Source organism: Pseudoalteromonas sp. 2CM32C (assembly GCF_023161925.1).
Taxonomy (GTDB): domain Bacteria; phylum Pseudomonadota; class Gammaproteobacteria; order Enterobacterales; family Alteromonadaceae; genus Pseudoalteromonas; species Pseudoalteromonas marina.
The window spans coordinates 173,014-230,684 of sequence record NZ_JALNTI010000004.1 but is presented as its reverse complement, the minus strand read 5'-3'; the positions used below and the strand labels follow the sequence as shown (position 1 = coordinate 230,684).

The 57,671-nt window shown below is 40.0% G+C and carries 54 protein-coding genes and 1 riboswitch (2 of these 55 only partly in view); of the genes, 30 read left to right on the top strand and 24 right to left on the bottom strand.

All coding sequences use genetic code 11. The annotated features are described in order from the left end of the window. The 12 genes from plsX to MTF67_RS10305 all read left to right on the top strand — a co-directional run. Nucleotides 1-693 carry the 3' portion of a phosphate acyltransferase PlsX gene (gene plsX / locus MTF67_RS10360; RefSeq protein WP_010557311.1) on the top strand. The gene continues 348 nt to the left of window position 1, outside the view, so 693 of the gene's 1,041 nt are visible here — the last part of the coding sequence; its start codon lies off the left edge, out of view; the stop codon is at nucleotides 691-693. 53 nt (nucleotides 694-746) lie between these two features. Then, the gene (fabD, locus tag MTF67_RS10355) at nucleotides 747-1,673 is read left to right on the top strand and encodes an ACP S-malonyltransferase (protein ID WP_248519475.1); all 927 of its coding nucleotides are present in this window, start codon (nucleotides 747-749) and stop codon (nucleotides 1,671-1,673) included. A 10-nt stretch (nucleotides 1,674-1,683) separates the two neighbouring features. Then, nucleotides 1,684-2,430, top strand: coding sequence for a 3-oxoacyl-ACP reductase FabG (gene fabG, locus MTF67_RS10350; RefSeq protein WP_006792305.1), 747 nt, complete (start codon nucleotides 1,684-1,686; stop codon nucleotides 2,428-2,430). 249 nt (nucleotides 2,431-2,679) lie between these two features. Further along, nucleotides 2,680-2,916, top strand: coding sequence for an acyl carrier protein (gene acpP / locus MTF67_RS10345; protein WP_006792304.1), 237 nt, complete (start codon nucleotides 2,680-2,682; stop codon nucleotides 2,914-2,916). A gap of 276 nt (nucleotides 2,917-3,192) precedes the next feature. After that, entirely contained in the window at nucleotides 3,193-4,431 is a 1,239-nt protein-coding gene (fabF, locus tag MTF67_RS10340) for a beta-ketoacyl-ACP synthase II (protein WP_058429082.1), read from the top strand. 59 nt (nucleotides 4,432-4,490) lie between these two features. Next, nucleotides 4,491-5,309: an aminodeoxychorismate lyase gene (gene pabC / locus MTF67_RS10335; RefSeq protein ID WP_248519474.1), complete on the top strand. Its 819-nt coding sequence runs from the start codon at nucleotides 4,491-4,493 to the stop codon at nucleotides 5,307-5,309. Further along, nucleotides 5,309-6,295, top strand: a complete 987-nt coding sequence (gene mltG, locus MTF67_RS10330; RefSeq protein ID WP_248519473.1) for an endolytic transglycosylase MltG — start codon at nucleotides 5,309-5,311, stop codon at nucleotides 6,293-6,295. The genes pabC and mltG overlap by 1 nt, the downstream gene beginning before the upstream one ends. Before the next feature lie 7 nt (nucleotides 6,296-6,302). Further along, a complete protein-coding gene (gene tmk, locus MTF67_RS10325; RefSeq protein ID WP_039037938.1) occupies nucleotides 6,303-6,929 on the top strand; it encodes a dTMP kinase in 627 nt (208 codons plus the stop codon). A gap of 1 nt (nucleotide 6,930) precedes the next feature. Beyond that, nucleotides 6,931-7,845, top strand: coding sequence for a DNA polymerase III subunit delta' (locus MTF67_RS10320; RefSeq protein WP_248519472.1), 915 nt, complete (start codon nucleotides 6,931-6,933; stop codon nucleotides 7,843-7,845). A gap of 11 nt (nucleotides 7,846-7,856) precedes the next feature. Then, nucleotides 7,857-8,183 (top strand): PilZ domain-containing protein, encoded by a 327-nt coding sequence (locus tag MTF67_RS10315; protein WP_006792298.1) that lies wholly within the window; start codon nucleotides 7,857-7,859, stop codon nucleotides 8,181-8,183. 18 nt (nucleotides 8,184-8,201) lie between these two features. Further along, on the top strand, nucleotides 8,202-8,981 hold the full coding sequence (locus tag MTF67_RS10310) for a YchF/TatD family DNA exonuclease (protein WP_058429078.1): 780 nt from the start codon (nucleotides 8,202-8,204) through the stop codon (nucleotides 8,979-8,981). A 4-nt stretch (nucleotides 8,982-8,985) separates the two neighbouring features. Then, the gene (locus MTF67_RS10305; RefSeq protein WP_248519471.1) at nucleotides 8,986-10,845 is read left to right on the top strand and encodes an alkaline phosphatase D family protein; all 1,860 of its coding nucleotides are present in this window, start codon (nucleotides 8,986-8,988) and stop codon (nucleotides 10,843-10,845) included. A 322-nt stretch (nucleotides 10,846-11,167) separates the two neighbouring features. Here MTF67_RS10305 and MTF67_RS10300 read toward each other — a convergent pair whose 3' ends face one another. Continuing rightward, the gene (locus tag MTF67_RS10300; RefSeq protein ID WP_248519470.1) at nucleotides 11,168-13,024 is read right to left on the bottom strand and encodes a TonB-dependent receptor; all 1,857 of its coding nucleotides are present in this window, start codon (nucleotides 13,022-13,024) and stop codon (nucleotides 11,168-11,170) included. A gap of 191 nt (nucleotides 13,025-13,215) precedes the next feature. Here MTF67_RS10300 and MTF67_RS10295 point away from each other — a divergent pair, with 191 nt between their 5' ends. Continuing rightward, nucleotides 13,216-13,704 (top strand): peptide-methionine (S)-S-oxide reductase, encoded by a 489-nt coding sequence (locus MTF67_RS10295; RefSeq protein ID WP_248519469.1) that lies wholly within the window; start codon nucleotides 13,216-13,218, stop codon nucleotides 13,702-13,704. Between the two features lie 212 nt (nucleotides 13,705-13,916). On the opposite strand, the gene MTF67_RS10290 is transcribed toward MTF67_RS10295, so the two are convergent. The 4 genes from MTF67_RS10290 to MTF67_RS10275 all read right to left on the bottom strand — a co-directional run bounded on the left by MTF67_RS10290 (nucleotide 13,917) and on the right by MTF67_RS10275 (nucleotide 19,215). After that, the gene (locus MTF67_RS10290) at nucleotides 13,917-14,468 is read right to left on the bottom strand and encodes a DUF4136 domain-containing protein (protein ID WP_058429181.1); all 552 of its coding nucleotides are present in this window, start codon (nucleotides 14,466-14,468) and stop codon (nucleotides 13,917-13,919) included. Nucleotides 14,469-14,603: 135 nt separating this feature from the next. Continuing rightward, nucleotides 14,604-17,378 carry an ATPase gene (locus MTF67_RS10285; RefSeq protein WP_248519468.1) on the bottom strand — a complete coding sequence of 925 codons (2,775 nt, stop codon included), beginning with the start codon at nucleotides 17,376-17,378 and terminating at the stop codon, nucleotides 14,604-14,606. Then, on the bottom strand, nucleotides 17,375-17,923 hold the full coding sequence (locus MTF67_RS10280; protein ID WP_203983746.1) for a hypothetical protein: 549 nt from the start codon (nucleotides 17,921-17,923) through the stop codon (nucleotides 17,375-17,377). The genes MTF67_RS10285 and MTF67_RS10280 overlap by 4 nt, the downstream gene beginning before the upstream one ends. Nucleotides 17,924-17,928: 5 nt before the next feature. Further along, a complete protein-coding gene (locus MTF67_RS10275) occupies nucleotides 17,929-19,215 on the bottom strand; it encodes a hypothetical protein (RefSeq protein ID WP_248519467.1) in 1,287 nt (428 codons plus the stop codon). A gap of 219 nt (nucleotides 19,216-19,434) precedes the next feature. Between MTF67_RS10275 and nhaD the strand changes: the two genes are divergently transcribed. Next, nucleotides 19,435-20,682: a sodium:proton antiporter NhaD gene (gene nhaD, locus MTF67_RS10270; RefSeq protein ID WP_033020049.1), complete on the top strand. Its 1,248-nt coding sequence runs from the start codon at nucleotides 19,435-19,437 to the stop codon at nucleotides 20,680-20,682. Between the two features lie 110 nt (nucleotides 20,683-20,792). After that, nucleotides 20,793-20,965, top strand: a riboswitch (Lysine riboswitch). 75 nt (nucleotides 20,966-21,040) lie between these two features. Beyond that, nucleotides 21,041-22,420, top strand: coding sequence for a lysine-sensitive aspartokinase 3 (gene lysC / locus MTF67_RS10265; protein WP_248519466.1), 1,380 nt, complete (start codon nucleotides 21,041-21,043; stop codon nucleotides 22,418-22,420). Nucleotides 22,421-22,573: 153 nt separating this feature from the next. Here lysC and MTF67_RS10260 read toward each other — a convergent pair whose 3' ends face one another. Next, a complete protein-coding gene (locus tag MTF67_RS10260) occupies nucleotides 22,574-23,329 on the bottom strand; it encodes a 4'-phosphopantetheinyl transferase superfamily protein (protein ID WP_248519465.1) in 756 nt (251 codons plus the stop codon). A 140-nt stretch (nucleotides 23,330-23,469) separates the two neighbouring features. Here MTF67_RS10260 and MTF67_RS10255 point away from each other — a divergent pair, with 140 nt between their 5' ends. Continuing rightward, entirely contained in the window at nucleotides 23,470-24,792 is a 1,323-nt protein-coding gene (locus tag MTF67_RS10255) for a sodium-dependent transporter (protein WP_008130843.1), read from the top strand. Nucleotides 24,793-24,796: 4 nt separating this feature from the next. Here MTF67_RS10255 and MTF67_RS10250 read toward each other — a convergent pair whose 3' ends face one another. The 3 genes from MTF67_RS10250 to MTF67_RS10240 all read right to left on the bottom strand — a co-directional run bounded on the left by MTF67_RS10250 (nucleotide 24,797) and on the right by MTF67_RS10240 (nucleotide 27,191). After that, nucleotides 24,797-25,471: an NYN domain-containing protein gene (locus MTF67_RS10250; protein ID WP_039037867.1), complete on the bottom strand. Its 675-nt coding sequence runs from the start codon at nucleotides 25,469-25,471 to the stop codon at nucleotides 24,797-24,799. Between the two features lie 86 nt (nucleotides 25,472-25,557). Next, a complete protein-coding gene (locus MTF67_RS10245; protein WP_248519464.1) occupies nucleotides 25,558-26,544 on the bottom strand; it encodes a 2-hydroxyacid dehydrogenase in 987 nt (328 codons plus the stop codon). A gap of 95 nt (nucleotides 26,545-26,639) precedes the next feature. Next, the gene (locus MTF67_RS10240; protein WP_248519463.1) at nucleotides 26,640-27,191 is read right to left on the bottom strand and encodes a glutathione peroxidase; all 552 of its coding nucleotides are present in this window, start codon (nucleotides 27,189-27,191) and stop codon (nucleotides 26,640-26,642) included. Nucleotides 27,192-27,312: 121 nt separating this feature from the next. On the opposite strand from MTF67_RS10240, the gene MTF67_RS10235 reads away from it, so the two are divergent. Further along, a complete protein-coding gene (locus MTF67_RS10235) occupies nucleotides 27,313-28,194 on the top strand; it encodes an NAD(P)-dependent oxidoreductase (RefSeq protein ID WP_248519462.1) in 882 nt (293 codons plus the stop codon). A gap of 628 nt (nucleotides 28,195-28,822) precedes the next feature. On the opposite strand, the gene sbcB is transcribed toward MTF67_RS10235, so the two are convergent. After that, nucleotides 28,823-30,268, bottom strand: a complete 1,446-nt coding sequence (gene sbcB, locus MTF67_RS10230) for an exodeoxyribonuclease I (protein WP_248519461.1) — start codon at nucleotides 30,266-30,268, stop codon at nucleotides 28,823-28,825. Between the two features lie 201 nt (nucleotides 30,269-30,469). Here sbcB and MTF67_RS10225 point away from each other — a divergent pair, with 201 nt between their 5' ends. The 4 genes from MTF67_RS10225 to MTF67_RS10210 all read left to right on the top strand — a co-directional run bounded on the left by MTF67_RS10225 (nucleotide 30,470) and on the right by MTF67_RS10210 (nucleotide 33,260). Next, a complete protein-coding gene (locus MTF67_RS10225; protein WP_248519526.1) occupies nucleotides 30,470-31,282 on the top strand; it encodes an alpha/beta hydrolase in 813 nt (270 codons plus the stop codon). A 185-nt stretch (nucleotides 31,283-31,467) separates the two neighbouring features. Beyond that, a complete protein-coding gene (locus MTF67_RS10220; RefSeq protein WP_006792271.1) occupies nucleotides 31,468-31,872 on the top strand; it encodes a hypothetical protein in 405 nt (134 codons plus the stop codon). A 306-nt stretch (nucleotides 31,873-32,178) separates the two neighbouring features. After that, complete coding sequence (locus MTF67_RS10215; protein WP_006792270.1) at nucleotides 32,179-32,586, top strand: hypothetical protein; 408 nt, start codon at nucleotides 32,179-32,181, stop codon at nucleotides 32,584-32,586. Between the two features lie 146 nt (nucleotides 32,587-32,732). Further along, on the top strand, nucleotides 32,733-33,260 hold the full coding sequence (locus MTF67_RS10210; RefSeq protein ID WP_248519460.1) for a M23 family metallopeptidase: 528 nt from the start codon (nucleotides 32,733-32,735) through the stop codon (nucleotides 33,258-33,260). 33 nt (nucleotides 33,261-33,293) lie between these two features. Here the strand turns inward: MTF67_RS10210 and MTF67_RS10205 are convergent, their stop codons facing one another. Next, the gene (locus MTF67_RS10205) at nucleotides 33,294-34,241 is read right to left on the bottom strand and encodes a sodium-dependent bicarbonate transport family permease (RefSeq protein WP_039037823.1); all 948 of its coding nucleotides are present in this window, start codon (nucleotides 34,239-34,241) and stop codon (nucleotides 33,294-33,296) included. Between the two features lie 113 nt (nucleotides 34,242-34,354). Here MTF67_RS10205 and MTF67_RS10200 point away from each other — a divergent pair, with 113 nt between their 5' ends. Continuing rightward, entirely contained in the window at nucleotides 34,355-35,299 is a 945-nt protein-coding gene (locus tag MTF67_RS10200) for a LysR substrate-binding domain-containing protein (RefSeq protein WP_248519459.1), read from the top strand. Here MTF67_RS10200 and MTF67_RS10195 read toward each other — a convergent pair. The 3 genes from MTF67_RS10195 to MTF67_RS10185 all read right to left on the bottom strand — a co-directional run bounded on the left by MTF67_RS10195 (nucleotide 35,296) and on the right by MTF67_RS10185 (nucleotide 39,255). Then, nucleotides 35,296-36,297: a LacI family DNA-binding transcriptional regulator gene (locus MTF67_RS10195; RefSeq protein WP_058429062.1), complete on the bottom strand. Its 1,002-nt coding sequence runs from the start codon at nucleotides 36,295-36,297 to the stop codon at nucleotides 35,296-35,298. The two genes, MTF67_RS10200 and MTF67_RS10195, sit on opposite strands and share 4 nt — an antisense overlap. 70 nt (nucleotides 36,298-36,367) lie before the next feature. Further along, on the bottom strand, nucleotides 36,368-37,894 hold the full coding sequence (locus tag MTF67_RS10190; RefSeq protein ID WP_248519458.1) for an MFS transporter: 1,527 nt from the start codon (nucleotides 37,892-37,894) through the stop codon (nucleotides 36,368-36,370). 32 nt (nucleotides 37,895-37,926) lie between these two features. Then, on the bottom strand, nucleotides 37,927-39,255 hold the full coding sequence (locus tag MTF67_RS10185) for a GH1 family beta-glucosidase (protein ID WP_248519457.1): 1,329 nt from the start codon (nucleotides 39,253-39,255) through the stop codon (nucleotides 37,927-37,929). Between the two features lie 224 nt (nucleotides 39,256-39,479). Between MTF67_RS10185 and MTF67_RS10180 the strand changes: the two genes are divergently transcribed. Continuing rightward, nucleotides 39,480-42,047, top strand: coding sequence for a glycoside hydrolase family 3 N-terminal domain-containing protein (locus tag MTF67_RS10180; protein ID WP_248519456.1), 2,568 nt, complete (start codon nucleotides 39,480-39,482; stop codon nucleotides 42,045-42,047). A 52-nt stretch (nucleotides 42,048-42,099) separates the two neighbouring features. On the opposite strand, the gene MTF67_RS10175 is transcribed toward MTF67_RS10180, so the two are convergent. From MTF67_RS10175 to MTF67_RS10165, 3 genes are all read right to left on the bottom strand, one after another. Further along, nucleotides 42,100-43,587 carry a tryptophan halogenase family protein gene (locus tag MTF67_RS10175; protein ID WP_248519455.1) on the bottom strand — a complete coding sequence of 496 codons (1,488 nt, stop codon included), beginning with the start codon at nucleotides 43,585-43,587 and terminating at the stop codon, nucleotides 42,100-42,102. Then, nucleotides 43,580-45,130, bottom strand: a complete 1,551-nt coding sequence (locus MTF67_RS10170; RefSeq protein ID WP_248519454.1) for a tryptophan halogenase family protein — start codon at nucleotides 45,128-45,130, stop codon at nucleotides 43,580-43,582. The genes MTF67_RS10175 and MTF67_RS10170 overlap by 8 nt, the downstream gene beginning before the upstream one ends. 95 nt (nucleotides 45,131-45,225) lie before the next feature. Beyond that, complete coding sequence (locus MTF67_RS10165) at nucleotides 45,226-48,195, bottom strand: TonB-dependent receptor (RefSeq protein ID WP_248519453.1); 2,970 nt, start codon at nucleotides 48,193-48,195, stop codon at nucleotides 45,226-45,228. Nucleotides 48,196-48,690: 495 nt separating this feature from the next. Between MTF67_RS10165 and MTF67_RS10160 the strand changes: the two genes are divergently transcribed. The 6 genes from MTF67_RS10160 to MTF67_RS10135 all read left to right on the top strand — a co-directional run bounded on the left by MTF67_RS10160 (nucleotide 48,691) and on the right by MTF67_RS10135 (nucleotide 52,511). After that, entirely contained in the window at nucleotides 48,691-49,359 is a 669-nt protein-coding gene (locus tag MTF67_RS10160; RefSeq protein WP_248519452.1) for a Crp/Fnr family transcriptional regulator, read from the top strand. A 175-nt stretch (nucleotides 49,360-49,534) separates the two neighbouring features. Then, the gene (locus tag MTF67_RS10155; RefSeq protein WP_248519451.1) at nucleotides 49,535-49,924 is read left to right on the top strand and encodes a hypothetical protein; all 390 of its coding nucleotides are present in this window, start codon (nucleotides 49,535-49,537) and stop codon (nucleotides 49,922-49,924) included. 88 nt (nucleotides 49,925-50,012) lie between these two features. Continuing rightward, nucleotides 50,013-50,516, top strand: coding sequence for an Mpo1-like protein (locus MTF67_RS10150; RefSeq protein ID WP_248519450.1), 504 nt, complete (start codon nucleotides 50,013-50,015; stop codon nucleotides 50,514-50,516). A gap of 45 nt (nucleotides 50,517-50,561) precedes the next feature. Further along, complete coding sequence (locus MTF67_RS10145) at nucleotides 50,562-51,353, top strand: SDR family oxidoreductase (protein WP_248519449.1); 792 nt, start codon at nucleotides 50,562-50,564, stop codon at nucleotides 51,351-51,353. Nucleotides 51,354-51,454: 101 nt separating this feature from the next. Beyond that, nucleotides 51,455-52,045, top strand: a complete 591-nt coding sequence (locus tag MTF67_RS10140; protein ID WP_058429053.1) for a DUF2238 domain-containing protein — start codon at nucleotides 51,455-51,457, stop codon at nucleotides 52,043-52,045. A gap of 22 nt (nucleotides 52,046-52,067) precedes the next feature. Continuing rightward, nucleotides 52,068-52,511, top strand: a complete 444-nt coding sequence (locus MTF67_RS10135; protein WP_248519448.1) for a GNAT family N-acetyltransferase — start codon at nucleotides 52,068-52,070, stop codon at nucleotides 52,509-52,511. 43 nt (nucleotides 52,512-52,554) lie between these two features. Here MTF67_RS10135 and MTF67_RS10130 read toward each other — a convergent pair whose 3' ends face one another. From MTF67_RS10130 to MTF67_RS10100, 7 genes are all read right to left on the bottom strand, one after another. Further along, a complete protein-coding gene (locus tag MTF67_RS10130) occupies nucleotides 52,555-52,950 on the bottom strand; it encodes a hypothetical protein (protein ID WP_248519447.1) in 396 nt (131 codons plus the stop codon). Between the two features lie 180 nt (nucleotides 52,951-53,130). Further along, complete coding sequence (locus tag MTF67_RS10125; RefSeq protein WP_058429050.1) at nucleotides 53,131-53,514, bottom strand: hypothetical protein; 384 nt, start codon at nucleotides 53,512-53,514, stop codon at nucleotides 53,131-53,133. A 95-nt stretch (nucleotides 53,515-53,609) separates the two neighbouring features. After that, complete coding sequence (locus MTF67_RS10120) at nucleotides 53,610-53,870, bottom strand: hypothetical protein (RefSeq protein ID WP_248519446.1); 261 nt, start codon at nucleotides 53,868-53,870, stop codon at nucleotides 53,610-53,612. 147 nt (nucleotides 53,871-54,017) lie between these two features. Next, nucleotides 54,018-54,569 (bottom strand): hypothetical protein, encoded by a 552-nt coding sequence (locus tag MTF67_RS10115; protein ID WP_248519445.1) that lies wholly within the window; start codon nucleotides 54,567-54,569, stop codon nucleotides 54,018-54,020. Between the two features lie 86 nt (nucleotides 54,570-54,655). Beyond that, nucleotides 54,656-55,258, bottom strand: a complete 603-nt coding sequence (locus MTF67_RS10110; RefSeq protein ID WP_248519444.1) for a hypothetical protein — start codon at nucleotides 55,256-55,258, stop codon at nucleotides 54,656-54,658. Between the two features lie 432 nt (nucleotides 55,259-55,690). Next, a complete protein-coding gene (locus MTF67_RS10105) occupies nucleotides 55,691-55,870 on the bottom strand; it encodes a DUF6435 family protein (RefSeq protein WP_010557371.1) in 180 nt (59 codons plus the stop codon). A 143-nt stretch (nucleotides 55,871-56,013) separates the two neighbouring features. Next, complete coding sequence (locus MTF67_RS10100) at nucleotides 56,014-57,177, bottom strand: PQQ-dependent sugar dehydrogenase (RefSeq protein WP_248519443.1); 1,164 nt, start codon at nucleotides 57,175-57,177, stop codon at nucleotides 56,014-56,016. 403 nt (nucleotides 57,178-57,580) lie between these two features. On the opposite strand from MTF67_RS10100, the gene MTF67_RS10095 reads away from it, so the two are divergent. Then, nucleotides 57,581-57,671 carry the beginning of a ferredoxin reductase gene (locus MTF67_RS10095; protein ID WP_248519442.1) on the top strand. The gene runs 953 nt beyond the window's last position, so only the first 91 of its 1,044 coding nucleotides appear in the window; its start codon is at nucleotides 57,581-57,583; the stop codon falls past the right edge of the window.

Genomic DNA, 57,671 nt, shown 5'->3' with positions numbered 1-57,671 from the left:
CATTACGTATTAAAAATGTTGCCTGGTGTAAAACGTCCCGCACTTATTTCATCTGTACCAACAGAGCGTAAAAACCCAGTGTATTTACTCGACTTAGGCGCAAACGTACATTGCGATAGCGAAATACTCTACCAATTTGGTCTAATGGGCTCAGTGGTTGCTGGCCAAGCTCTTGGTTGTGATAACCCGCGCGTAAGTTTGTTAAACATTGGTGCCGAAGACATAAAAGGCCACGACGACATAAAACACGCTGCGCAATTAATGCAGCAAAGCCCACATATAAATTATATTGGTTACAGTGAAGGTAGCGATATTTTTACAGGTAAGGCTGACGTTATCGTATGCGAAGGGTTTGTTGGCAACGTTGCCCTTAAAACCTGTGAAGGCATAGCCAAACTTATCATGAATAAGTTCTCAAAAGCCCTCGAAAAACACCTTATATATAAATGTATGGCGTTTATCCTTAGCCCAATCATAAAAAAACTCTATAAAAGGGTGAACCCCGACCAGTATAACGGTGCTTCTCTGGTAGGATTGCGCGGTATTGTCGTTAAAAGCCATGGAAACGCCTCAGCTAAGGCATTTCAAGCAGCAATCGATGAAGCGGTAAAAGAAGTTGAACGCCAACTTCCCACTAAAATAGCCGCTATTTTCGAAAAAACACATTCTAAAGACACGGTGGCCAATCAGTAAATTGATGTGCCGTGTATTTCATTATTTATTTGTTTAATTAAAAAGAGCAAAGTATGGCACAAAAAATTGCACTTCTATTCCCAGGTCAAGGTTCGCAAAGCGTAGGTATGTTACAAGCGCTTTTAGAAACCTCCGACATTGTAAAATCAACGTTTGCAGAAGCATCAACCGCATTGGGATACGACTTAGCAGCGTTAGTTCTTAACGGTCCAGAAGAAAAACTAAACGAAACCCACCGAACTCAACCTGCATTATTAACCGCAAGCGTTGCGATTTATCGCGACTGGTTAGCTAAAAACCCAGACGCCGATGTTGTCATGGCAGGACATAGCTTAGGTGAATATTCAGCATTGGTATGCAGTAACGTAATCAGTTTAAGCGAAGCTGTAAAATTAGTAGAAAACCGTGGCTTGTACATGCAAGAAGCCGTACCAGCAGGTGTGGGATCGATGGCGGCTATTATTGGTTTAGGCGATGACGAAATTAAAGCGGCGTGTGCAGCATCGGCGCAAGGCGAAGTTGTATCGCCAGTTAACTACAATTCACCGGGTCAAGTTGTAATAGCCGGGCATAAAGCGGCGGTAGATAGAGCCTCAGTAGCCTGTAAAGAAGCGGGCGCAAAACGCGCATTACCGCTATCGGTTAGTGTGCCTTCGCATTGCGAACTGATGAAGCCGGCAGCAGAAAAACTGGCGAATGATTTAGCCGCTTTAACATTTAATACACCTAAGTGTGATGTAATTAATAATGTAGATGTAAAAGCAGAAAGTTCAGCTGACGCGATTAAAGATGCACTTGTGCGTCAATTATACAGTCCAGTACGCTGGACAGAAACAGTGCAAGCTATAGTGGCGCAAGGTGTAACGCAGAGCTACGAATTTGGTCCGGGTAAAGTATTAACAGGCCTGGCAAAACGAATTGATAAAGCAATGGTATGTGGCTCAGTAAACGACGCCGCTTCAATTGATACAGCTAAATAAGAGTAAAAAAATGTCTAACTTATTTTCTTTAGAGGGCAAAGTTGTCCTAATTACAGGCGCAAGCCGTGGTATTGGTAAAGCAATTGCAACTATGCTGGTTGCACAAGGCGCAAAAGTAGCGGGTACAGCAACAAGCGAGTCGGGTGCGGCTAACATTAGTGACTATTTAGGTGATAACGGTAAAGGTTATGCATTAAACGTCACCGATCCTGCTTCAATTGAGGCTACTTTGGCAGCAATAAAAGCCGACTTAGGTGATATTGACGTACTAGTAAATAACGCAGGTATAACGCGCGACAATTTACTTATGCGAATGAAAGAAGCCGAGTGGGACGATATTATCGACACCAACCTAAGCTCTATTTTCCGTTTATCTAAGGCAGTGTTACGCCCAATGATGAAGAAAAAGAACGGCCGTATCATTAATATTGGTTCGGTAGTAGGGACTATGGGTAATGCAGGGCAAGCTAACTATGCTGCGGCTAAAGCGGGTGTTATTGGTTTTTCTAAATCATTAGCACGTGAAGTTGCCTCGCGCGGGATTACAGTGAACGTAATTGCACCGGGTTTTATCCAAACAGATATGACCAACGAGCTAACCGATGACCAAAAAGCAGCCACTTTAGCTAATGTGCCAGCGGGTCGTTTAGGTCAACCTGACGAAATTGCAGCTGCAGTGTGTTATTTAGCATCTGACGCGGCTGCGTATGTATCAGGCGAAACTTTGCATGTAAATGGCGCGATGTATATGGTTTAATAACCATGTAGCCATTACAAGAGTAGAATTAAGTTGGCATAATTCACTAAAAAACATTGAATTATTTGTGAACTTGCTTTAAACATACTTGAAATTGCTATTAAAATAAGCGATAACAGGGAAAACACACACTCAGAGGTTTGACCAGACAATTATTTACGGTCAAATCATTGAATCAGAGAATTATGCGGCGTAAACTACCCCGCAATCTGAAAATAACGCATTGGCGTTTTAATAAAGGAAAGAAGAATGAGCGATATCCAAGAACGCGTAAAAAAAATTATCATTGAACAACTAGGTGTTAAAGAAGAAGAAGTTAAAAACGAATCTTCTTTCGTAGATGACCTAGGTGCAGATTCTCTTGATACTGTAGAACTAGTAATGGCTCTTGAAGAAGAGTTTGACACTGAGATCCCAGACGAAGAAGCTGAAAAGATCACTACAGTTCAAAGCGCAATCGATTACGTAACAGCTCACGCTGAGTAATCAATTGTATATTAAAGGCAGCATTCGCTGCCTTTAATCTATGTATCCAAACCACCTCAAAGTTCATGATTCAAAAATCAAACCTTAACTCCCCAAATTTAACTAACATTAATTTTGTTTGCGTTATGTGTTGTCAAACAAGTTTGAGACTCGCACTTTGAGGTTGCTTGGGTATGATGATCCCCTTGTGAATCTAATTGGATTAAAAAACCATTTAAAAATTAAAATGGTTAAAATTTTAATAAAATTATAAATATCCCTTATTGGAGGCAAACCGTGGCTAAACGTCGTGTCGTCGTAACTGGCTTAGGAATGTTGACGCCGCTAGGCAATGATGTTCAATCAACCTGGCAAGGCTTATTAGATGCTAAAAGTGGTATACAAACAATAACACACTTTGACACATCAAAATTTGGAACAAAGTTCGCTGGTTTAATCAACGACTTTGATGCATCGGCTTATATGCCACCAAAAGATGCAAAAAAAATGGATTTATTTATCCAATATGGTTTAGCAGCGGGTGTTCAAGCCTTTAAAGATTCAGGTCTAGAAATCACAGAAGAAAACGCAACGCGCATTGGTGTTGCTGTTGGTTCTGGTATTGGCGGCCTAACGCTAATTGAAGAAAACCACGTTAAGTTACTTAACAGTGGCCCACGTAAGCTATCTCCATTTTATGTGCCTTCTACCATTATTAATATGATCTCGGGTCATTTATCAATAATGTACGGTCTACGTGGCCCTAATATTTCAATTGTAACTGCGTGTACGACAGGTTTACATAACATTGGCCATGCAGCACGTATGATTGCCTACGGCGATGCCGACGCTATGGTTGCTGGCGGTGCCGAAAAAGCGTGTACACCTATTGGTATGGGTGGCTTTAACGCAGCACGCGCATTATCAACACGTAACGACGACCCACAAGCAGCGTCGCGCCCGTGGGATAAAGACCGTGACGGTTTTGTACTTTCTGATGGTGCGGGTGTTGTAGTTGTTGAAGAATACGAACACGCAAAAGCACGTGGCGCAAACATTTATGCCGAGCTAGTTGGTTTTGGTATGAGTGGCGATGCATTCCACATGACATCCCCTCCAGAAGACGGCGCAGGTGCTGCCCTTGCAATGGAAAACGCATTAAAAGATGCGCAAGTAAATGCAGAGCAAGTAGGTTACATAAACGCTCACGGTACGTCGACCAACGCTGGCGATAAAGCCGAAACTGCTGCAGTTAAATCTATTTTTGGTGATGCTGCAAAAGACGTAATGGTTGGCTCGTCTAAATCGATGATGGGTCACTTACTGGGGGCAGCGGGCTCAGTTGAATCAATCGTGTCGATATTGTCGCTAAAAGATCAAAAAGTGTCGCCTACAATCAACCTTGATAACCCAGATGAAGGCTGTGACCTAGATTACATTGCGCATACAGCACGCGATGCAAAACTAGATTACTCACTGTGTAACTCATTTGGCTTTGGTGGTACTAATGGCTCGTTGCTATTTAAAAAGGTATAATCTTTTTTAACAACGAACCACTTTATAAGAGCTCAGTTGTTTAACTGGGCTTTTTTTATATGCAAAAAATAATAAATAATACGCAAACAATCATAAATGCCAGCCAATCAAACGCCGTTAGCATAACCGACAGAGGCTTAAACTATGGCGATGGTTTTTTTACAACAGCAAAAATTGTAAACGGGCAAGTTGAATATTGGCACCATCACAAAGCCCGCTTAGCTGAATGTGCTGAGCGTTTAGCCTTTCCTGAACTCGACTTTAGCCATTTAGAGCAACATATACACAATCAAGTAAAACAAAAGCAAACGGGCGTGTTAAAAATACTCGTAACACGCGGTGAAGGCGGGCGTGGATATAACTTACCAAGCGAATGTAATTTAACAATTATAGTAAGCGTGCTTGAATACCCTGCAAACTACAATACACTTGCAGAGCAGGGGGTTAGCCTTGAAATAAGCCCAATTAAATTAGCGGCGCAGCCTTTACTTGCGGGGCTAAAAACCCTAAATAGGTTAGAGCAAGTACTCATTAAAAAAGCCATGCAAACGCAAAATTGCGAAGACGTACTTGTGCTCGACTACAACAACCAGGTAATTGAAGCCTCAGCAGCTAATATATTTGCCATTAAACACGGTAAAGTATTTACACCAAAGCTCAATGAATGCGGTATAAAGGGCGTTTATCTGCAAGCGTTATGTGATAAATTAGTGGTTGAGTTTAAACACATTACAGTAAACGATTTAATCAAGGCCGATGCTGTATTTGTATGCAACAGTTTAATGCATGCAGTACCTGTTAAACGCATAGAGCAGCAGTGCTTTAATGTAGCGCACAGCAACGCATTGCTAACTAAATTATTAGCCAAGGAGGCTTAGTGTTAAAAGTTATTTTATCAGTCGCTTTTTTAGCGATTATTAGCACAGCTATTGGCTATCAGCAATTGCAGGCAACCCTACAAAGCTCGTTAAATATAAGCGAAAGCACACAATTTGAGGTAAAAAAGGGCACCGGTTTTAATAAATTATGCCAGCAATGGCAAGCAAAAAACTGGGTTGAAAGCTGTTGGCGTTACCAAGTTATTGCAAAGCTCGACCCCACACTAACCGATTTAAAAGCCGGGCTTTACGAGCTTTCAAATACCAGTGTTATTAATAACATAAAAAAAATAAACCAAGGTCAACAAATCAGCTTTAGCTTTACCATTATTGAAGGCCAAGCGCTGCGCGATGTATTAGCAAATATTAAAAATGCGCCTAATTTAAATAACGATCTAAAGTTAGACGAGTTAGGTAAGCAAATTATAAATGAAGAAACATTGTTAGAAGGCTGGTTATTTCCAGATACTTACCACTACCAGCATAACGATACCGCAAGCAGTGTATTAAAACGCGCCGCACAAACCATGCAACAAACACTAAGCGATGCATGGCAAAAACGCGCTAACAATTTACCTTACAGCACCGCGTACGAGGCACTAATAATGGCTTCAATTATTGAAAAAGAAACCGCAGTAGCCAGCGAGCGCCCGTTAATTGCCTCGGTTTTTGTTAATCGGTTAAACACCAAAATGCGCCTACAAACCGATCCAACCGTAATATACGGCCTGGGTGAAAACTTTGACGGCGATATTAAATACAAAGATTTACGCAATCATACGCCATACAATACCTACCGTATTGATGGATTACCGCCAACGCCAATAGCTATGCCATCAAAAGAAGCTATTTTGGCTGCGGTAAACCCGCCACAAAGCGACTATGTTTACTTTGTAGCAAAAGGCGATGGCAGCCACCAATTTTCTACCACGTTAAAACAACATAACGCGGCAGTTAAAACCTATATTTTAAATAAAAAGAATTAACGTGTTTATGAAACCAAAATTTATAGTAGTAGAAGGCTTAGAAGGCGCGGGTAAATCAACCGCTATTTCACTTTGCCAAGACTTTTTAAACAAAAAACAAATAGAATACATTAACGTACGCGAACCCGGCGGCACGCCATTGGCCGAGTCGTTACGCACCTTGGTAAAAGCCGAACACGAAGAAGAAATAGCCTTCGAAACCGAGCTGCTTATTATGTACGCCGCACGTTCGCAGCTAATGCATAATGTAATAAACCCAGCGCTTGAGCAAGGTAAATGGATATTAGCTGACCGTCACGACTTATCGTCGCAGGCGTATCAAGGCGGCGGGCGTGGCATTAGCTCAAATACACTAGCGTCGTTATCGTCTATGGTATTAAAAGGCCTAAAGCCCGACTTAACCATTTATCTCGACATAGACCCAGTAATTGGCCTTGAACGTGCTAAAGGGCGAGGTGAACTTGACCGAATAGAGCAAGAAGCTATTGAGTTTTTTCAGCGTACACGCATGCGCTACCTAGAGCTTGCAAGCGACGACAACTCAATTAAAACCGTAGATGCCAATCAAGAAATTGATAAAGTACATCGCGATATCACAAACGTATTACGTACTTTTTTTGAAGAGCTAAAATAACATGTCTCTACCTTGGCTATATGAAACACAGCAACACTTAGCACAAAGCTTTCGTGGTCAGCGTTTTCATCATGCCCAATTGTTTTGTGGGCCTGTGGGTGTAGGTAAGTTTGCCTTAAGTGACGAATTAGCCAATGCCTTGTTATGCCAAAATATTACCCAGCAAACAGCCGCATCAAACAGTATTTTAGCGCCATGTGGGCAATGTAAAAGTTGCTCGCTTAACCTTGCGGGTACGCACCCCGACAAGCGCATAACCCAGGTAGACGGCCAAAGCATTGGCGTAGACGACATACGCGCCATTAGCGATTTTATGAACCACTCAGCGGCGCAAAATGGCAACAAAGTAGTGGTAATAGAAAACTGCGAAAAAATGACCATGGCAGCGGCTAACGCCTTGTTAAAAACGCTAGAAGAGCCAAGCAATAGCCGGTTTTTAATATTAACCACAAGCCAACCTGCGCAATTGCCAGCCACTATTTTAAGCCGATGCGCTAAAACCGACGTAAAAGTAACAAGTACACAACTAGCGCAGCAATGGCTTGAGTCGTTACAAATACAAAATTACCCTTGGCTACCGCTTTTTTATAGCCAGCCATTACAAGTAAAACAGTGGCAAGAGCAAAACCAGTTACAAAATATAGATACCCTTTATAAGTTTGCAACTGAGTTTAAACAAAGCCATAATTTCAAAGCGTTAGTCGATATAATAAATAAACAACCGGAGCTGGTTCGTATATTTACCTTATTTTTAAGCGAGCAATTAAAACAGCAATTATTACAAGGTATGAGCTTTGAAGCGTATCAAGAAGCGCAGCAAGCACTCAGCGAATTTTTGCAAAATAACACAAAAATTCTCGGCCTTAATTTACCGCTTGCCTTATCGCGATTAGCGTACATTTTACGTAATAAATAAAAGGATTAACCATGCAAGAGCTATTAGTAGATATAGACGACCTAGACGAATTATATCGCTGTTACATGCCTTACTTAAAAAAAGGCGGCTTATTTGTGCGTACTAACATGCGTTACGAAGTAGGGCACTCGCTGGCGTTACGTGTAACCCTTCCCGACGCACTAGAAGACGACATAGTAACCGGCAAGGTTGCGTGGATCACCCCACAAGGTGCGCAAAGCTCAAACCCGCCAGGCATTGGTATTAGCTTTTTAGACGACAAAACAAACCTAAACGCCAAGATCGAAAAACTACTGGGGACTATGTTAAACTCCGGTAATCCAACTTACACCATGTAGTAAAAAACAGGCCCAATTTTGATTGTAGATTCGCATTGCCATTTAGACCGTCTTGACTTTGATAAACTCGATTTAAACCTAGACCAAGTGCTAGACCAAGCACGTGCCAAACAGGTTGAACACTTTTTATGTGTAAGCGTTACGCTTGACCAATTCCCAAGTATGCTTGATAAAATTAAGCACTACGACGATGTATCGGCATCGTGTGGCGTGCATCCGCTCGATCAAAAAGACGCGCTTAACAAACAGCAATTAATTGATTTAGCGTCACACAATAAAGTAGTTGCCATAGGCGAAACAGGCCTAGATTACTACTACGCAAAAGACACGCATGCAGTACAGCAAGCAAGTTTTGTAGGCCACATTGACGTGGCAAACGAACTACAAAAGCCGCTAATTATTCATACACGCGACGCCCGTGCCGACACCATTAACCTAATGCGCGAGCACAATGCCGAAAACTGTGGCGGCGTACTGCATTGTTTTACAGAAGACTGGGACATGGCTAAAAAAGCCATAGATATGGGCTTTTATATTTCTATTTCAGGCATTGTAACGTTTAAAAATGCAGTAGAGCTTAAAGATGTAGTAAAGCAAATCCCACTCGACAGACTACTAATAGAAACCGATTCGCCGTATTTAGCACCCGTACCGCACCGTGGGCAAACTAATCAGCCTGCTTACGTGCAAGATGTAGCGTATTACATTAGTGAGTTAAAAGGCATTAGCTTTAACGAGCTAGCTAAAGCCACCACCGATAACTTTTACTCGCTATTTAAATTAGCAGCTAAAGGCTAATAATATGACGACTCACGCGGCGCAACTTCCTATGTTACTTATGGGGCCAATGGTGCGCCGCGCTGAGCAAACAGGCGTGTGCATAGTATTTGCAACGTCAACCCCCGCACAGTGCCAAATTAATATACTCAATACGCAAAGTGTTAGCGAGCAGCAAACCATTACACTAGGCGAACGCCTTTATTTACACTTTGTAGTTGTAAAACCGGCAAGTACACCTTTTGCGCTCGACACTTTACTAGCGTATCAATTAATAATAAATAGCAATGAGGTTGACCTATCTGCTTGGGCTTACAGCAACCAAGCAACTCCAGCATTTGTTATACCCAATAAACTAAATAGCATATTACATGGCTCGTGCCGAAACGCGCATCATCCCGCAAAAGACAGCCTAGTAACATCAAGCCAATGGCAAAACACTCAACGCAGCCAAAATACACCCGGCGCACAATTATTGCTGTTAAGCGGCGACCAAGTTTACGCCGACGATGTAGCAGGGCCTATGTTATTGGTTATTCATCAGCTTATTGAAAAACTGGGTATTTATAAAGAGCAACCCATGGCGTTGCCACTGCCAGAGCAGTTAAATGAGCAGCTTTACAACAGGCACCATTTTTTACCCAAAACCCCGTGGCAAAAGCGCTCAAAACTGGGTGTGGGCTACTGGCTAAAAAAAGACGAGCCGCATTTTTCAAGCGTAAAAGCATTTAACCACCTTATTCACTTTGAAGAATTTATAGCGCTTTATTTACTTAATTTAAGCGCCGCTGCCTGGCAATGTGTTGATTTACAAAACGCGCATTACACGGGGCAAAACCCAGAGCATCAACGTATTTTTAATGCCGAAAAATCGGCGTTAATTGGCTATGCTAAAGGGCTGAATGAAGTAGAAAAATTATTTGCTAATGTGTCGACGTTAATGATGTTTGACGATCACGACGTAACCGACGATTGGAACCTCACCGCAGGGTGGGAGCAAGCCATAAACCAAAACCCAAGCAGTAAACGCATAATAAATAATGGGCTTATTAGTTACTGGTTGTTCCAAGGTATGGGTAACGATGCGCTAACAAAAACAAGCGCGCTAATACCGCAATTTAAACAAAGCTTAAGCGCTAACAACCAATGGCAATTTAAAGCGTTTGATAAACCCCTAAACGAATTTAACCATTGGCATTACGAGTTAACTACAACACCTAAAGTTGTGGTGCTCGACACCCGCACACACCGCTGGCGTAACGAAAGTAATTTTAATGAGCCATCAGGCCTGCTCGATTGGGAACGCCTTACAGAGCTTGAAGAAAGCCTACTCAGTCACGATAAAGTCATTATAGTATCGCCCGCGCCAGTATTTGGCGTTAAATCAATAGAAGCCATTCAAGCGGCTTTTAATATATGCGGCCAGCCACTGATGGTTGATGTAGAAAACTGGATGGCCCACGAAGGCTCGGCTAAAAAACTACTCGACACCTTTAGACGCACCGACACCCCAAACGAAACCCTTATTTTATCGGGCGATGTACATTACTCGTTTTGTTTTTCGGTGCAAAAGCGCTTTGGTGATCACCCAAACAGAATATGGCAGCTCACCGCAAGTGGGATAAAAAACGAATTTCCGCGTAAGTTAATAAACGTACTAGACAAACTCGACTCTATTTTATACGGCCCCAAAAGCCCGCTTAACTTTTTCACCAAACGCTGGCACATGGAAGTAGACAAACACCAAACCCTAGGCGAAGGCCAAAAGTATTTAGTAAGCGACTCCGCAATAAGCCTAATAACGTTAGATAACGGCGACCTATCCCGCTATCAACTCATCCACGGCGACGGCCACACCACCGAATTCGACTTAGAACACAAATAAAGCCCGGCATTGCCTTTATTGTAGAAGTAGAGCTTGCTCACGTTAGAAGTGCAGCCTCTTGTAAAAGATCAAGTGCATAAAGAGAAACAAATTGGTGAAGTCTTTTAAGCGAGCTGTTCTGGTCTAACATCATTGGATACTTAATTTTTCAGACATAAACGTAAATCAATTAAGAAAGCGATATGAGGTTAGGTTTACTCATTTACTCCTCACTCATTTCTCTTTGTGCAATATATTTTGCCTAAAAGTCGTTTTTATATAAACCAACACAGCGTTTACAAACTAAGGTAAACATTAAGTTTGTAAACGCTGAATTTAATGTCTACCAACTATACGTTGCACTTAACGTATATTGCTCACCTCGCCCTGGCGTGCCGGGTATTTCTTCAAACGATTCATCCCATACATTGTCTGCAGCTAATGTAATAAATAAATTATTGATTACGGTTGGCGTAATTTTTAGCGACAATTGCGTAAATAACGCGGTGTCTTTACCATTGCGTAGTGCGTTTTCGTGCTGTTTACGCCACTCGTTATCAACCCTCATTTCTATTAGGTCGTTTGGTGTCCAAATTGCACCTAAGGTAACACGGTGATCTGGAAAATTTAACGCGTAAAAGCTGGCGTCGATATCTGCATCACCATAGTTTTCTGACTTATTTAAGTAGGTGTAGCTTGCAATGAGCTCAGTTGTATCAAAATACTTAGTCGCAAAAAATTCAACGCCGGTGGCGTCTATGTCTACCGGATTAGCAAAGCGGGCAGAGCTAGAGTCAAAACTAAAAGTCCAATCGACTAGGTTGTTATCCTCTCGGTAAAAAACTGCTGAATTAAGCTGCCAGGTTTGCTCTTGTATTAAATAGCCAAGCTCTAGGTTTTTAGTTGTTTCGCGCTCAAGGTTGTAATTACTTCTAAATAACCCGCCTTGATCACTGCCACCAATAGCGGTGTAGCCTGCAACTTGGCTCGCTTGCGCATACGATAAGTAAACGGTTTGCTCAGAGCCATCACTGTTTTGAGTGTTTAGTGAAATATCGCCAATGAGCGATAACTCAGAGTCATCTCGGTTTGTGTCGTCAAAAGCCGCACCTAGGCGAAGTGTTAATAGCTGGTTTTGTTTAAGGTCGATTTTATATTCAGGTAATACGCTCAGTTTGTAATAAGTGCGTGAGGTAAAATTATTCTCAAGTGTGGTCGACTCTATTTCATCTTCAATATATTGCGCTGAATAATTTACTGCAAACGCGGTGTTTTGTGCATGGCTTCCTGATACCGCAATCGATTTTACTTTAGTTTCATGAAATGCTTCAAAGGCGCTTGGATTCTCACGAGAAAATATATAATGGTCGTTGTGTTTTCTGTAATAGGCAGATACTTCAAAATGGCTATTATCTGCGTAATTTTGCTGGTGGTTAAGCATGAGTAAGCGGGTTTCTAGTTCTTCTGTTTCGTTTACGCCAAATGGTGTGTACATATTTGGCCAACCAAAAAACTTTTCTTGTGAGCCATACAGCACATCGGTTTGCGAATCCGAACTTATTAACTGTATGCGCGCAGAGGCGCGATTAAAATCGTGATCGCCGTTTTCTATTGAACCGTCACTTTGTGAATGAGAATATTCGCCCTCAAAGCCCAGCTGCCAATTTTTAGCATCGTCGACATCGGTGCTTATTCCTGCGTAAATACTTTGTAAGTTAAAGTCGTTTGTACCGGTACCTACAGAGACATTGCCGCCAGTTTTGATGGGTTTAAAACCAAACGAAATCGATCCCACAGAGCTGTTCATACCGTTTAAGGCATTGTCGGCCCCGGTTAAAACGTAAGGTCCAGTTAGCATTTGCGGTGCAATTGGGAGCTCAGCAACGTAATGACCTGTTTGAGGATCGAGTAGGGTAGCACTGCCGACTCTAAACCCTGTGTTTTCGAAAATACCGCCACGAATTGTTACATCAGCCTGGGCTTCTGCCATATTACGTGATTGTAAATCAACACGAGGGTCGTATTCTAAATTAGAGACGGGGGAGTCAAAGGTACCAACGGGTAATTTATTTGCCGTGGCCGATGCCTCAACAGTAATTTGTTCTATTGCTGTTTCGGTGTTGCTTGTAGCTTGCGCATAAGAAAAAGGTGTAACGCTGCACAGCAGTGCAGAAAATATAAAATGCTCAGTGCGATTCATGGTGTATCTCATAATGTGTTTAGGCACTAATAAAAACTATATAAAGCGGGTGGGCTAGCTTAACTTAGTCAGTGCAATTTTGTGCGCTATTGTACAGTAATTATAAAAATCTGCATTTGATAATCATTTGTATAATTAACGCGTTACAATACACATGTATTTTTAATTAACTTTATTGAGTTAGATAAACGATGACAGTTCAGCAACACAATACACTCTATTTTGCCGGCGGCTGCTTATGGGGCGTGCAAGAATTTATGAAACATTTACCCGGCGTTATAACAACCCAAGCTGGGCGTGCTAACGGCGCAAGTAATACCACGCAAGGAGAATATGATGGTTATGCCGAGTGTGTGAAGGTAACGTTTGACTCAAGTGTTGTTTCACTCAATCAACTGTTTGACTATTTTTTTGAAATTATCGACCCCTATAGTATTAATAAGCAAGGGGAAGATGTAGGCCCTAAATACCGGACGGGCATTTATAGCAAAAGCCAAAACCATTTAAATATTGCACGCAATTATATAAATAAGCGCAGCGATGCCGATAAGATTGCAGTAAAGGTAGAGCAGTTAACCAATTACGTACCAAGCGATCCAGAGCATCAAGACCGATTAACTAACCATCCCGATGATTACTGCCATATACCGCTAGATTTATTGTATAAGTATAAATTGTAAACTTGATGCTTAGCGCTATGTAAGTAATTAGAAGCTATTACTTCTCGCGCAAGCAAGCTTAGCGCCTACAAAATAAATTCAACGTGGTGTTGTAGATAGTCAGTTTGCTGAAATGACGAGCGTAGCTGGTCGTTATTTAAAACCGTAATACAAAAATAAACACCCACAAAAAAGCTCACATACTGTGAGCTTTTTAAAAACTAACTTTAAAATTACTGCTGCTTTTGCGGCGGGAAGTTGCTTAAAATATTTGCGACTGTTTTTTTAATTGACGCTTCGCGTTGCTCTGGCGATTGTTTTTTCTTTAAACGGCCTTCTTTAGCACCGCGCCAAATTAACTGATTAGATGCGCTGTCTACAATATCGATAACCAATGTACCCACTTCATATTCACGCGCTGTTGTGTCTCGTTGAAAACCAGTACCCCAGTAACCCCAACGGTTACTGTAACCAGTATTAAATGTATCTACTTCTAATTCTTTATCTACCGACGCATGATAGTTAACTAGTACGTCAGCTTGGGTTGGATCTACTAATGTCATACCAAGGGTGTTTGTGAGCTCATTATTTACCGCAGTACGAACACGTTTTTCCATTAAGCCGTTAATCTGGTAGTTGTTGGTGTCTTTAGTTAAACTCGCGTTTTCTACCCAAGCAAATGTTTTAAAATTACTAAAGTTAGCTGATTTATCGTAATCCCAATCTGGGGTTTGAGTACAAGCGCTAAGTAGTGCTAGTGCTGCAACAATAAGTATATTTTTCATTACGTTTGCTCCAATAAAATGCATTACCTTAAAATAACACACCTTATATAAATGTGTATTATTAAAAGGTTCTAAAAATTAGTTTAGTGTGATGAATATGAATGACTAATTAATACTAATTAGCCACTCAAAAATTTAATGCTCTACTTCTATCCAATCTTTTTCATCTACCCAGTTTTGTGCGCCATCTTTTACCGAACGAATCGGCACAATGTAGTCACAACTTATTTGCGGCTTAACTGAGGCAAATATAGGCACAAAGCCAAAGCTTAATGCGGTTTCTATAATTGCTTTTTGGTTTTGCGGGTCAATGTCGGCCGCTTCGTCTATGTAAATAGGTATACGGTACAGGTTTTGTTCCTGATCGCTTAATAAGTAACGAATAAACAACATGCCACACAATAACTTAATAGTAATACGTGTGCCATTTGAGCCGGCTGAGTCTATTTTTTCAAAGTGTTCGGTTTCGCCAGCGCGGTTTACCACTTCAAAACGAATATCGAACAAGTCAGTTAATGTAAGGCCTGCTTTGTCTGAGGCGAGTTTTATCAGGTGATCTTTTGCTTCGTTTACCGCGCTTTCGCTGTAAGGTTCTTGGCTTAATAAATCAAGGGTGTCGCCTTGCTCAAACTGATGCGACGTGCTGATAATAGTATCGATACTATCAACCAGCATTTTGCGTGGTATTACGTTAATTTTAAACGCTTGAAGGTTAGAAATACGGTGCTGGCTTATGCCTTTATTAAAGCTATTCATTTCGCGGCGAAGGCGGTCTAAATCTTCACGCAAGCCCTTAATCGTGGCGGCTACTTCGGTCAGAGCTACACGGCCTTGGCGCTCAACCGCATCGCGTTCGTTATCAAGGTTATGAAATGCGCTAATAAGCTTTTGGTATTTAGTAAATTCGTCGGTTTCGTTATCGAACTTAGTAATGCCTGCGTTATATACGTGCAAATAGGTATTACGCACGTTTATGTCAAAGTTACGAAGCTCTTGGCAGTCTTTATTAAAGTGATGTACTAAGTCGCTTAGGTTATCAAAATCGACCGTTATATCAATCATGTACGGGGTCACTTTACCGCTGTATAAATCAAGCGTGTGATCAATTCGCTCACTTTTAACTTGGCGAAGGCGCTCAGTTTGGCGATTAATTTGCTCTTGCTTTGATTTAATTAACGAGCGTCTGTCTGCAATTGAGCCACTATTTTTTTGAATGTCTTGCAGGTAATCGTCAACTTGTTCGCGCTCTGCTAATAATTGCTCTTTTAGCATGGCTTGCGCGTCTACCGACTGCTGCATTACTTCAAATTGCTCTAAACGTTTTAGTGCTCCCTCAAGACTCATTAACTCGTCGTAAAGTGCGTCTTTTTCTTTTTGTTTATCGGCAACATTGGCTGCCACATCGCGCTGTTGTTTAAACTCTTTTAACGCGTGTTCAAGCGCACTTAACTGCGCGGTTAATTGCTCTTTGTTTTCGCCGCTTTGCATTTGTACTGGCGAAAGCTTTTTAAGTTTAATACTTGCGCCTGGCAAAGTAAGCACACCGCCTTTAACGTTATCGCTTAATAACGATAAAAATTCCCCAAAGGCATCTTCGTCATCAATGGTTATATCGCCATTAGTGGTGGTGGCAAACGAAAGTAAGTCGGGGTTTAAAATGCGTGATATTTCTTCCACTTCTTTAAGCGATAGGTCTTCGCGCATACGGGTGAACAAATTAAACTCCAGGTTTTTAAGCTGCAGTTTTAAGCTTTTAATTTGTTTTTGCGTTTCGCTAATGCGGTAATCAAGCGTGTGCAAGCTTTGCCCTTGTGCGCTGGTAATAGAGTGCGAAAGCGACTCGTAATCGTGTTTTAGTTGGCCAAGGCTGGTTTTAATTGTGGCTTTATTTACCAGTTCAAATTCGCTTTTAAGGGCGCTGTAATCTAAAAACCATTGCTCAATTTGAGTTTGTTTGCGCTCTATATCGCGCGATTGCTGTACGTATAGGCTTTGTTTTTGCTCAAATTCGTGCTTTTCGTGTTCAATGTCTTCAAGTGCTATACCAAGTTCACTAAGCTGCTCTTCTTGGTAGGTGTCAAAGTCAATGAGTGCTTGGTCAATTTTAGGCGCGTACGCTGCTAATTTACCTTTAAGCACGGTTTGATTTTCAAGCATTGATTCAAGTGCGCTTATTGGCTCTTGCATTGATTCAAGGGCTTTTAATTCGCGCTTAGCCCGGTTTACTTTGTCAAACGAGCGACGCCATACTTCGTAAAAATCAACCTTTGAGTTTGACATATGGCGCTCAAACACACGTAGCATAAAGCGTTTAACATCGCTTGCGCCCAATTTATGTAAGTTAAGAATACGTCTAAAAATTTCTTTATAAATAGCGGAATCTTGCACGTTATTCAGCGGGATCATTTTTAAATTAATGTCGCCGTCAAAGGGCGTTGCGCCACCGGTAAGTAGGGCGTTTAGCTCTTGTGCTTTAAGCTCTATAGGGTTGTAACCTTGCGTTTTTAAATGATTAAACAGCTTAGTAAATTTAATTATGGTATTACCTTGCGTGTACTGTTCTAAGTCGAGCTTGCCCTGATAACAAAAGTACTGGTGCGCGTAACCGGCTATTTTACCCAGACCCGCTACACCAATAACCACCGAGCCATGGGGGAGGTTGGCTTCAAGTAAAATGTACGACTGATCCGATGAAAAATAAAACTTACGGGTTTCATCTAAATCGTGCCCGTCCCATTCGGTAAGGCGTAAATCGTTTATAAGCGGAAATTGTAGGGCGTTAATAACCGAGCTTTTACCGGTATTATTTGGCGCACAAATAGAGCTGCTTTTATCAAGCGGGATCACACACTTTGCATAACCTGCGGTATTAAGTAGGGCGAGTTTACTCAGTCCGTATAAGTTGTTCATTCCTCGTCCTCTGTAATATAGGTTTCTTCGTTTACTTCCATTAATGCATCAATGTAGCGGTGAATAGGTGCTTGTAGCATAAAGCCGCCTTCTACTTCACGGGCAAGGCCTAAACGAACCATACGTAGGTAAACATCTTTTCGTAAATCTGAGCCCGAAAATATCTCAAGCTGATCAAACAAGTGCTTGTTTATTTGCACTAAGGTTTGCATCAGTTCTAAATCGTTTACTTCATCAAACAGGGCGCGCATTGGGTCTTTACCTGTATTGGCAAAGTGCTCAATTAAAATGTAAATAGTGAGTGCGATAGCGCGAGATATTTTACCCATATTTGGCGTACTTTCGTCGCTGGCAAAATAGTAAAAGCCACGGCTATCGTGTTTTATGTCATGGCCTAATGCGGTAAATAGTGCGCTGTAAGATTCAATGTGTTGGTCGAGTTCTTGCCACATTACGTTGTCTTGTTCGCAAATGTGGTAACCCGCAGTTAATTTTTTATTGATTGCTTGCAGGTGAGTGAGTTCTTCTAGGTTTATATGTGTCATGGTAATTACTTATCTGCCTTAGTATTAGGCTGAGTTGCTGAATCTGATGCCTGAGAATTAAATGGGTAAAGTGAAAAGTGTTGGCCGGCAATTTTAACTCGGGCTTTTTCATCGCTTTGACTAATTTCAATGTCGCTATCACTGACTAATTTTTGATATAAAAAGAGCATTTCGTCGGCGTCTAATTCGGGGTAGCTTTCATCTAAAAACTGCAGCAGCGGCTGTGGTTTTTTACGCTTTTTGTTAAAGCGTTTAGCAAAGCTTGTTTTTACATCGTTGTAGTCAGGAATGTTAGGCGTTACAAATGCGGGTACGTCTTGTTGTTCGGGAAGTTGATATTCTTCATGTTCAAATTCTACCAAGCTTGCCATGTACGCGATAATATGGCGTTGTTGCCCAAGCGAATAACGCTGAGAGTCGGTTACAAAATTAGGTTGTACAGCGCTTAGCATGTTATCTACGCCATTTTTACGCACAAGGCCGAGCACTTTGGCCGCTTGGCGTGTAACTAAGTTATTTCGGCGTAGCTCTTCGCGCAGGGGCATGAGCATATCGGCACTTTTACGTAAACTCTCTCGGCCCATTAGGTTCATTTCGAATATGCGAGTTCGTAGCTGTTCTAGCATGCGTTTGTCGGTGTATGCTTTACCAGAGCGCTCAATAAATTCGATTTGTTTACTGATTTGCTGCTCTATTATTGTAAAGCAGGCATGAAAATCGCCCCTAATATCGACCATTTCAAGCATGGGCTCTATGTATTCGTCAAAGGCTTCAATTACTGATTTGTAGCGTTTTTGTAGTGATTGCACCGCATTGTTTGATTTAGCTTGTTCAACAATATTTAAAATGGCGTTTTCGTTGTGCGCGTAGAGCTTCATTATTTTACGTACCCGATCATCCATAATACGGCTAAATCGGCGTAAATCGTCAAAGTCTTCCATGCTACCAGCGTTATCTAAACGATTACCTAAACGGGCAAGATCGTCTACTAACACGCTAATTTCTTGTGCTAGGCCCAAATGCTCTTCTTGCAGTAAAAAAGTAGCAAAGTCAGCAATTGCACGGTTAATTTCAAGCTGTGATGATTTAGCCAGTGGAATTAAAATATCTTGATTGAGCAAACGGTTTGTTTCTTTGTAAATGCGCTCGTTGTTCCACGTGGGTTGTTTTTGCTTTATCGCATTTTGCACGTCTTTTAGGCTAAAGTCGGCCATTTTAAAACGTTTAAATAATAGCTCTAAAACTCCCCAATGTTCGCTAAGGGTATTTAGTCGCTTTTTAGCTGGGATCATAAGGTGTTACAACATCCTAGTAATTTATTATTGAGAATTTAGAAGCGTCTCATTATTACGTATTCTAATTAATCTAGCCTGTATATGGTATTCGTTTTTAAGACTATTTAATAATAGTTTTTGTATAGCCGCAGTGCTAACATTCGCGCCGAAAATAGGCACGTCGAGAGGGACTTTGCGTGTGTTCTTTAAAACAATATCAAAGGTTATTTAATACCCATGGTTTCCACGATTATTCTAACCCTGATAGCGATCGGATTTTTATTGATTGTTATAGAAGATATCATCCATGTAAATAAAGCTAAAACCACGCTTTTTTTTGGCACGCTTTGCTGGATCCTCCTGTTTATTTTCCCTTTGCATGGGCAAAGCCCAGAGCAAGTACAAGAACTCCTTAACGAAAATATTTTAGAGATAGCATCGCTGTGGTTGTTTTTAATGGCCGCCATGACCTTTGTTGCTTATTTAAACTCAAAGGGGTTTATCGAAAATATTGTGCACAGAGTGATGCCAACAAGTATTAGCGAACGCAAGCTGATGTTTTTGGTTGGGGTATTTGCCTTTTTGTTTTCGTCGGTTTCAGACAACGTAACGGCTACATTAATATCGCTTGCTGTAGTTATGTCGTTAAAGCTACCGCCTAAAAAACTCATAAAATATGCCACACTTATTGTGTTTGGTGTTAACTCCGGGGGTGTGTCGTTAATTACCGGTGACGTAACAACCTTAATGATATTTTTAGATGGCAAGGTAACCATTGCTAACTTATTACTGCTTATTGCGCCTGCATTTATTAGCGTTATGCTGTTAGCAGCAATGCTAAGTATTGGCATGAAAGGGGATGTAACCTTTTCAAAATCTGGAAAAAAACGCATAGAAAAAACCGATATCACCATTGCAGTTATTTTTGTATCTACAGTTATAAGCATACTTGCGCTGAGTGTAATTTACAGTGTACCGCCTTTATTAACTTTTTTATGTGGCTTATCAATCATGTTTTTAGTGGCGCAATTTTTAATGCGCAAAAAAGACATAAACAAAAATATTATCGACTACGTACGCGACATAGAATACGACACCTTACTGTTTTTCGTCGGGGTTTTATTATTGGTAGGTGCATTAAAAGAGATTGGAATGCTAAGTAAGTTTACCGACCTTTACACCGTTATGGCGCCACAGTACGCTAACTACTTAATGGGTATTTTGTCGGCCGGGGTTGATAACGTACCGCTCACTGCTGCTTTACTAAAAGCCAATATAGTAATGAGCCAGCAAGATTGGTTATCGTTTACTTATGCAACCGGTGTTGGTGGATCTATGTTAATTATTGGATCGGCTGCGGGTATTATTGCTATGAGTAAAGTAAAAGAGCTAACTTTTATGAGTTACTTACGTTTGTCGCTCTATTTGTTAGTAAGTTATACCGTGGGTTATGCGGGCGCATATTACATGGGCGGGTTTGTTTAAGTTTTGCTTAACAAACCGCATTAAAACGCTTGACAGCTAGACGTCTAAACGTTAACTTTCAAACCCTACTTTATAGTGGGGTTTTGTTTTATTAGCCATTGGTTAATACAACATTCAGAAGAGGTGCGATACTTAGGTATTTAATGGTAGGTGACGAACGCCCATAACCATTAAAGAGGGAAGTACTCGCCGAGAAAACCAACGTTACGTCGATGTTGTTTTTCGGTTTATGGGGCTGAATCCTCAAAACTGTCACCAATCTAGGTGGAGAGCTTCTGGCAGTGGATTTACCTTCAAGCATTCACTTGCCAAGTTCTTCTTGTTTTATCGCGGTTTGGATACCGCAAAAGGAGACTAAATGACTACCCAATCAGTGCCGCAAGCAGTATCGGACGTTAAATCAGATTACATCGTTGCCAAATTTGGCGGAACCAGTGTGGCTAACTTTGATGCGATGAGTCGTTGTAGCGAAATTATTGTTGCCGATAAAAGCGTGCGTATTGTTGCTGTAAGCGCCAGTGCCGGCGTAACTAATCATTTGGTTGCACTGTGTAAATCAAGCATCACCCCACAGCAGCGCCAAGAACACATTAGTGGCGTGCTAGCCATTCAACAGGCTATTTTAGATGAGTTATCGCTTGATGCCGATTTAGCCGTAGGTTTTAACGAAACTTTAAAAGCATTCCAAACGCTAGCGCTTGAAACACTGACAACTGATCAGCAGCACGATGAGTTACTTAGCTTTGGTGAGCGTTTATCGTCGTACTTATTTGCGCAAGTGCTGCGTTTAAAAGGGTTAAATGCCGATCGCTTTGATGTACGCCAAGTACTTAAAACAGATAGTCAGTTTGGAAAAGCAACGCCAAATGTTAGCGCAACAGCACAAGCTGCTAAAGAATATTTGATCCCACTGTTAGATGATCAAGTTATTGTAACCCAAGGTTTTGTTGGCAGTGACGAATTTGGACAAACAACAACGCTTGGCCGTGGTGGGTCCGACTACAGTGCCGCTTTACTTGCTGAGGCAATAAACGCCAAAAGCGTACATATTTGGACTGATGTTGTGGGTATTTTTAGTACCGATCCGCGATTATGTGTAAAGGCATCACCCATTGCTCGCTTAAGCTTTGATGAAGCCGCTGAAATGGCTACCTTTGGTGCAAAGGTATTGCATCCAGCTACTATTTTACCCGCTAGCCGTAGTCATATTAATGTGTTTGTTGGATCAAGCCGCGAGCCTGAACGTGGTGGTACGTGGATAGAGCGTGAAAAATCGCAGCAGCCAGGAATTCGCGCGGTAACCCAACGTAAAAATCAAATTTTGCTCACCCTTAAAAGCCCTGAAATGTTATTGGCTAGTGGCTTTTTAGCCCGTGTATTTACTATTTTAAGCGAGTTTAATATATCGGTTGATTTGGTAACTACGTCTGAAATTAGTGTAGCAATAACGCTTGATAATGCGCCTAACGCGTCGCGCCCAGAGCTCGACCAAGCGTGTTTAGATAAGCTTGCTGAATTTTGCCATGTGTCGGTTGAAAACAACTTAACACTGGTGGCACTTATTGGCTCTGAGATTCAACTTCGCCAACACGAAATGAACTTAATGCAGGTATTAAGTGATTTTAATATTCGCTTAATTTGTCATGGTGCAAGCAAGCACAACCTATGCTTTTTAGTCGAGCAAAGTGAATCTGATAATGTGGTTCAGGCTATTCATAGCCGTTTGTTAGAAGCTTAACTAGCAATATCAATTCGCAATAATACTTAATCATTTTTAGGGGCTAAAAGTGTCGCTATCTGCGTTAAAAAATTCTCATTTAGAACAACTAAATAACGAATTTTTTGCCTAGCTATCACCACGTTTATCTATCCTCAAAATAGATCACTTAATTTAGCGGATTGGTATAAGCGAGACATCGGTTAACACAAAGCACCGCCAGTCGGTGCTTTTTTTATGCACTAAGGTTAAATCAAACGTCTCTGTTTGCGTGTTTACTACTTGGCTGCTTGCGGCCAAGCTTACTAAGGTTAATTCGTTAAATACGTTGGGGCTAAGTAATTTGGCAATAGGGCGACTAGTTGCTTTAGCTAATGACTCTTTTAATGTCCAAATTCTAAAAAAGGTATTGGCTTGGCTTTGCGTATTAGGTTGAGACGTAATTAATGTAACTTCGTCTGTGTGGTAAAAATGCTTGGCTAGTTTTTCAAACGGGCGCGTTAAGCTAATTTTTTCAAGGTCGAAGCCAAACGTCTCGCTTTCTAAATTTAAAGCAACCCCAACAAAACCATGAGAGTGCGATATACACGTATTAATAACGCATTCGTCAATATGCAGCTCTAATTTAGCTGTGGATTGGTTAAAGCTTGTGTTAATGGCATTTAATGGCACATTTGAAAATTCAGGGTGGGTGGTTTTCACAAGCAATTTTAAAAGTAAGCGGCTTGCTACATATTCTTTTTTAGCTATTTGGTTTTTACGGCGGTTAATAACGGTTAATTCAAATTCGCTGAGTAAGCTTGCCAAGTTGTAATTAGCCAAATTAAGAGTATTAGCGTCGAACAACAAAACGGTACTTTGGCCTTTAGGTAAATTGGCAAAATCTGTTGGTGTTATGGTTAAGGCGTTATTAAAAAAATGTGCGGTCATATCAGCTCAAAAAGTAAAAAGTCGTTGTTATTGTGAGCAGTTAACGCGACAAACAAAGGCTGAATACAATTTTATTACTCAGCTGGCATTAAATATGGTTTAATTCACAACAATCAAAATAATAACAGATTTGTAGATGTATGGCACAAATGCGTGATGGGTTTCAAAGCCGACTTGGTTTTGTTTTAGCCGCTGCTGGCGCGGCAGTGGGTTTGGGTAATATTTGGGGATTTCCTACACAAGCTGCTAATCATGGCGGTGGAGCATTTTTACTCGTCTATTTTCTGGTTATCTTTTTATTGGCGTTACCGGCGCTATATACCGAGCTTTATTTAGGCCATAACGCACAAGCAAATCCGGTAAAAGCGCTGGGTAACGCATGGCAAGATAGCAACCGTAAAATAGGTGCAGCTGCGGGCTATATTGGCCTTGCGGGCGCTGTAGTTATGTTGAGTTTTTATTCAATTGTGGCAGGGTGGATGCTGTCGTACGCAATTGAGCCAGTTACAACGTTTGTTGGTTTGCACAGTGTGAGCGAGTTTTTACACAGTGACTCGCAAGCCCGTAATTTTGTATTTACACCATTAATGCTTATTTTAACGGCCTGTATTATTTTAAAGGGTGTTAAATCGGGTATTGAAACCTGGTCGCGCCGACTGATGCCTATGTTATTGGTGTTACTTGTTGCGCTAATTGCTTATATAGCCACTTTGGATGGCGCAAGTGAAGGCTTTGCAGCGTATTTAATGCCTAACTTTAGTCAAATACTCGATCCAAATTTAATTATTGCCGCTATGGGACAAGCGTTCTTTTCGTTGTCGTTAGGGGTGGGGTGTATGATGATTTACGGCTCGTATTTACAGCCTGATGCCAATTTACCAAAACTAACGGCAAGTGTTGCATTACTTGATACGAGCGTTGCATTTTTAGCTGGTTTACTTATTATTCCGGCTATTTATGTTGCACAGCATAATGGCGTTGAGGTATTTAGTGGCGGTAAATTAATAGGTGAAGGGCAGCTTATATTTGCCATTTTACCTGAGTTATTTAATACCATGGGAGAAATAGGGTTACTGGTTGGTTTATTGTTTTTTGTTTTGATGTCGATAGCGTCTGTGACCTCGACTATTTCGTCTACTGAAATTCCGGTTGCGTTTTTAGTTGAAAACCACAATGTAAACCGAACTAAAGCCACGTGGTTGGTAAGCTTAGTGGTTTTAATATGTGCGAGTGCAATTATAGTAAACTTTGATTGGTTATTTGGTTTAGTTATTATGGTGTTTACTCAGTACCAACTTCCGTTAATGGGGTTATTTTACTTTATAACGGTTGGCTGGATGTTCAAACGAGGTAATAAGTTACACCAAGCTAGCACCGGCGCACATTTTTGGTTTGCCCAGTATATTCGTTTTGTATGCCCAATATTAATGACCTTGGTGTTTGCAAACGTCGCGTTTGGTTAATAACTTAATGCAACGAGACTAAAAAGCCTCCGTCGGGGGCTTTTTGCATTTTAAAATGCTGATCGTGATATTTAAAATATTGATAAAGCTTACTTACGCCTAGCTGCTTTTTTGTAATGTTAAATATTCGATGAAGATAGGTACCAACATCGACTGTTTCAGAGAGTCCAGTTTTTGCATGTTGTGTGTTCTCAACGGCTTCTTTCACCAGTGCTAAATGGTAGGTATCAACAGAGGCAATACTTTTATTTTTTACTTTGGGTATGGTGTTTTGTTTACCTAAAATATAAAAATCATCAAAATAGTGTTTAGCGCTCGCTGTATTATTACCAAACCCTATTACTTTTTTACCATTTCGTCTTAAAAAGTGTACTAGCGCCGCAAAGTCAGAATCAGATGACGCTATTGCAAAAGTGTCAATCGGCGAGACATACAATGACTCCATAACCCCGACAGTTAACGCAATATCGGCAGCATTACTTTTCGATTTTACAAGTTTTTCTTGGTACACCATTTCTATAGCAAAGCGCGAGCATATATTCACCCAAGGTTTTAGCTGTACAGCCCCAAAGTTGCCATATGCTTTTTTAACCTCAATATGTTCAAACTTAGCCATTATTTGCTCTATATATTTATGGCTTATATTTTCTGCATCTATGAATAACGCTGTTTTTTCCATTTAAACACCTGCTAAAAAAGCCATTAAATATAACTAATTGATACCACTGCAATGCATATTTTGGCAAGTGTAAATGGCTATAAATGTTAATTTTTAAAAACGGAGTTAGTAAGCGGTTTACCCTGTTCAACCTCAAGAGCATTTGTAATGGTGGTGTTTGCTATTTCGGTGAGCGCTTCTTGAGTAAAAAAGCCTTGATGCCCGGTGATCAGAACATTTTTAAAACCAACTAAACGGGAAAATATATCGTCTTGGTTTATTTCGTCGCTGTGGTTTTTAAAAAACAGTTCGGATTCTTGCTCGTATACATCTAGTCCTAAGTAACCTAGTTTTTGTGTTTTAAGTGCTTGTATGCAGGCTTTGCTGTCGAGTAATGCACCACGTGAGGTGTTGATAAGCATAACGCCGGGCTTCATTTTAGCGAAAGCATGTTCATCGATTAAATGATGGGTTTGATCGTTTAGTGGGCAATGCAGCGAAATAATATCGCTTTGGGTAAGTAACGTGTTTAAGTCGGTAATGGAGTAGTTACCCGGTATTGCATTTGGGTCGCACACTAAAACGTTTGCGCCAAATCCATTGAGTATATTACACAGTGCTAAGCCAATTTTTCCGCACCCAATAATGCCCACTGTTTTGTTGTGCAAGTTAAAGCCAAGTAACCCATTTAGATCAAAGTTGTCTTCGCGCACGCGGTTGTAAGCTTTATGTGTTTTTCGGCTCAGTGTAAGCATAAGCGCAATACAATGCTCAGCTACGGCTTCGGGACTGTATGCTGGTACACGCAAAACATGAATGTTATGTGCTTTTGCCGCATCTAAATCAACATTATTAAAACCGGCACAGCGCAGTAATATAGTATTTACACCTTGGGCTGCTAATAGCCTTATAACTTGAGCATTAACTGTATCGTTTACAAATACACACACTGAATTGTAATTGCTTGCTAACACCGCAGTTTGCTCGTTAAGCGATTGCTCAAAATAGGTTATTGCTAAGTTATTATGAGTTGCAATACTCTGTTCAAAAAAAGGTTTTTCGTACTTTTGTGCGCTAAAAAAAGCAATGTTCATAGTATGGCTCCAATAATTTGGTGCGTTTAAAATAGTAAACCTGTTTAAATTAAACTACGTTACTGCCATGTGCTCAAGTAGCGATTACTTTTTATTTACAGCGCTGTGCGTCTATTTAAAGCAGACATAATGTGTGTTGCTTTTATGTCACTTGATTCAACGGCTTTCTGTAGGTGTGTTTCGATAACCTGTTTAAGTGTTTCAGGTTTAGTACGCGGTGCATAGCGTGCGACTAATTGCCCCTGTGAGTTAATTAAAAACTTTGTGAAATTCCATTTCACTGCACGGTTTTGTGAAATACCGCGGGTATGGCATTTTAAATAGCTAAATAAAGGGTGAGCGTCTGGGCCATTTACCATAACTTTACCAAATACTTTAAACGAAACACCAAACTGCATTTGGTAAAAATCTCTAATAGCTAAATTATCAAGTGGCTCGTTTTGTCCAAATTGGTTACATGGGAATGCAAGTACCGTAAAGCCACGATCCTTGTACTCTTGGTATAGCTTTTCTAGAGCATTTAATTGCATTGAAAAACTACATTTACTGGCTGTATTGACAATGAGTACGGTTTTGCCTTTTAACTCGCTTAAAGAAAAATTCTCACTGTTATAAAGTGGTGCATTAAACTGATAAATACTATCCATTGGTTACCTACTTAATTTCCAATTGGTGGAAATTTTACAAAGACTTTCATTCGCTTTTTTGTTGGCCGGTTGACATAATCGGGACCTAGTTTCTAAGTTAGCAGTTAAATAGGTCATTTTTATGTCAATGAAAGTCGCATTTATAGGTTTAGGCGTAATGGGTTACCCAATGGCGGGGCATTTAGCCAATAAAGGTCATAGCGTATGTGTATTTAATCGTACGCAATCAAAGGCGCAAAGTTGGGCTGAACAATACAAAGGAAGCGTTGCAGATACCCCACGCGAAGCTGCTCAAGGCGCTGATATTGTGTTTATGTGTGTGGGTAACGACGACGATTTACGTTCTGTAGTTTATGGCGACGACGGTGTTTTGGCGGGTATGTTACCGCACACCATATTAGTTGATCACACAACAACCTCTGCAGAAGTTGCCCGAGAAGTAGCTGCAAAAGCGGCGCTGCAAAATATTGACTTTATCGATGCGCCAGTGTCCGGCGGACAAGCCGGGGCAGAAAATGGCGTTTTAACAGTAATGGCTGGTGGCAATGAAGCCGTATTTGCAAAAGTACAGCCTGTAATGGCGGCGTTTAGCCGTTTTAGCCAATTGTTAGGTGGCGTAGGCTCGGGCCAGCTTTGTAAAATGGTTAATCAAATTTGTATTGCCGGTGTTGTACAGGGTTTAGCCGAGGGCTTACATTTTGCTAAGCAAGCAGGGCTTGATGGCGAAAAAGTAATTGAAACCATTTCTAAAGGTGCTGCAGGGTCGTGGCAAATGGAAAACCGTTACAAAACAATGTGGGCAGGCGAATACGATTTTGGTTTTGCGGTAGATTGGATGCGCAAAGATTTAGGCATTGCACTTGCTGAAGCTAAAAACAATGGTGCGACGTTGCCAATGACTGCAACAGTCGACCAATACTACGCCGATGTACAAGCATTTGGTGGCGGCCGATACGACACTTCAAGCCTACTTGCACGAATAGAAGCGCTGCATAAAAAATAACTATGTATGTGTTTTAAATTAAACAGGTTTCGCGTTTAACTTGTAGACGCGAAGCTTGCCTGCTTAGCGGGTAATGCCCATAAGTGATTTATTCACAAAGAGGGAAAGAGGCGCTGCGCTTTTAGAGGCAGTGATAGTGCTAAAAAGGTTGTTATTGGTTCATGTTTCCTCATTTACTTCTCATTTGTTCTCTTTGTGCAAAAATTTTTTATTTTAAAAGCTACGCTTTCGCGTTAGTAAGCTTAAGGCCTATCGGCTGAGTAAAAATTATTGCTTGTTTTGTAGACGCGAAGCTTGTTTGCGTGACGGGCAAAGCCCGTAAAGTGATTTATTCACAAAGAGGATAAGAGGCGCTGCGCTTTTAGAGGGAAAGATTAATTAAAAGCTGTTTGTGGCTTATATTTGCTCATTTACTCCTCTTTGTGCAAATGTTTTTATCTTAAAAGCTACGCTTTTCACGTGAGCAAGCTCTACGTCTACCGCGATGGTGTAGATATGGGTTTTACTTGTAGACGCGAAGCTTGCTTGCGTGATGGGCGAAGCCCATAATAATTTAAACAAAAACGCGACGCTTAAATTACTAAAGCGTCGCGTTTTTATATGCGCTGACCAATACGCTTAAAGCAATTTACATGCTCTGCGCGTAGTTATATAAAGCCTTTAAAATGGTTAGGTTTTTTTCGCTGTCGTCGTGCTCATGGGCCAAGTTTTCAAGGGTGATCATAAAATCTTGTGCGCTGATTGATGGTTGATCTTCCCCATGCATTAACTTGTTTTGGCAATACTGGCGCCATTGATCAAGTTCTTGCTGGTTTAGTGTTTCTGGCCAGTTTCGCGCACGGTATCTAAACAGTAATGTATTAAACTTTTTATCTTCAAAATCTAAATTTAAACCCGCTAGCTCGTCTGGCTTAGCATCGCGAATAATCGCAAATTTAGCTTTGTCGGCGTGGTTTGTAAAGCCATCGTAAAGTAAGTAATCAACATTAGTGGTTGCGCTGTAATCGCCTTGCTCGTTAAACACTTCAGTTACTTTATCGCGAAGCTCGGTATTGGCTTTTAAAATAGCTAAATTAGCGAGGCACTGCTCGCGGTCAATGCCTAAACGGGCTGCGTTTTCAGGCAATAATGTTTTTGCAGGCGCTAAAATAGGGCACTTGTTTAAATGCACCAGTTTTAAGCCAACAGGTAAATCGCCCTCGGCTAAATCTACGCGTTTGGTGTATAAACGTTTACGTAATTCTTCTACATTTAAATCAAGCAACACTTGCGGGCTTTGGGTTAAATCAAAACAAATAACCGCGTTTTTATTGACCGGATGAAAGCTCATAGGCGCCACCCACGTTGTACAACCTTGCGTTGCAGGAATGCGTGACGAGGTATGTACCAGCGGCGTCATGTTAAATACATCAACTAACTCGCCAAGCGCTTTTTTATTACGTAGCCCAAAAAAGAAGTTATACAGCTTTGGTTGCTTTTCTTTTATAAGTTTAGCCAGTGCAATAGTGGCAGTTACATCGCTTAGCGCATCGTGCGCAGCGGCGTGTTCAATACCGTTGGCTACTGTTAAATGCTCAAGCTTAAAGCTTGGGCTACCGTCTTCTTTTAACGGCCATTCAATACCTTCAGGGCGAAGAGCATAGCAAGCGCGTACTAAATCAATAATATCCCAGCGGCTATTATTATTTTTATATTCACGCTCGTACGGGTCGTAAAAGTTACGGTAAAAACTATAACGGCTTACTTCGTCATCAAAGCGAATACTGTTATAACCTGCCACACAGGTGTTTGGCATACTAAATTCGGCATGAATTTTTGCTATAAACTCAGCCTCAACCAAGCCTTTTTTCATCGCTACTTGTGGCGTAATACCGGTGATTAAACATGCCTCAGGGTGGGGCAAGTAATCCGCTTGCGGCTTACAATATTCAATAAGCGGCTCGCCAATAATGTTTAAATCAAGATCGGTACGAATACCTGCAAATTGGCTCGGCTTATCCTTTTGAGGGCTCGCCCCCCAAGTTTCATAATCGTGCCAATAGATTGTTGCTTGATTTTGCTCTTGATATGCCATAGTAAACCCTGAGTAGTTAACTTAAAAACGCCTAAATATGCGCCAAGTTACTAAAATAATGAATTATTTAGATTATGGCATATGGGCGAGGGAGTTTATAGGTACCTTAATTTAAACTTTAGAAATTTTAACTATTACCGCTGGAAGTCATATTTAATATCGCATATGGTATTTTTTAAATTAACTTAAGTAAAAAATATGATGAGAATACTCTTTACCGCAATCATTTTTTATTCGCTTTTCATTCCACACGGTGTAATAGCCTGTACGGCTAAGGTTCAAGTAAATGGTTTTGACGTTGAATACGAATTAGCAGGTGATGGTAAACATACCATTTTACTTGAAGCGGGTGGCTCTGCTGGTTTAAGTGATTGGGATCCGATTTTTGAATCACTTACCAAGCACGCGAAAGTTATACGGTATTCTCGTATTGGTAATGGCGGCTCTGCACAAATAAAGAAAAATTATAGCTCTGAAGAATATGCAGCAGAGGCTTTGCGATTGCTAAAAGTACTTAAAGTAGAAGAGCCTGTTGTATATATTGCCCACTCTTATGGTGCTTATATTGCGCGTGTATTTGCTGCAACATACCCTAACAGTATTAAAGCGTTGATGTTAATTGAGCCTGCATCAGAGCATGATGTAGATATTATGCGCGCAATTGATTTGGCCCGTGCAGAAAAAGAAATTGCTGCAATAAAGCTGGATGATATGAAAAATGGTATGTCGAATCAGTATTTAGATTTTTGGGCAAAACGCCCACTACCTGATTACCCTCAAATTGCTGATATACCCGTGACTGTGATCGCCTCCGTTAAAAAGTATAAAGAGCCACCTGTATTATTTTTTACCGACCAAGCGCGTGAAATGTGGGGTGACTTACATTCAAAGTGGGCTAATGCATTTCCACAAGGTGGAATAGTAATCACAAATAAAAGCTATCACTATCCACAAAATGATGAGCCAAAAATGGTTGTAACCCAGATAGTTAAGTTACTTGAACGCACTCAATAAGTTTAAATTTTTGGTTGTTTTGATAAGTATCAATTTTCGAAATTAATGTTCGGCATTAGACTAAAGTCTATAGGTTAGATTTCTTCACTTATTAGGTTTGTTTTTATCGTTTGTCGGTTTGATGGGAATTCTCTAAAGTTCAGTTGTCGGCAACAAGCACGACTTAACCAAACAGGATTATGACCATGAAAACTTTTATCAAAACTATCGCTCTTAGCTCTCTACTTACTTGTTCAGCTGCTGCAATGGCTGATCAAAGTGATTACAAATTAATGGTTATCGAAACTGCAACAGCGCCGCAGCCACTTGAGCAATCTTTTAACAGCTGCGCACTTAATGTTAAGTCAAAAAACTATGCACAAGCTGAAGAAGTTTGTACTAAAGCAATTGCGCTTTTAAAGGATGCTGACGCACCACGTTTTAAAGTACGCCAGCTTACTTCATACGCACTAAGTAACCGTGGTGTTGCGCGTTTGAAATCGAATAACGAAACAGCTGCTTTAGCCGATTTGTACGAAGCTAACCAAATGTCTAACAGCACTATGGTATCGCACAATTTAAATCGCGCTAAAGAAGAGCTTTCTTTATAAGCTGCTTTAGCAAGCACATTTTAAAAAAGCCCCGGCTAGGTTTAACCTGCTGGGGCTTTTTTGTATCAGCATTATTGTAGTTTGTACGATTACGTTCTTATTGCTAAGAGTAATCGCATTACCCATAGTTTATTAAATGTAAGCACCTAAAAAGTAAGTATATTTATAATGGCGTTAGACTAAAATCTATAGGTTAATTTTATTCACTTATTGAGTTTGTTTTTATCGTTTGTGAGGTTTGAGCTTTTACTCTAAAGTTCAGTTGTCGGCAACAAGCACGACTCACTTAATTAGGAAAGGCAAACCATGAAACGTACACTTTTAAAAACCATCGCTCTTGGCTCATTATTAACTTGCTCTGCAGCTGTAATGGCTGATTCAAGTGACTACAAATTAATGGTTATTGAAGCGCAAACAGCGCCGCAGCCGCTTGAACAATCGTTTAACAGCTGCGCACTTAACGTTAAGTCAAAAAACTACGCACAGGCTGAAGCTATTTGTACTAAAGCAATTGCACTTTTAAAAGATGCAGACGCACCACGATTTAAAGTACGCCAGCTTACTTCATTCGCGTTAAGCAACCGTGGTGTTGCGCGTTTAAAAGCGAACAACGAAACGGCTGGTCTTGCTGATTTATACGAAGCTAAATCAATGTCTAACAGCACAATGGTGTCGCACAATTTAACACGTGCTAAAGAAGAGCTTTCTTTATAATAAGTATTACCATAGTGAAAAAGCCGATGTGAGAGTGATCTTGCATCGGCTTTTTTGTGTTTACTGTTTTTTAAAGTGCTCATTATCTATTCATCATTGCGGGTTAATAATACATTTAATTGTTTAACTCAAAGCAGAATCCTATTTTGAAGCCCATAAAAATATTACTACTCAGCTTAGTCGCTATTATATTAACCATAGTATTAGCCCTGTTCGTTTTACCTGAAAAAATCACTAATCCCGTATTAGGGGCAACACCCAAAGATTGGAATCATGCTACTTTTTGGTATGAGCCATGGGGGAAGTCGGGTGTTCATAAAGGCATTGATATATTTGCTAAAAAAAATACGCATGTTGTTGCACCGGTTAATGGGATTGTTGTGTTTAGCGGTGAGCTTAAAAGAGGCGGTAAGGTAGTTGCAATACTCGGGCCTAAATGGCGGGTGCACTATGTAGCGCATTTAAATAGTTACAGTGTAAGTGAAGGCGACATTGTGAAGTTAAATGAAAATATTGGCTTATTGGGTAACACAGGAAATGCAGCGGGTAAGCCACCTCATGTTCATTATTCAATTGTGTCTTTATTTCCACTACCTTGGCTTGCAACAAGTGAAAGCCAAGGTTGGAAAAGAATGTTTTATATCAACCCACACACAAAACTGGTTAACCGTTAATGGGCAGTGGCAAATCACCGCGCTAAATGTTAGTTATTGAATAGCTACAGCAAGCTGATGATAAAGGCCAATACCTACGATTACATTGAACGGAAAAGTAACACCCAGCGAGCTAAGCATGGCAAGGCCTATATCGGCTTTAGGAATAGCGGCTTTGATTGCTGCAGGTGCTGCAATGTAAGAGGCACTGGCTACTAAGCTACCGAGTATAACCACTGAACCAAGTTCTAATCCTAATAAAGTACCTACGCCAACACCTACTGTGCCCAAACATAGTGGGGTAATAATAGCAAAAGTCGCTAATTTCCAATGTTGCCATGGGAAAGGGCGAAGTGTTTGTGCAGCTACTAATCCCATTTCTAGTAAAAATAAGGCGAGGACTACTTTAAAACTGCTTGTTAATAAGCTGGTAACCTGGCTGCCTTGCGATGTGCCGTACATCATGCCAATAATTACACCACCCACTAATAAAATAACACTTTTGTTAGTGAGGGTTTCGTGCCAGAGCGCTTTTAATGAGAGTGTACTTGTTTGGCCTGGGTCTTTATCGAGCTTGCGATAAAGTAATAAGCCAACAATAATAGCAGGAAGCTCTAGCATAACTAAATAGAGCGTTACTTCAGCGCCAACGGCTAAATTTGCAGATTCGGCATACGCTAACGCAACTGCGAACGTACCCGCACTCACCGAACCATAATGCGCCGCAATACTGGCGCTGTTAGCCACCGATAATTTGATAACGTATTTTAAAATGGGGTATAGCATTAGCGGAATAAGTGCACCTAAGAGCATCACTGTGCCCATTTCTGGTAGCAGTTGCCAGCTTAAATTGCCGTGAAGTACCATGCCGCCTTTTAAACCAATAGTTAGCATGAGTAATAAGCTTAGTGTTTCGTAGGTTGCTTTAGGAATGGTTAAATCTGAGCGTAATATTCCCGCTACTAATCCTAAAATAAAAAACATAACAACTATATCAGGCACAACATTTCCTTTTAAATATGAAATTAAGTGGCGCTATTGTATTTAAAACTTCGTATAGTAAATAATAAAATAAATACTAGTTAGGTATAAATAATTATCTATAGGTGGTGATTGTGGATTTACGACATATTTCATTTAGATTGCTCGAAGTGTTTATGAGCGTAGTAAAAACAGGCTCAATTAGTGAAACCGCGAGGCGATTGCACTTAACTCAGCCTACTGTATCGCTGCAAATTAAACGCTTACAAGAAGCCGTAGCTGAGCCGTTAATGGTTATGCAGCATCAAAAAATGCACGTGACCGAAGCTGGACTTGAGCTTTATAAAACCTGTCAGCAAGTATTTGGACACTTTGAAGATTACCAAGACTTTTTAACAGAACTAAATGGTGGTGAGCGAGGTAGGTGTAAAATAGCCATGGTCAATACCGCACAATATATTTTGCCCAAATTATTAGGACCCTATAGTAATTTACACCCGCATGTAGAGCTTCCACTAGAAATTGGTAACCGTGCAGAAGTGCTAAACCGATTTGAGCGTGGTGAAGACGATATTTACGTATTCAGCCATCCTCCATCGCTTGAACATGCGCAAGCTGCACGTTTTTTACATAATCCGCTTGAGTTTATTGTGCCGGTTAATCATCCGCTTGCACAATTAGAGTCAGTAAAGCTCAGCGACTTAATGCAATACCGATTTTTATTACGTGAAAATGGCTCGGCAACGCGCATGTTATTTGAAAGCGAGCTACAAAGCCGTGGTTTAGTACTGAGTGATTCAGTGCAAATGGCTAGCAATGAAGCAATTAGAGTTGCGGTATCTTCGGGTATGGGAATAGCCGTTCTATCTCGCCATGTACTCGAAAAAGACGATGAAAGCTTTAAGGTATTAACTGTTACCGATACGCACTTAGCTAGCCATTGGTATTTTGTTATGCGAACCGACAGGCATATATCGCATGCTGCACGAAACTTTTTAAAATTTGCACAGCAACATTTAGAGCAATACCTCGATTCGCAGTGGGTACGAAACGAGTTAGATAATTTGCAACTAAATTAATTTATATCCGGGGTTGAGTCTCTTAAAATTAGCTTAGGCTCAAACACCTGAGTAACCGTTATGCCGCTTTTTTTATAAATATCTTTAAGCACTAAATTTGCTGCTGCACGGCCCATTTCGGGTACTGGGTTATCTATTGTGGTAAGCGTAGGGTAAAGGTAATTGGTAAAAATAACGTTATCAAACCCAATTATTGCTAAATCTTTAGGTATATTAAAGCCATGCTCGCGAGCGTATTTCATTGCACCCGATGCCATTTCGTCATTGGCGCACACAAGAGCCGTAATTTGTGCTTTATTTTGAATAAAATGACGCAGACCATCGCTGCCACCGGTTTCTTTAAAGTCGCCCACATAATACAAGCTTTCGTCAAAGGTGAGGCCATATTCTGCAAGCGCCTTTTTGTGGCCTTTTAAACGATCTGAGGCATCTTCTTTAAATTGTGGACCGGCAATATAAGCAATACGTTTATGCCCTTTATTGATCATAGCTTTTGTTGCAAGGTAGCCACCCATAACATTATCGAGACTAATGCAGTTTTGCTCTATTTCTTTAACGTAGCGACTCATTAAATAAATAGGGGTTTTACCTTTACTGAGCTCAATTAAATACTCGTTAGATACCGCTTCTACGTGAGCAATAATGGCGTCGCAATTACGGCTAATTAAAAATTCAAAACCGTTTTTTTCTTTTTTTTCATCACTGTGGCCGGGCGTAATAATTACGTGTTTACCAGCTATACGTAATTGCTCTTCAATGGCCGACATCATTTGTCCAAAAAACGGGCCGTCTAACTCAGACACTAAAATGCCTACACTGTTAGTGCGGCTTGATGCTAAAGAGCGTGCAATAGAGCTTGGCTGATAGCCGAGCTCTTTCATCGCCTCTAATACCTTTTTTTTAGTTTTTTTACTTACGTAGTCGTTGTCGTTAAGCACCCTAGAAACAGTTGATAAAGACACTCCTGCCATTTCTGATACTTGATAAATAGTCGCCATTTATATCCTAGCTTGTACGCATTTGTTTTAAATAAAATTTATAAAACATAAATTGTGATTAAATGTTAATTTACACATTACTGCGCCTAATTGCTAAATCTTCTGTTATTTTTTGGGTTAGTGCAGGTGTAAGCGGATAAATAAGCATCAACGCGGCGCCTAAAAATGCAAAAGCAGCAGGGATCCAGCTCATTAACAACTGCATAGCGGGAAGGGTTTGGTTAATTGTAAGCTCATCCATACCGTTATACCCATAGCTTGCAAGTACCACTAATACAAGTGCCCCAGCAAAACCACCTCCCGTTTTTTGTACAAAGGTGCCTGCAGAATAAATAAGCCCGGTTGCGCGGCGTTTATTTTTCCACTCGGAGTAGTCGGCAGAATCTCCCAGCATGCTAAAAAACAAAGTAGGCATCATAGCGGCAAAAAACTCAGCCGCGCACCCAAACGAAAATACAGCGACAATATTATTGCTAGGCACCCAATAAAATGCAGTGGTTAATAAGCCGCTTAGCAACAATGATGCAATAAATAAATTGCGTTTGCCCATAATTTCAGCCAGCTTGCCTGTAGCAAGTGCACCAAATATAGATACTATTAATAAGGCAATAAAATATTGCCCTGCCATGAGTTCATCAGCAACGTGGTACTTAAAGTAATAGGCAATAACACCATATTTTATGCCGTTAAACATCATGGTTAAAAAGCCAATACCCAATAAAACGAGCCACGGTTTATTTGTTAGTAAATCGACCATATCGCGCTGCGAACCGGTTAGGGTTTGTTTGTTTTTATTAAGTAGTTTTTTTATAACAACAGTCATTGCCGCCATAACTAAAGCAAAAAATAATCCGCTGTATAAATCGCGATAATAAAAAAACAGTGTTGTTGATAACAAAGGTAATATTATAAATGGTAGGTTTTTAGTTAAATCAAACAGTTCTGATTTTAAACACCCTTGCTCTGAAGCTGGGGCTATTACACGCTCTTTAGTGCTTACAAAGGTAATAACCATAAGCGCAATAAGTAAACTTGCGAATAAATACATAGTGAGCTGATAGCCCTTGGCGTTATCACCGCCTCCAAAATAAGCGACTAAGTCGGGTAAAAAGCCCATCACTAATAACCCGCCGGTAAACGCGCCTGCAAATCTGAATCCTGATAGCTTTGTGCGCTCGGTGTCATCGGGGGTCATTACGCCCATAAGTGCAGAGTAGGGTACGTTACTGACTGTATAAGCAAGTGTTAAACCAATATAAGTAACGTAGGCATAAATAAGTTTATTAGTTTCGCTAAAGTTTGGTGTGGTAAAGCACAGCACCATAAACAAACCTAAAAAGGGCGCGGAGTAGAGAATCCACGGCCTAAATTTTCCAAAGCGCGACTGCGTTCTATCGGCAATCATGCCCATAATTATATCGGTTACACCATCAGATAATCTAACCACTAAAAACAGCATGGCGGCCGCTGCAGCCGATATGCCAAAGGTGTCGGTATAAAATACCGCTAAATAGGCCAATGCGCCACGCCATACTAAATTAGCACCCGCGTCACCCATGGCATAACCGACTTTTTCGTATAAAGGGAGTTTGTTCACAGTGTGTGTTCTTATTGTTATAAGCCGATAATTTATCGGCTTGTTATGAGTTTAGTGTACGCTTTACCACTGGCTTTAACAGTTCGTTTTTGTGTGTTGTAGTCTACGTGTACTATACCAAAGCGTTTTAAATATCCTTCTGCCCATTCAAAATTATCCATCAGGCTCCACGCAAAGTAACCATCTACCTTAACACCTTGTGCTGTTGCATTATGTAGGGCATTTAAATGCTCTTGGTAATATTCAATACGATCGTTGTCTTTCACTTCACCGTCTTTAAATTCGTCAGCCATGGCTGCGCCATTTTCGGTAATATAAATAGGTGGTAGGGTGTATTTTTCGTTTAACGATACAAGTAACTCTGTAAGTGCTTTAGGGTAAATTTCCCAGCCAATATCGGTCATTGGGGCTTTGTGTGGTAGCTCATGATAAAAGTCTGTTTCGCTTGCTTGATAATGCATACGGGTATAAAAATTCACGCCTAAATAATCAAGTGGTTGTGCAATAATGTCCATATCGCCTGGTAAAATATCAGGGCGCTGGGCTTTAGGTAATTGGCTAATAATATCAGGGTATTGACCTTGCATTATTGGCTTCATATACCATTGATTTATGTAGTCATCAGCAAATGCAGTGGCGTTTAAATCTTCTTCGCATTGGGTAACTGGGTAACAAGGCGTAAAGTTAAGCACAATACCGTTGAGTGAATTAGGGCTATTTTTAGCAAGCACTTTCATCGCTAATCCGTGGCCAAGTAGTAAATGATGCGCAGCTTTTCGCCCGTATTCTCGCCCAACAATACCAGGTGCATGTACGCCAATTTCGTAGCCTAAATAAGAGCTACAAAATGGCTCGTTTAGTGTTGCGTAAGAATGTACTCGCTCACCAAAGGCTTTTGTAATTAAATCTGTGTAATGTGCAAATTCGTAAGCCGTGTTTCGGTTAAGCCAGCCGCCTTCGTCTTCAATATGTTGTGGTAAATCCCAGTGGTACAAAGTAACAAAAGCTTTGATATTACGACGTTTTAGCTCATCTAAAATATCGGTGTAAAACTTAACGCCTTTAGGGTTTAAATGGCCTTTTTTGGTCATTACACGGGGCCAAGAAATAGAAAGCCTGTAGGCGTCTACACCTAGCGACTCAATTAAGTCTATATCGTCTTGCCAACGAGTGTAGTGCTCGCAGGCTACATCGCCATTTGAATTATCAGCAATTTTACCTTCTTTACTACAAAAGGTATCCCAAATGCAGGGGAGGCGATCTGCTGCGCCACCCTCAATTTGAAAAGACGCTGTGGCCACACCGTAAGTAAAGTGTTTGGCTAAAAGTGGTGAGCCACTAGGTAAAGATAATTGTTTCATTAAGCGAAAACCCCTGCTTTATTTTTAGTAAATTTGCTTTTATAAAGTTAAAGTTGGAAGCGCTTCCATAATTAATTTGATTAATCGCCGGGTATAGTATTTAATAACTTTCAGGAAGCGCTTCCATATTTAGGTTAGTGGCTATTGTTTAACAGGTCAATAGTTATATTTAAATAAGCAAATTACATTATAAAAACACACCCAGACAACACAGGGCCATAACAATGAAAAAAAGCTTAAACACAAAAGCATTAAAAATTCTTTCCCTTTTAGTGGGAGGAATATGCGTTTTAACAGCCTGTAATAAACAGCAAACGCAAGTTAGTAACAATCATACTAACGCCTCGGAGCATGAGCAGGGCGATATAACACTTTGGCCAACTCTTAAAAACAAAGTACAAAAAAGTGCCGAGATTGAAAATACAATTGCTGGTTATTTAAAGTCGATGACGCTTGAGCAAAAAGTAGCGCAAATGATCCAACCAGAAATTCGCGATATAACCGTTGAAGATATGCGCAAATATGGGTTTGGATCTTATTTAAATGGTGGAGGCTCTTTTCCTGATGCTAATAAGCATGCTACTCCTGCTGACTGGATAGCGCTTGCAGAGAGTATGTATCAAGCATCGGTTGATGATACGCTTGATGGCAGTAAAATCCCTACCATGTGGGGCACCGATGCCGTACATGGACACAATAACGTCATTGGTGCGACGTTATTTCCACATAATATTGGTTTGGGTGCTGCTAATAACCCTGCGCTTATAGAGCAAATTGCAGCGGCAACAGCGGTAGAAGTAATGGCTACAGGGATTGATTGGGTGTTTGCACCTACCGTAGCTGTAGTGCGCGATGATCGCTGGGGCAGAACCTACGAAGGCTATTCAGAAGACCCTGCAATTGTTCGCGAGTATTCAGCCGCTATTGTAAATGGCTTACAAGGTAGAGCCGATGGCGACTTTTTAAGTGATAAACGCGTAATTAGTACTGTTAAGCACTTTTTAGGTGATGGCGGTACAGTGGATGGCGACGATCAAGGTAATAATATAGATACTGAAAAAGATTTGTACAACATACATGCGCAAGGTTATATAGGTGGCTTAACGGCAGGTAGTCAGTCTGTTATGGCGTCGTTTAATAGCTGGCATGGCAAAAAAAATCATGGCAATAAATACTTACTTACCGATGTACTCAAAACCAAAATGGGTTTTGATGGCTTCGTAGTGGGGGATTGGAATGGCCACGGGCAAGTTGCCGGCTGTACTAACGAAAGCTGCCCACAAGTGGTCAATGCGGGGCTTGATATTTTTATGGTGCCTACAGATGCTTGGAAACCACTTTATAACAATACAATAGCGCAAGTAAAAGCGGGTACTATTCCCATGGCTAGAATAGATGATGCCGTCGCGCGTATTTTGCGTGTTAAATTACGTGCAGGTTTATTTGAAAAACCAAGCCCTGCCAAGCGTAAATTCTCAGGTAAATTAGCGCTAATTGGTGCGCCAGCACATCGTGATATTGCCCGCCAAGCGGTGCAAGAGTCTTTATTACTGCTTAAAAACAATAACCATATATTACCGATTAACCCATCAAGCAATATACTTGTAGCAGGCGATGCGGCCAATAATATTGGTAAACAATCGGGTGGTTGGAGCATTACGTGGCAAGGCACCAACAATAAAAATGAAGACTTTCCTGGAGCCACCTCTATATATGCCGGGTTAAAAGCGCAAATAGATACAGCAGGCGGTATCGCTATTTTAAGCCCAAATGGCACTTTTGATACCAAACCCGATGTAGCCATTGTTGTATTTGGCGAAGAGCCATACGCAGAGGGGCATGGTGATAAAGACAACCTTGAGTTTGAACGAGGTAATAAACGCTCACTTAAAATTTTAAAAGCGTTAAAACAGCAAAATATACCGGTTGTATCTGTGTTTATATCGGGCAGACCAATGTGGGTTAATAGCGAGCTAAATGCATCTGATGCGTTTGTAGCTGCATGGCTTCCTGGCACTGAAGGCCAAGGCATTGCAGATGTTTTACTAGCGGATGTAAATGGGCAAGTACAACATGACTTTAAAGGTAAGCTATCGTTCTCGTGGCCCAAATCGCCACTGCAAACGGCTGTAAATAAGGGCGATGAACATTATGCACCGCTACTACCTTATGGATTTGGGTTAACCTATAAAGATAAAAGTACCCTTGCCAATAACCTAAATGAAGACTCAGGTGTTGATGTAAGCAACCTTGCGCCGCTGTCTATATTTAATGGTAGCTTTAAAACGCCGTGGCGTTTGTTTTTAAACTCTAATAACAAGCAGCATCAAGTGGCTAGCAATAGTGTAAAGCTTGGCGGCATTACTTATCGTACTGAAGATAAAACCATTCAAGAAGATGTGATGGCGTTTAATTTTATAGGCTCTAGCGCAAGCTATATTGAAATTAACAGTAACTTTACTGAAGACAAAGTAGCTTACATTGAGGCCAATTCAGCACTTAGTTTTAGTTATAAAATAAATACAATGCCAACAGAGCAAGTACAACTAGGTATGAAATGCGAGCAAGGCTGTGGTGGCGAGCTTAATATAACCAATGAGCTTAAAAATTCAGCCTTAAATACATGGCAAACCATGAGTATAGATTTAACCTGTTTTGCTAAAAAGGGCGTTGATTTTGCCAGAGTAACCAGCCCGTTTATTATTAAAACGGCAGGAGAGCTTAGCGTTTCAGTTGCAGATATTAGCTTTAAACCACAAAGCGCAAATAGCGCCACGGTTAAGTGTGAGTAATAAAGCGTAAAAATTGTTGTGTGTACCCAAAGCCCTTTTTTAAGGGCTTTTTTCATGCAGGGCAATAGTGTTTTAAAAATTCATGATGCGGCGGTAATTGGCTAACGCGCTGTTCTATTTGCTGTTTAATACCGTGTAAAAAACGGGCGAGTTCTTCATCGCTCATCATGCTGGCTATTAAATGGTGCTGTTCAGGCACAATACCTTGACCAAGCATAACTTGCACCCAGGAGTCGACTCTAAAAATATCACCATCGTCTAAAAATACACGACCAGTTTGTTTAAACAAATCAATTTTATGCTGAAGTGTTTTTGGCACTTCCATGGCGCTACAGTGTTGCCAAAATTCGCTGTCATCGCGATTAGTTACTTTGTAATGCAGCACAATAAAGTCGCGAATATTTTCAATTTCGCTTTTAAGTTGTTTGTTGTATTCGTCAATGGCGTGATTGGTTATGCCATTAAACGGAAATAAACGCATAAAACGAATAATACCCGACATAATTAAATGAATGCTGGTGGACTCAAGTGGTTCAACAAAACCGCTTGCAAGACCAAGCGCAAGGCAGTTTTTGTTCCAGCCTTTTAAGCGACGCCCAGTTTTAAATTTAATAACACGGGGTTCAGTAAGCGCTTCACCTTCAATGTTATTTAGCAATAACGCTTTAGCTTGTTCGTCATCCATATATTGGCTGCAATACACTAACCCATTTCCGACACGACTTTGCAGCGGTATACGCCATTGCCAACCACTTTTATGGGCAATAGAGCGGGTAAGTGGCAATACGGTATCGCTGGTTGATTTTGTTTGTACTGCAATGGCGCTATTGCATGGTAATAAGTGCGACCAATCTTCGTAGCCCGTATGCAATGCTTGCTCAATTAATAAGCCTCTAAAGCCGGTGCAATCTATAAAAAAGTCGCCGTTTATTTTCTCGCTACTATTTAAAAGTAATGATTCTATGTGGCCTGTATTAGCGCTTTTTACTACTTTTTGTATTTTACCTTCAACACGTTTTACACCTAATGGCTCTGAAAATTCACGTAAAAACTGCGCGTAGCGGGTAGCATCCATATGGTAGGCGTAGTTAATAGGGTTTTGTTGGTTAAACGCAAATTTACCGGCTTTAGCCGCTTGCAGCTCGTAACAGTAATCGCCAAAAGGGTTGTTTATTCCTAAAGTTTTGCCTTGTAGCCAAAAGTGATGAAACTCACCCGCCCAACATTCTTTGCCTGTTGCGCCAAATGAGTGAATATAACGCGTGTTTTCATCGCCCCAGTTTTCAAAGCTAATACCTAATTTAAAGCTTGCTTGAGTGGCTTTCATAAAAGCTTGCTCGTTTATACCTAGCAATTTATGAAACGTACGAATAGGCGGAATTGTTGCCTCGCCAACGCCTACAGTGCCAATATCGTCAGATTCAACAAGGGTAACGTGTATATTTTTGCCAATTAATTTTGCAAGTGCAGCCGCAGCCATCCAGCCTGCAGTGCCGCCTCCCGCTATTACTACATTTTTAACTGCATTTGTTTTAGTCATTATGTGGCTGCCTATTATTAGATAAAAGATCATTTAAAAGCGCGCGGTTACTCGGTAAGCCTTTTAAGTATTGCGCTATTTTTTCACGGTTTTGTTGATAAAAATAATCGCCAGCTTGAGCGCTGGTAAACGCATTGTGTGCTTGAGGTGTTTGTGTATTAAAGCCCATGCCGTATAAGACATACTGGTAACTACTTGATGAAAATACTTCTTCGTTTTCAATAAAGTCAAAGCGGCTAGGGGGCTGAAATTGCCAAAGTTTAAGTAAGTTTTGTAGGCGCTCTGGTGCAGTTGTTAAATCCCGAATATTTTGCCAGTAAGGGGTATCGTCGCGTTCGCTTAAAACATAATGGAGTTTTAAAAATTCGACAACACGTTGCCAGCGCATGCTAAAACGGTCGTTAAAGCGATTTGCAAGTTGGCTCATATGCGTGCGGTTTTGTGGTAGTTGCTCGCTCAGCATACTAATTGAAAGTTCAACCATGGCAAGTGCAGAGGCTTCAAGTGGCTCTAAAAATCCAGCCGACATACCCACGGCAACACAGTTTTTAATCCAAAACTTTTGTCTGTACCCTGGGCTGAATTTTAATACACGGTAATTAAGCTGCTCAGCTTGTTGCTCGCTAGTACTTTTAGCTATGTAGCTTTTTAAAGTATCAGTTGCGCTTTCATCGCTTTGGTATTTACTACTAAATACATAACCTGTGCCACGGCGTGTGGGTAGGGCTATATCCCAAATCCAGCCGTTACTTTGCGCAGTAGAGAGCGTTGCAGAGGCAATTGGCTGATTGATGTGTGCATTAGGTACTTGCGCTGCAACAGCGCTGTTGTTAAATAAAATATGATCTTGCGCTATAAACTCACTATTAAAATGCTCACCAATTAAACGCGCACGAGAGCCTGAGCAATCTAAAAATAAATCACCTGTTATATCGCCATTTTTATTTGTTTTTAATGAGGCAATATAGCCATGCTCGTCGTTAATAACGTGGGTTACATCGTCAGTAATATGTGTAACATTTAAGTTTTTAACACAGTGGCTTTTTAAAAACTCGGCAAATTTACCTGCATCTAAATGATAGCCATAGTTGGTGACTGCTGCGTATTCGGGTGTTTGTAATTGTTTTGGTGCAAGTGCTGCTTGGCATACAAAACTTTGCATATTAACAACGTCAGCAAACTTTTGGTTAGGTGCAATACGTTGCCAATTTGCGTGTAAATTGGTTTGCTCGTAGCCTTGAGGGTCCATAAAAGGGTGGTAGTAGTTTTCTCCCTTACTTAGGTTGCGCCAATTTATAAATTTAGAACCTTGCTTAAAGGTGGCATCGCACTGGGTTATAAAATCAATTTCTTTAATGCCAATACGCTGTAACGTATTACGCATTGAAGGCCACGTGCCTTCGCCTACACCTAGTATTGGTACGTTTGCTGACTCAATTAACGTGACACTCAAATGTGGATGCTCAGCAGCTAATAAACCCGCACTTAGCCAGCCGGCTGTACCACCACCTAAAATGACTATTTTTTTTATTGGTTTGGTCATGAGTTAAAACCCTAAACTTGATAACACGTAAACTATATCGTTTTAAATACAAAAAAGCCGCTAGTAAAAACTAACGGCTTTGCTTGGTATTACCTTTAGAAGTTGTAACGCATACCAATATTGTAGCGTGCGCCTAGTTGTTGCAAGTTCCATAATTGCACTGATGTACGGCCATGTTCGCGGCTGTTTTGCTCAGTAATATTTATGCCTTCAACAAAAAACGAAAGCTGTTCGCTGTAGTTGTACGCAACGTTAAAGTCGATTTGATAATACTCTTCAGTAAAACCAGGTTCGTTAACGTAACGCGCAGCACTATTTAAAAACTTATCCCGCCAGTTATAGGCAACACGGGCTTGAAAGTCATCGTTTTCGTACATGGCAATAAAGTTGGCTGTATCGCTTAGCCCTACCAGTGCAAACTGCGTTGTAGAAGGGTTAGCATTTACATCAAAGTCTATATCACCATTAACGGTAGTGTAGTTTGCTTGAACGCCAAAACCGCTTTCACCAAAAAAGTGTTGAAATGCAATTTCAAAACCATCTATGGTGGCGCTTTTATTATTGGTTGGTACTTGTGCAGTAAAATCGAGTAGTGGGTCATCGCTGTTAGCAATAACATCGTACGCCGCTTCAAATTCTTCGTAAGTCATAGAATCAAAATCTACCCCATTTTCGGTAGCCGCAACCATTTGGAATAAGTTTGAATCTGTAACAGCAAGCCCACGGGCTTCAAGCTCTGCAATGGCAGCTTGCGCGCGAGGGCCCGCAGTTGCATCGCGTAAACCATAGTAATTTTGTGTCATTGGCGTTAAACCAATAAAGTTTTCGATATCTTTTGTGTAGTAACCTACCGATACATAACTTGTTTCTGCAAAATACCATTCTGCCGATACATCAATGTTATCTGACTCAAGCGGCACTAAACCAGGATTACCTGTTGACGCTGTTGCTGGTGACGAACCAGGCAATAAGGTTGGCGCTCCCGGTACACCGACAGTAGCGGCAGAACTTAAGTTATCATACGTTGGACGGGCAATTGTTGTACTGTAAGAAAAGCGCGCTTTTACGTTTTCGATTACTTCTATGTCAAAGTCTAAGCTGGGTAAAAAATGATCGTAACTAGATTTTAGTGTGAAATCTTGCTTATCTGAGCCAAAGCGTACGTTAAAATCGTTGTTGCCTTCCCAAGCAATGGCATTTGGCAGGTCAATATTAGCAGTTGAAGTAATATCAGTTGACTCGTGACGTGCGCCAACAACGATGTTGTAAGGCATGTCATTAAAATAACCAGTATAAGTGAACTGAACAAAGGACGCAGTAATATCTTCTTCTATGGTGCGGTTTGTAGCAAAAGCGCCATCGGCTGCGAAGTTAAATCCATATTGCTCGCCTGCCCAATAACCTATTTGTGAAGCGCTGCCCGTATAGCCTTGATTAAATGAACCAGACGTATCGTAATCGTCAAACTCAGCTAAAAAGTTGGTAGGATTTAAATAACCGTCAGGTAATTCACCAGGGTTTTCAACTCCCCAATTTCCCATCGTGTTACGAGTAAGTGACTGAAGTGAATGGCTTTCCATAGAGCGAGATTCTACGCCAAAGTCAATTACACCGTTTTCCAGCTCATATTTACCATGAAGCCTAAATTCGTTCACTTCAGATTCTTGGCTTGCAAAATTAGAGTCTAATATCGAGGTACCTACATCTGCAGGGTCGAGCGTATTGTTACAGTTTAAGTTAGCGCGTCGACAGTCGTTAAAATCTATACTCATAGAAGGAAGTTCGCGGCTAAAGTCTACTTCTTGTGCATTAATAACATTTGCACCAAGGCCTGCATTAACCCAGCTGCCGTATGGTGCATCAGGTTTACTGGTGGCTTTTGAATTGTGTGCATCAAACATAAAGCTCAACTCAGAGTTAAAGTAATACTCTACATTTAAGCCGATTGAATCGTTTTTATTTACCTGATTTAACTCTTGAAATGCTAAACCTAAATCACGCGTTTGTAGATCGCGGCGCTCTTCACGGTAATAGACAGGTGTTTTAACGGTGTTGTCATCAAAGGTTAGCGCACTTTTGTAATTGTCCATCCAAAGAGACTGCTCAGCACGTGCTTCAAATAAATCTTGTTTAGAGTAGGTGTAATCAAGTGTGGCTGTTAAATCATCAATTGGGCTGTACTGAAATGTTAATTGCGCATTTGTACGCGTACGCTCTCTGTCGGCTATGGTATAACGTAAATCTGATGGCATTGAATAAAGCTGGCCAATCTCTGGTGCGTTAGTTAAAACAATATCGTCAGCTGCTTGAGGAATAGTGCCGTCAAAAGCCGATGTATTCCACTGATTTACAAATGCACCTGTTGATGAGCTATCGCGCTGTTGCATGCTTGCTGTTAACGATGCGCCAAATTTAGCGTCGCTGTCGGTCCAGCTAATAATACCCGAAAGCTCAGGTGTAATGTCATCGCCTACGCGATTAGTTGTATCGTGAAGTGCTTTAACACCAATACTTGAAATAAATCCAGGGTTGTCGAGTGGGCGGGCAGTGTTAATGTTAATAGTTGCACCAATACCACCAGAGGCAATACTTGCTTTACCTGTTTTATAAACTTCAACTGATTTAACGCTATCAGATGCCAAATTAGCAAAATCAAATGCACGAGAATTGGGAGTGCCGCCACCTGCAGGAAGAGATGCAGCAGGCATTGTGCGACCATTTAGGGTTACCATATTGTAATCGGGGCCAAAACCACGAACAGTTACTTTAGAACCTTCACCGTTTGAGCGATCAATCGACACACCGGTAATACGCTGTAGCGATTCGGCTAAATTGGTATCGGGAAATTTACCAATATCTTCAGCAGAAATGGCGTCTACCACACCTGCGGCATCACGTTTTAATCGAGTTGATTCTTTAATGCTACTTTTAAAGCCGGTGACCTGAATTACTTCAACGTCTTGATTTGCTTCTTCTTGTGCAAGCAACGGTAAAGATACAGATGCGCTTAAAATCAAAGATAGGCTGGTTGCTATCTTTGTTTTTCTTACAATATGGTTAGCCATTCGGTTTCCCTCGTACTTTTATCATTATTATTAACAGCTTGTATGCGGCTGTTATTGTGTAAATGTTAACATTGTCAAATGTATGGAAGCGCTTCCAGAAAAGAAAATTAAAAATCACCTGTGTGGAAGCGCTTCCAGAAATGCTAGACCAATTTCATAGAAGGATCAACTAATGTTTTAATAAAATGAAATATATTTGTTCGAAAAATGTAATTTATACTGTGAGTGAAGGGGTTGGTTAAACTGCATTAAAATTATGCCAAATTAATATGCTTTAAAAGTGGTGCTAGTAATTGAAGCTCGCAACATGTAATGATTAGACCCTTGATATATCTGCGTGGATTGTCATAAATTCGAGTTATTGTGCAAGTAAATTAACAAATAATGTTAAGTTGAAATACAGTTAAAAACGGAGCAATCAAATTTAATGAATTATTTGAAATTAGCAAATATCGTTGGGTTCCAAAAAGTGAGTACGATTGTTAAAGAGGTACCATGAAAGCGCATCAGCAAGCAGTAATAGAGCAAGGGCAATGGTTTAAAAATCGTAGCCCCAAGCTAAAAATGTTTTTATTAGCTCACGGTAAAATACTCACTTTGAAAGCCCAACAAGCGCTATTTTTACGTGGCGATGTGCATGATGGAATATACGTTGTTTTAAGTGGCGTTATGCGAATTAGTGGCGTAAATAGTAATGGTAAAGAGGCCGTTTTGAGTTTCATAGATGCGTCGTTATGGTTTGGTGAAGTAACGTTATTTGATAAAGGCTTAAGAACTCATGATGTTTACGCACAAACTGACGCTCAGTTATTTTATGTACCACAACGTTCATTAGAACAACTATTAAGTAAACACCCTGAATATTGGCAGGAGTTTGGCTTATTATTGGCACAAAAATTACGGCTTATGTTTTCTTCAATGGAAGATCATGCATTGCACAGTGCAGAGCAAAAGGTATGTAACAGATTATTAATGCTGAGTGAGCAAACCAATTTTTCAGCGCCATTGGCATTGTCTCAGCAACAATTAGCGGATATGACCTATTTAACACGGCAAACCATAAATCAAATACTACAAAAGCTGGTTAAAAAAAATGCCATTAGTTTGGGCTATCAGTGCATTACAGTGTTGGATGTAAGTAAATTGCAGGCGCTTGCTAGTTAACTCAAGCGCTGCACAATAAACCTTCAGTTAGAATTTAAATTTTTGGACAAATAAAAACAAACCCTCAATTGTTTAACCAGATTTTTGGTTGCCTAGCTTTAACTTAGTTTATTTTCACCATTTTTTGGAACCAAAATTGCTACAGATAATACTTTGCAGCAATGGATTTAAGCTAATGATGATAACTTCTTATATAAATCAATATAGTCGCTATGTAAGTGACACTAATGCGGCATCAATAAATAAGCGTGCGGCAACAGATGTCCCCATCCAACAACCGAAAGAGTTTAATGAGCCAAAGGTTGCTAATAACTTTTTACAAAATGCTCAAGAGGCATTGGTATACCAACGTTTAGGTATCGATAAAGACAAAATAGCAGAGATAAAAGCATTAATAGAAGCGTTATCAGAGCAGTTACAAAAGCAAGGCGCTGACAGTGATTCAATTAACAAAAAAATGGACGAACTACAAAAAATGCTCGAACAGGAGTATCAAAATGGACGTGAGCGAATGGATACTCAACCAGAACGAGAAAAGGGAAGTATTATTTCGGCGTTAGCTTAAATTTGTAAATGTCGGGTAGATGACATTGTTGTTACGCGTTTATTTGTTATGTTTAGTGTTTAGCTAAATATTTATTGAGGAATACACAATGCAAACACTTCAACAACAACTTGGCAAATATGGTTTATATCACCGCTCTAAGCGCAATGTGCTTACTCATTTTTTTGGTATCCCACTTATTGTATTTGCCGTTTTATGTTTACTTGCCCGCATTGAAATACCCCTTGGTAGCGTTGTTATTAATGCTGCACAAATATTTGTTTTAGCTTCGGTAATCTATTACGTCATGTTAAGTCTATCGCTGGGTTTAATTATGGCGATATTGTTTACTGCATTGCTGTTTGCTGCTGAGCCTATAGCAGCTATGACATTTTGGCCTTGGTTAAGTATTGGCGTGGGCGTATTTGTGTTTGGTTGGGTGTTGCAATTTATTGGACATTATTATGAAGGCAAAAAGCCCGCGTTTGTTGATGATTTAATTGGCTTAATTATTGGCCCATTGTATGTAACTGTAGAATTACTATTTTTAATGGGCTTTTACAAACAGCTCGAAATTGAAGTGAACAATATTGCAGGGCCAACAAAGGCGTAAATTCACTTACTCAAATCAAAAGCTTCATTGAGCAAAGAGGTGCCTATGAATTTTAATAATAAAACAGTGTGGATTACAGGCGCATCGTCAGGCATTGGCAAGGAGCTTGCGGTTCAATTTGCAAAGCTAGGCGCACGCGTCATTTTATCTGCCCGCAATGTTGAAAAGCTCACCGAAGTAAAAGCAACGCTTAAAGGTGATGGGCATTTAATTATACCGCTTGATTTGTCAGCGCCTGAGGCTGTTTTGACTCAGGTTACTGATTTACTGCACACTTTACCTCCTATCGATATTTTAATTAATAACGGCGGGGTGTCGCAGCGCAGTTTATTTTTAGAAAACGACTTTAATGTATACCGCCAGCTTATGGAGGTTAATTATTTTGGTTTAATAGCACTGACAAAAGCGATATTACCTTCAATGGTTGCAAGAAAAAGCGGTTCAATTGTGGCTATTAGCAGTGTGGCAGGAAAAGTTGGTTCAAAGTTTAGAACGGGTTATTCAGGCTCAAAATATGCGGTAGTGGGCTTTATGGATTGCCTACGAGCAGAAGTAGCAGAGCATAATATTCATTGTTTAACGATTTGCCCAGGTTCGATTAAAACAGCGATTGCACATAACTCGTTGAACGAGCAGGGTGTAGCACAAAATAAACCCGAAGAATCAATTGAAAACGGCATGGCAGTATCCTGTGCAGCTGAAAAAATGATTAAAGCGATTGCTAACAAAAAAGACGAGGTTATTGTTGGGCAAGGATTAAGTGGTTGGGCACCAACGATAAAACGATTTTTTCCTACTTTATTTAATCGATTAACTGCTAAAACTAACTACAGATAATTGCACTTTTACTATTAATTAAGCTAAATAACAGGCGGTGGTTTTATTAATATTGAAAAGGTAGACTGTATTAAAATTAAATAAATAAGGTAAGGATACTCGTGAAATTTGCATGGCTAAGCCTTTTTTTTGGTGTGTTAATTTGGTCTGGTATTAACCCTAAAGATCAATTTACTTGGTTACTTGAAGTTATTCCCGCAATGATTGGTTTAGCACTTATAGCAAGCACGTATAAATACTTTAAATTAACCTCTTTATTGTACTTTTTCATTTTAGTGCATTGTATTGTGCTGATGGTGGGTGGTCATTATACCTACGCAGAAGTGCCTTTATTTGATAATTTATTTGGCAGCGAACGCAATAACTATGACAAAGTAGGGCACTTTTTTCAGGGATTTGTACCCGCTTTGCTAGCGCGCGAAATACTGCTTCGAAAGCAGGTTGTGAATGGCCGAGGTTGGTTAACTTTATTTGTTATATCTGTCAGTTTGGCGTTTAGTGCGTTTTACGAATTAATAGAGTGGTGGGTAGCAGTACTGACCGGTGAAAACGCTGAGGCATTTTTAGGGACGCAAGGGTATGTGTGGGATACACAGTCAGATATGGCATTAGCGTTATTTGGTGCTATTTGCTCGTTACTGCTGCTTTCAAAACTACACGATACACAGTTAAAGTATGTAAAAAACTATTAAATACTACACTGGATAGTTAAAAATGACTCAACAACCTCACAACTACTCAATTAGTACAGACAAGTCTAAGCTTAACTTTAACGTTATTTATAATTTTATTGCTAATAGCTACTGGGCAAAAGGCATACCTAAAAGTGTGATGCAAAAAGCGATTGATAATTCAATGTGCTTTGGCGTGTATAGCCCTAATAACGAGCAAGTTGGTTTTGCACGGGTAGTTACCGACAATGCTACTTTTGCCTACTTGGCAGATGTATTTATCACCCCGAACCTACAAGGGTGTGGCCTGAGCAAATTACTCATTAAAACGATAGTAGAACACCCAGAGCTACAAGGGCTAAGGCGTTTTTTATTAGCCACTTCTGATGCGCATGGCCTTTATGCACAATATGGGTTTAAACCGATAGACAACCCAGGGCTACTAATGCAAATGAATCCTGAGAATGTGTATGAGGGAAATACTTGAGAGGTATAGTAAAGGGGGAAGAGCAATGTTTATTTTAAACTCCTTACAGGCCCCAAACTCTTAAAGCTGCTGTATGAATTTCATTTAAAAGTAATAACCCTGCAATACTACCAAATAGCACCCACTTTTTAGATTTTTCAGCTTCCTTGGAGCGTCTGTAAGTAACATAGCCAATAAAGGTTACTAGTACAATAACGGCTATTAATGATAATTGATTCTCTTGGTTAAACCTAAAGTTCCCCTCAATTATATGATGAGAGAAAAATGAAATAACCCAAAGAGTGAACAAAACAGTAAGGCCAATTACATAATTAATAATCTTAAATGTATTAATTGAAGTACCACAAACAGGACAAACATAACTTCGTTCCCTAGCGTTGAGTGTTTTAACCTTTGGGGCAATTGTTGAATTACATTTTTTACAAACTAAGAGAGACATAAACTCGATTCTATTTAGGGCTTATAACAAGACTGTAGAGTAGCTCCAACAGCCAAATTCAATTAAAAAAGGGTTCCTGTAATTAACTCTAAATGTTTTTAAAGCATTAGGTAATGCTATTTGGGACCCATAAAACGGGCTGTTTTTTTAAATGAGTAATTCTAGAGCTTCAACGCCTCATTATATGCCGTTTTTATTAGAGCAGTGTTTAATTATGCTATTTTTAAAAGCTTTCGCAAGAGCGTCAGTTTTACGATAAAACACACCGATATCTTCATCTAAATGCTGGCCATCTATATCAATTTCAAAACTAGTTTTAATATCAGTTTGCTCATACATAGTTAAATTGACTTCATATTCATCGAGTTCAAAAGAAAAACTTGAGCCATTTGTAATTAAGTTTTGAGTATTTTGAGTATGTTCAATTGTAGACTTCATGCATTCTGAAGTTACAAGGAAATCCACTTTCATTCCTAAACCTATACGGTTGTCATTTTCAATTTCGCAACCAACAATAAAGATTGGTAATAGTAAAACTAATAATCGATTCATAATCTTAGGCATATAACACTTTCGATAAGCGTTTTTCGCGCGCTTTTCGCGAAAATCCGTCTTCATCGTTTTGTTATATCCACTACGCAGAAGCTTAAAACAGCCGCCTAGATCGAAAATAGCAAGTCTCCTTTGAAGTAGTACGCTATCAAAACGCCAACAACAATTAGTAAAATACCAAGTAAAGCCTTGGAAAAACCAATTAACTCTACATCTTTGCTTTTCGTATATTTACTATTTTCAATCACAAAGGTGTTAGTCCCTGAAGTACCTGCTGATAGAGTCAAATTAATTTTTTTCTTAAAGAGTACAATCATCCCTAAAATCAAAAAAATCGCAGATACAACATCGCCATGATAAATATCCAAAACCACTCCCTTTTAAAAATAGACCTATGAAGCCAAACTAGGCATATAACGCCCCATTAAGGGGCTGATAATGCTTGGCTAAACTGTGTAACGAAGTGGAACTGAGCCAAGCTTTAGCAGTACCGCCTTAAATGGCTTGTTATATTGCTACCACTCAATACTCTTAAATGAGACTTCTTTTTTGTGGGTTATGAATCTAACTTTTGAATTTTTAAGATCTATATGCCACTTAACTGACTTATGAAAACGATGGACTACCTTCAAGTTTTGACCTTGTTTAGTAGCGTACCACATAGTTAATTCTTCAGAGTCTTTTTCGCCAGTAATGATAAGCAACTGATCTTTTAATTTACGTTTAATTGCAATTGGATTGTTTAAGATATTATAAGAACTACCAAAAAACTGAATTCCATTTGATTTACTAACACTTGTCTCGAAGCTAAAGTGCTTAATATCCCAAACTTTATTGCGCTCAAAAAGATAAGACTGCTTTTCAGTTTTAGGATCGAATATTAAAATATTTTTAATTCTTGTATTCGATTTACTTGAAAACATACCACCTGAATCAGGTTTGTGTTTTATGGGATAAAAGAATAGACCTGTTTCTGCATCATATCCTTGATTTACACTTTGGTAATATCCACCTGCATTCAAATTAAACGAAAATAATAAGAATGCTAAAAATAAAGATTTTTTCACCTGAACTCCATTTGCAATATAACGCCGCATTAAGCGGTGAGTAATAGTTTGCTAAAATGTGAAACGAAGTGGAACCGAGCAAACTGTTACGAATCCGACTTTAATCCCTTGTTAGTTGCGAATTCTTGAGCATGTTTTTTAGCTTTAAACGGTATAGAGATTATAAAGAAAAACAACATCAAGAAAATCATTGAGATAATACCAACTATGTAATACAAGCCTGTTTCGACCATGAACACCATACCTGGAAAATCTACGCTGAGAAACTCATAAATATTTTTATTATTTTCAATAATGAAAATATTTAGCCACTTAGCAAAAAGAAAAAACGAATAACTGATAGATATTGATATTACCGAAAATATACCAGAGCGAAATAAATTAACTTTAGCACCAAGCTCTTTTACGAATATATTTAACCAAATTAAAATAGCTAAACTTGCACTAAAAAATATAGAACCAATCCCGCCAATTGTAACCATAGAAATAAGCCAAACTTGTTTGGTTAATTCCCAAAACTCGAAACTAAGAAATTGCTCTTCATTGGAAAAGTAAAAATAATACCCACCAAAATAGAGAAAATAAAAGAGCAATGCTATGGGATAAAGCTTTAGATTTTCCCTGCGCTCTTTTTTATTTATTTCAGCGTGCTTTCTATTTCGTTCAGCAAGTTTCTGTAATGGATCCATCGCAACTAACAACTTTATCAGAGGACACTTTCCTCTTTTTATGAGCAATGTATGTCCTCTTATTTATTTTTAATATTAATAACAAATCCTGTAACACATTGCGAGTATTAAACTTTAAGTCGGGCTGTTAATTAACAACAGGCAGAAAAGGGGAAAGTGTCCTCACTTTCTGACTTAGGAGGAAAAACGCCATCGCTTTAGTAAATGCAGTAATTAAAAATTTAAAATGAAAAGCAAAAGCTTTTTTAAACCATTTTACCACCTCTAAAAAATGGCAACGGTAATATAAGTAACTACTTTAAATACAATTGTTCGTGTAAGACTATTATAAAGGTAGGTTTTTTGAGGGAGGTAGCTGTAAAAAGGAGGTGATGAATAATTGCTAAACGCGCCTAGCTGCTTTTGAAACGGGCAAACACGTTTAATACGAATTCACTTGGCTTTTTTAGCCTCAAGCGCTTCTATCTCACTCCAGATTTTTTCGGCTTCTTCGCTTAACATGGCGTAGCTTTTAATGTCGCCTTTACGCTGAGCTTGCATGCCTTGCTCTAATTTGGCGTCGTACTCTTTACGTAACTTTTTTGTAGGGTCTGATTTGAATATCGAAAACATGGGACTCGCTTAATTTTATAAAAGTGATAGCACTACCATACGTTACAAACAGCTAAAAAGTTCTTTTGGCAGTAAGGCACTTACCTTGTTAAATTAAAATAAGGTAAGTGAATTATTTACTATGCTGCGCTTACTAAACGGTTTTATAGCTCAGGCTCTAGGCGTTTAATACCTTGGCCATCTAGGCCTAAGTAAATGTAACCATCATCCCCTTGCGCTAAACTTCTTACGCGGCCAATGCCTTCTAATATTTTTTCTTGGCTTTTTAGCGTATCGTTTTCAAGCGTAAGTGCGCTTAAAAACGAAAACTTCATAGACGATAACAGCACTTTACCTTTTAATTTAGGGTATTTGTCGCTGGTGACAAGTAGCATATCTGATGGTGCTATAGATGGTGTCCATTGTGATGTTGGCGATTGCATGCCGTCTTTTGTTTGCAGGTCTGTAAATGACGTGCCGCTATAATTTACGCCATAGCTAACTACCGGCCATCCGTAGTTTAATCCTGATTTTATTAAATTAAGTTCGTCGCCGCCTCGGGGGCCATGCTCATGAGCCCAAAAACGATTATTTTCAGCGTCAAACCACATACCTTGCGGGTTTCGATGTCCGTATGACCAAACAGCGTGTTTAGCGTCTGTTTGTTTTACAAAGGGATTATCTGTTGGAATACGACCATCTAAATGAAGACGATAAATTTTGCCCCCATCACGGCTAAGATCTTGCGGGTTTAGGTCGCGCGAACCACGATCCCCGATCGAAAAATAAACATAACCTTGTTTATCAAACACAATACGACTGCCGTAGTGCTGACCTTTTGTACTGTTATGCTCACCTTTGTATAAAACGTGCGGCTCTAGTAGCTGAGTATGATCATCACTTAATTTTGCGCGCATTAATGCAGTGTTACTACCACTGCCTTTGCCTTCAGCGCTTGAGTAAGTAAGGTAAAGCCATTGACTATTTTTATTATCGGTATGCAGTGCTAAATCAAGTAAACCGCCTTGGCCGTTAGCATCTATATCGGGCAATCCTTTTACTTGAATAAGCGATGAGGTGTTTTTACGTAATAAAAATAGTTTTCCACTTCGCTCTGTAATTAATAAATCACCGTTTGGTAGTGCTTCGATTGCCCAAGGAATACTTACACCTTCTGAAACGTCTACTGCTTTTACATTAAGCGGCAAACTCGGCAGCTTTTTAAAATCAACTGCATTTACTGACATTGTAGGCAGCGTCAATAAAGCTGCTGTTAGCACGGCACCCTTAAAAGAATGTGTATATTTTTTTGATTTTATATTGAGCATGTTATTTTCCAAAATTAATCAAATTAGGTTTACGTTAGCACGAGCTGTAAAAATTTGCTAAGCGTTGCGATAAGTGAAAATTCTTTAATTTTAGCTAGTTACATATATCACTCACACAGTATTAGAAATAGTTAGCTCACTCAGTAAAGTATATTTTTTATATTTTATTTAGTTTTGAAATACGTTTATAAATTGAGTTTAGTTTGTTTTTTGTTCGTAGTTTTTAACAAAAATAATGGAATAAACACTCTATTAGGGTTGAAAACTTGAATTTTCAGCGTACACTTGTGCGCTGAAGTTTGAGCGTACACTTGTATGCTCAAATAGTTAGGGTTCTGATTTGTGCTAACACCCAGTTCGTGCAAACCATTGAGCAATAAACCAATATAGAGATTTTATTACAATGTTTACGCAGGCATTAAACCAATTTTCAACGTGGTTTTTACACCATCAAACGTTTGCAGGCTACATAGAGCCAATAATGCAAGTGTTTA

Excerpts from the sequence above, each read along its gene's own strand:
- fabD (WP_248519475.1), top strand. The coding sequence starts at position 747 with ATGGCACAAAAAATTGCACTTCTATTCCCAGGTCAAGGTTCGCAAAGC.
- fabG (WP_006792305.1), top strand. The coding sequence starts at position 1,684 with ATGTCTAACTTATTTTCTTTAGAGGGCAAAGTTGTCCTAATTACAGGC.
- acpP (WP_006792304.1), top strand. The coding sequence starts at position 2,680 with ATGAGCGATATCCAAGAACGCGTAAAAAAAATTATCATTGAACAACTA.
- pabC (WP_248519474.1), top strand. The coding sequence starts at position 4,491 with ATGCAAAAAATAATAAATAATACGCAAACAATCATAAATGCCAGCCAA.
- tmk (WP_039037938.1), top strand. The coding sequence starts at position 6,303 with ATGAAACCAAAATTTATAGTAGTAGAAGGCTTAGAAGGCGCGGGTAAA.
- MTF67_RS10320 (WP_248519472.1), top strand. The coding sequence starts at position 6,931 with ATGTCTCTACCTTGGCTATATGAAACACAGCAACACTTAGCACAAAGC.
- MTF67_RS10315 (WP_006792298.1), top strand. The coding sequence starts at position 7,857 with ATGCAAGAGCTATTAGTAGATATAGACGACCTAGACGAATTATATCGC.
- MTF67_RS10305 (WP_248519471.1), top strand. The coding sequence starts at position 8,986 with ATGACGACTCACGCGGCGCAACTTCCTATGTTACTTATGGGGCCAATG.
- MTF67_RS10300 (WP_248519470.1), bottom strand. The coding sequence starts at position 13,024 with ATGAATCGCACTGAGCATTTTATATTTTCTGCACTGCTGTGCAGCGTT.
- MTF67_RS10295 (WP_248519469.1), top strand. The coding sequence starts at position 13,216 with ATGACAGTTCAGCAACACAATACACTCTATTTTGCCGGCGGCTGCTTA.
- MTF67_RS10290 (WP_058429181.1), bottom strand. The coding sequence starts at position 14,468 with ATGAAAAATATACTTATTGTTGCAGCACTAGCACTACTTAGCGCTTGT.
- MTF67_RS10285 (WP_248519468.1), bottom strand. The coding sequence starts at position 17,378 with ATGAACAACTTATACGGACTGAGTAAACTCGCCCTACTTAATACCGCA.
- MTF67_RS10280 (WP_203983746.1), bottom strand. The coding sequence starts at position 17,923 with ATGACACATATAAACCTAGAAGAACTCACTCACCTGCAAGCAATCAAT.
- MTF67_RS10275 (WP_248519467.1), bottom strand. The coding sequence starts at position 19,215 with ATGATCCCAGCTAAAAAGCGACTAAATACCCTTAGCGAACATTGGGGA.
- nhaD (WP_033020049.1), top strand. The coding sequence starts at position 19,435 with ATGGTTTCCACGATTATTCTAACCCTGATAGCGATCGGATTTTTATTG.
- lysC (WP_248519466.1), top strand. The coding sequence starts at position 21,041 with ATGACTACCCAATCAGTGCCGCAAGCAGTATCGGACGTTAAATCAGAT.
- MTF67_RS10260 (WP_248519465.1), bottom strand. The coding sequence starts at position 23,329 with ATGACCGCACATTTTTTTAATAACGCCTTAACCATAACACCAACAGAT.
- MTF67_RS10255 (WP_008130843.1), top strand. The coding sequence starts at position 23,470 with ATGGCACAAATGCGTGATGGGTTTCAAAGCCGACTTGGTTTTGTTTTA.
- MTF67_RS10250 (WP_039037867.1), bottom strand. The coding sequence starts at position 25,471 with ATGGAAAAAACAGCGTTATTCATAGATGCAGAAAATATAAGCCATAAA.
- MTF67_RS10245 (WP_248519464.1), bottom strand. The coding sequence starts at position 26,544 with ATGAACATTGCTTTTTTTAGCGCACAAAAGTACGAAAAACCTTTTTTT.
- MTF67_RS10240 (WP_248519463.1), bottom strand. The coding sequence starts at position 27,191 with ATGGATAGTATTTATCAGTTTAATGCACCACTTTATAACAGTGAGAAT.
- MTF67_RS10235 (WP_248519462.1), top strand. The coding sequence starts at position 27,313 with ATGTCAATGAAAGTCGCATTTATAGGTTTAGGCGTAATGGGTTACCCA.
- sbcB (WP_248519461.1), bottom strand. The coding sequence starts at position 30,268 with ATGGCATATCAAGAGCAAAATCAAGCAACAATCTATTGGCACGATTAT.
- MTF67_RS10225 (WP_248519526.1), top strand. The coding sequence starts at position 30,470 with ATGAGAATACTCTTTACCGCAATCATTTTTTATTCGCTTTTCATTCCA.
- MTF67_RS10220 (WP_006792271.1), top strand. The coding sequence starts at position 31,468 with ATGAAAACTTTTATCAAAACTATCGCTCTTAGCTCTCTACTTACTTGT.
- MTF67_RS10215 (WP_006792270.1), top strand. The coding sequence starts at position 32,179 with ATGAAACGTACACTTTTAAAAACCATCGCTCTTGGCTCATTATTAACT.
- MTF67_RS10195 (WP_058429062.1), bottom strand. The coding sequence starts at position 36,297 with ATGGCGACTATTTATCAAGTATCAGAAATGGCAGGAGTGTCTTTATCA.
- MTF67_RS10185 (WP_248519457.1), bottom strand. The coding sequence starts at position 39,255 with ATGAAACAATTATCTTTACCTAGTGGCTCACCACTTTTAGCCAAACAC.
- MTF67_RS10180 (WP_248519456.1), top strand. The coding sequence starts at position 39,480 with ATGAAAAAAAGCTTAAACACAAAAGCATTAAAAATTCTTTCCCTTTTA.
- MTF67_RS10175 (WP_248519455.1), bottom strand. The coding sequence starts at position 43,587 with ATGACTAAAACAAATGCAGTTAAAAATGTAGTAATAGCGGGAGGCGGC.
- MTF67_RS10170 (WP_248519454.1), bottom strand. The coding sequence starts at position 45,130 with ATGACCAAACCAATAAAAAAAATAGTCATTTTAGGTGGTGGTACAGCC.
- MTF67_RS10165 (WP_248519453.1), bottom strand. The coding sequence starts at position 48,195 with ATGGCTAACCATATTGTAAGAAAAACAAAGATAGCAACCAGCCTATCT.
- MTF67_RS10160 (WP_248519452.1), top strand. The coding sequence starts at position 48,691 with ATGAAAGCGCATCAGCAAGCAGTAATAGAGCAAGGGCAATGGTTTAAA.
- MTF67_RS10155 (WP_248519451.1), top strand. The coding sequence starts at position 49,535 with ATGATGATAACTTCTTATATAAATCAATATAGTCGCTATGTAAGTGAC.
- MTF67_RS10150 (WP_248519450.1), top strand. The coding sequence starts at position 50,013 with ATGCAAACACTTCAACAACAACTTGGCAAATATGGTTTATATCACCGC.
- MTF67_RS10145 (WP_248519449.1), top strand. The coding sequence starts at position 50,562 with ATGAATTTTAATAATAAAACAGTGTGGATTACAGGCGCATCGTCAGGC.
- MTF67_RS10135 (WP_248519448.1), top strand. The coding sequence starts at position 52,068 with ATGACTCAACAACCTCACAACTACTCAATTAGTACAGACAAGTCTAAG.
- MTF67_RS10130 (WP_248519447.1), bottom strand. The coding sequence starts at position 52,950 with ATGTCTCTCTTAGTTTGTAAAAAATGTAATTCAACAATTGCCCCAAAG.
- MTF67_RS10125 (WP_058429050.1), bottom strand. The coding sequence starts at position 53,514 with ATGCCTAAGATTATGAATCGATTATTAGTTTTACTATTACCAATCTTT.
- MTF67_RS10110 (WP_248519444.1), bottom strand. The coding sequence starts at position 55,258 with ATGGATCCATTACAGAAACTTGCTGAACGAAATAGAAAGCACGCTGAA.
- MTF67_RS10105 (WP_010557371.1), bottom strand. The coding sequence starts at position 55,870 with ATGTTTTCGATATTCAAATCAGACCCTACAAAAAAGTTACGTAAAGAG.
- MTF67_RS10100 (WP_248519443.1), bottom strand. The coding sequence starts at position 57,177 with ATGCTCAATATAAAATCAAAAAAATATACACATTCTTTTAAGGGTGCC.